This is a genomic window from Pseudomonas sp. RC2C2 (genome assembly GCF_018390435.1).
Taxonomy (GTDB): domain Bacteria; phylum Pseudomonadota; class Gammaproteobacteria; order Pseudomonadales; family Pseudomonadaceae; genus Aquipseudomonas; species Aquipseudomonas donghuensis.
This window is the reverse complement of sequence record NZ_JAHBAX010000001.1, coordinates 3795365-3851464: the sequence shown is the minus strand read 5'-3', so window position 1 is coordinate 3851464 and position 56100 is coordinate 3795365. Positions and strand designations below refer to the sequence as shown.

The window sequence follows — 56100 nt, the reverse complement described above, 5'->3', positions numbered from 1 at the left end:
GAAGCTGCAGGAACGGATGTGGTCGGACACCACCTTGAGCGACGACTGCTCCTGGTTGGCGCAGCCAATGGCGGCGGCCGAAGCGCTGAGCAGGTTGCGGAACAGGTCGATCTCGTAGTTCGAGTGCACGTGCTGCATGACCGCACTGATACGCTCCAGGCCCATGCCGGTATCCACCGACGGCGCTGGCAGCGGGTGCAGCACGCCATCGGCGGTGCGGTTGAACTGCATGAAGACGTTGTTCCAGATCTCGATGTAGCGATCGCCATCTTCTTCCGGCGAGCCGGGTGGGCCGCCCCAGATGTCGGCGCCGTGGTCGTAGAAGATCTCGGTGCACGGGCCGCACGGGCCGGTATCGCCCATGGTCCAGAAGTTATCGGAGGCGTATGGCGCGCCCTTGTTGTCACCAATGCGCACCATGCGCTCGGCCGGCACGCCGATCTCTTTGGTCCAGATGTCGTATGCCTCATCGTCGCTGGCATAGACGGTGACCCAGAGTTTCTCTTCCGGCAGGTTCAGCACCTTGGTCAGGAAGGTCCAGGCGTAGGTGATGGCGTCACGCTTGAAGTAGTCACCGAAGCTGAAGTTACCCAGCATTTCGAAGAAGGTGTGGTGACGGGCGGTGTAGCCGACGTTTTCCAGGTCGCTGTTCTTGCCGCCGGCGCGCACGCACTTCTGGCTGCTGGTGGCGCGGGTGTAGGCGCGCTTTTCCTGACCAAGGAAGCAGTCCTTGAACTGGTTCATCCCCGCGTTGGTGAACAGCAGGGTCGGGTCGTTGCCCGGAATCAAGGAGCTGGAGGCAACTCGGGTGTGTCCCTGCTCTTCGAAGAAGCGAAGGAAGGCTTCACGGATTTCTGCGCTTTTCATAGGTTCTTCCACGGAAACGGCGGCCTTAAGGCAAATGCTTGCGTCAAATTGACGAAACGACGGCAAAGGGCCGCATTATATCGGGCCTTCGGCTTGGGTGCAGTGTGTTTATGCTATAGAAACCGTCAATTGGACGGCCTGCAACGACAACGACAGCGAAAAACCGCTCACCGCCACCCCGCCGGGCCTCTACGGGCCTGATTTTGATCTGGTGACACGGTATTACTGGGGCCGCACACAGCAATTGGCAAGGTTTCCCGGATGAAATGTCATTCATCCGGGAAAAAACGTTAGCAGCCTATACGTTTACCTGACATCTGTGCTAATAATTCCCCGCCGCCGAGTATCGACGGCAACGTTCTCAGGGCGGGGTGCAATTCCCCACCGGCGGTAATTGCGCGCAACGCGCATAGCCCGCGAGCGCTTGCAGGCCAGCCTGCAAGGTCAGCAGACCCGGTGTGATTCCGGGGCCGACGGTCATAGTCCGGATAAAGAGAGAACGGGATAGGTGCAGCCGCGCCTGTCGTTGTGCACCTGCACGGCGAAATCCCCTTCGATCCAGCGCCCTGTTTCTCATACAAACAGGAGTCCGTTTCAATGCAACCCACCGCAATCGATAGCAAGAACCCTTCCCACGAGCGCATCGCCTTCATCCAGGCCTGCTGGCACAAGGAAATTGTCGACCAGGCACGCAAGGCCTTTGTCGAGGAAATGGGTAAACAAGGCTATCAGGCCAGCGACATCGACTTCTTCGAAGTCGGCGGCGCCTTCGAGATCCCCCTGCACGCCAAGCTGCTGGCCCGTGGCGGTCGCTACGCCGGTATCGTCGCCGCCGGCCTGGTGGTCGATGGCGGCCTGTACCGCCACGAGTTCGTTGCCCAGTCGGTGATCAGCGGCCTGATGCAGGTGCAACTGGAAACCGAAGTACCGGTGTTTTCGGTGGTGCTGACCCCGCACCACTTCCATGCCGGCGATGAGCACCAGAACTTCTACTTCGAGCATTTCCTGGTCAAGGGTGCCGAGGCGGCCAAGACCTGTGCCGATACTTTGCAGAAGTTGCGCGCTCTGCGCCGCAATGAAGTGCCACAGAAGATGGCCGGCTGAGAATGCCGCTGGAGGAGTGGGCTTGTCCCGCGATGCGATGCAGCAGGTAGATCGCAATCGCGGGGCAAGCCTGCCCCCACTCAATCAGCCCAGCTGTTCGGGGTTGGCGGGGACGATCAGGATCCCCGCCCGAAGGCCATTCTTGACCTTGGGGTTGGGGAAGATGATGCGGGCGCCCTGCTCCTCGACGATCCAGCGCGTATCGGCGATGTCCTCGGCCAGCAAGTAGCCTGGCTCAAGCTCGGAGAAGTTCTCGATATCCGCGGGCAGGTTCAGACGAAAGTGCTCGCTGTGCTTGATGATTTCGCGAGCCACGCTGAACAGCTGCAAACCATCCAGTGCTTCAGGCGCTTCAGGCTCAGTGCCTTCAATGATCTGTTTCAGGCGGGTTTCCAGGCGCTCGAGGTTGACCTGAGCGTTTTGCCCGAACGGCCGTGCCTTGCCCAGCTCCAGGGTAAAGGCTTCGGCCTCAAGCTGCTCATAGGTATAAGCGGTGAAGGTGATCGAGACCTTGCTTTGCAGCAGCACCGCCTCCATGCCGGCCGCGCCCAGGCGCGCCAGCTCGCGGCGCGAATGCTGGCGACCGTCCTTGTACGGATAGAGGGCGAACTGCTCGATCTTCGACCCGCGAATGGCAGTGTGCAGGTCGTAATGCAGGCGACTGCGCCCAGGGATGCTGAAGAAAGTCGCCGCCAGGCGCTCCAGTTCACAGGCACGCAGGGCTTCGGCACCACTGGTCTGATCGTGGCGGCCATTGAACAGGCGGTTGACGTCCTGCTCGATGTAACGCTCACCGCGGCGAATCGCCTCGGGGTTACCGAACAGGAAGAGAATACGGGCACAAGGCTTGAGATCGCCACGGGCGATGTCGTGCAGCAGCCGATCGAGCAACTCGATCGGTGCGGTTTCGTTGCCATGGATGCCTGCCGACAACAGCAGGTCCAGGCCATTGTCACGGGCTTCGGGTGGGCGCACTTCGAGGGCGCCCTCACCGAGCCAGCGCATGCGTACGCCGTCGACAGTCAGCTGGGTCTTCTCTGCCGGTTCGCGACCGGCCAGGGTCAGTTCAAGCAGTTTGCCGAGGGCGAGCATGGGCTATTCCTTAGTGATGGTGGCCGCAATCAGGACCATGGACGTGATCATCATCGTCGCCGGCATCGGCCGGTTCCATTTCCAGCTGCAGGCTCACCAGGTTGGTGGCCAGTGGGCGCAGCAGCAGGTTGGCGTACTCGGTGTCGTCTTCTTCGACGTCGACGCCGATCAGCAGCTGACCACGGCCATCCTGCTGAATCCATACCTCCTTGCCTTGCCAGACCACCGCAAAGCGGGTGCAGGAAGTTTCCAGCTGGGTGCCATCGTCATCTTCAAGGATCAGCTGCAGGGCGTCGGACATAGTCGAATTCTCTCTCAAGGTTGGAGTTGGAACGGATAGACCGAACCCAGTTTGAGGATCTGGGTCAGTTCATCCAATGCCGTACGACATTCCAGCAACAGCTGCGGATCGGCCAGGTCGGTTTCGCTCAGGCGATCGCGGTAGTGCTTGTCGACCCACTGGGTCAGGGTGTCGTACAGCGGTGCGGTCATGATAACGCCTGGATTGACCGCTGCCAGTTCCGTTTCATTCAATGCCACGCGCAAGCGCAGGCACGCCGGCCCGCCGCCGTTCTGCATGCTCTGCTTGAGGTCGAAGACCTTGACCTCGCCAACCGGCCCGCCGGCGCTGGTCAGGGCGCTCAAATAAGCCCAGACCCGCTCGTTGTTGCGGCACTCTTCCGGCACGATCAGCAGCATCGAACCATCGGCGCGAGACAGCAACTGGCTGTTGAACAGGTAGGAACGCACTGCGTCCTCTACCGTGACAGCCGAGCGCGGTACGCAGATCGCCTTGAAGTTACCGCCCCGTTTAGCCAGTTTAGCCTGCAGTTGGGCAAGCATCGCCTCCGTCTCGAGGAAGGCGTCCTCGTGGTAGAACAGCACTTCACCGTTACCCACCGCGATCACATCGTTATGAAACACGCCCTGGTCGATCACCGCCGGGTTCTGCTGGGCGTAGACCACACCCTCCTCACTCAGCCCGTGCAGGCGCGCGACGGCTTGCGAGGCTTCGAGGGTCTGGCGTGCCGGGTACTTCTGCGGCGCCGGATAACGGGTGTCGAAGGCGCTGCGGCCATAGACGAAGAACTCGACGCCGGCCTCGCCATAGCTGCGGCAGAAGCGCGTGTGGTTGGCCGCGCCTTCATCACCGAACTGCGCCACGGCCGGCAGCGCCGCGTGGTGGGCAAAGTGCTGCGAATTGGCGAACATGGCGCCGAGCACGCGACTGGTTGTCGGGTGCTCGATGCTGCGGTGGTATTTGCAGTTGAGGTTGGCGGCGGTGAAATGCACGCGGCCGTCAGCGGTGTCGGCACTCGGGCTGACCGTGGCGGCGTTGGCCACCCACATGCTCGATGCCGAGCAACTGGCGACCAGCAGCGGCATGGCCTCTTTGGCTGCCCGCTCGATCACTTGCGCGTCAGTGCCGGCAAAGCCCAGGCGACGCAACGCGGCCACGTCCGGACGCTCCTGCGGGGCCAAAACACCCTGCTGGAAGCCCATCTCCATCAACGCCTTCATTTTCGCCAGGCCCTGACGCGCCGCTTCCCGCGGGTTGGACGCCTGCTGGCTGTTGCTTTGCGAAGCAACGTTGCCGTAGGACAGCCCGCCGTAGTTGTGCGTCGGTCCGACCAGACCATCAAAATTCACTTCAAACGATTTCATCGGCAAGGCTCCGTGGACCTTTTGTTATAGGGAGACGCCTGGCGTCAGTGTGGCGGGCAGGGTCAGGCTGGCGGTCTCCAGCGAGGCTACCGGGTAAGCGCAGTAATCGGCCGCGTAGTAGGCACTGGCGCGGTGATTGCCGCTGGCCCCCACACCACCGAATGGCGCGCTGCTGGCGGCGCCGGTCAACTGCTTGTTCCAGTTGACGATACCGGCACGGCTTTGCAGCCAGAAGTACTGGTAGCGCGCGTGGGAATCGGACAACAGGCCGGCTGCCAGGCCGTACTGGGTGTTGTTGGCCTCGGCGATCGCCGCATCGAAATCGCTGTAGCGAATCACCTGCAGCAGCGGGCCGAAGAACTCTTCGTCCGGGCGATCCGCTACCGCGCTGACATCGATGATGCCTGGGGTCAGCAAGGCCGCCGTGGCCTGCGGCTGGATCATTTGCAGCAGCGCGATACCGCCGTTGCCCAGCAGTTGCGCCTGTGCATCGAGCAATGCCTTGGCCGCGCCCAGGGAGATCACCGAGCCCATGAACGGCGCCGGCTGCTGATCAAACGCACCGACAGAGATGTTCTTGCTCACCTCGACCAGCCGCTTGAGCAGCGCATCGCCCCAGGCGCCTTGCGGTACCAGCAGGCGGCGCGCACAGGTGCAGCGCTGGCCGGCGGAAATGAACGCCGACTGGATAATGGTGTACACCGCGGCGTCCAGGTCTTTGACCTCGTCGACCACCAGCGGGTTGTTGCCGCCCATCTCCAGGGCCAGGATCTTGTCCGGACGCCCGGCGAACTGCTGGTGCAGCAGGTTGCCGGTGCGGCTGGAGCCGGTGAAGAACAAGCCGTCGATGCCCGGGTTGGCGGCCAGGGCCACGCCGGTTTCGCGGGCGCCCTGGACCAGGTTGAGCACACCCGCCGGCAGGCCGGCCTCGATCCAGCACTTGACCGTCAGCTCGGCGACTTTCGGGGTCAGCTCGCTCGGCTTGAACACCACGGTGTTACCGGCCAGCAGCGCCGGCACGATGTGACCGTTGGGCAGATGGCCGGGGAAGTTGTACGGGCCGAACACCGCGACCACGCCATGGGGCTTGTGCCGCAGCACAGCGGTTGCATCGGCCAGCGGGCCGCTCTTTTCACCGGTGCGCTCGCGGTAGCTCTGTACCGAAATCGCCACCTTGTTGACCATGCTGGTCACTTCGGTCGCAGCCTCCCACAGCGGCTTGCCGGTTTCTTCACCGATGCAGCGTGCCAGTTCGTCGGCATTGGCCTTGAGCACGGCGGCAAAGGCCTCGAGCACGCTGATGCGCGCGTCCAGCGACTGCAGCGCCCAGCCGGCAAAGGCCTGGCGTGCGGCCTTGACCGCACTGTCGACCTGCTCGGCATTGGCGCCCTGGCCTTGCCAGACAACCTGTTGGCTGACCGGATCGAGCGATTGCAGCGCTTCACCCTGCCCTGCCTGCCAGCTACCGGCGATAAAGTGAGTCGTCATTATTTGGCCTCCCGGGCAGCGGACAGTGGTACGGCACGCACCTGGTCACCGGCGCTCAGGCGCAGGCGTTTGGCGGTCTGTGGATCGACCACCAGGGTGCCGGCCGCCAGGCGCGCAGGTGCGGCGGTGATGCGGCAGTCTTCGCGCTTGCGGTTGTGGATGATGAAAGGGGTTGCGTCGTCGCCCGGGGTGCCAACGGCCAGTACCAGCGCCTGGCTGTCGTGCACGGCGCGGATCTTCGACGTTTCGCACTCCACCGCGGGGCCCGCGTCGAAGATGTCGACATAGCCCTGGTAGCTGAAGCCTTCGCTCTTGAGCATTGCCAACGCAGGCTCTGTGTCGGTATGCACCCGGCCAATCACACTGCGCGCCGCTTCCGAGAGGAAGCAGGTGTACAGCGGGAACTTGGGCATCAGCTCGGCGATGAAGGCCTTGTTGCCAACGCCGGTCAGGTAGTCGGCCTGGCTGAATTCCATCTTGAAGAAGTGCCGGCCCAGGCTTTCCCAGAACGGCGAGCGCCCCTGCTCATCGGACATGCCGCGCATTTCGGCGATGATCTTGTTGCCGAACAGCTCCGGGAACTCGGCGATGAACAGCAGGCGCGCCTTGGCCAGCAGGCGGCCATTGAGACCACTGCGGTGATCGCCACGCAAGAACAGCGAGCACAGCTCGGAGTTGCCGGTCAGGTCGTTGGCCAGGAACAGGGTGGGGATTTCCCGATAGATGTTCAGCTCCTGGGACGCGCTGACGGTCAGGCCGACCCGGTAGTTGTACCAGGGCTCACGCAGGCCCACTGCACCGGCGATGGCGGAGATCCCCACCACCACGCCTTCGTCGTTTTCCAGCACGAACAGGTAATCGGCATCGCCACGCTCGGCTTCGCCACGGAAAGTCTTCTCGGCCCAGCCGACCCGGTGTGCCAGGCGCTCTTCGTTGGCCGGCAAGGTGGTCAGGCCGGTGCCGGTGCTGCGCGCCAGCTCGATCAGCGCGGGTAAATCGCTGCTGCGTACGGGACGAACGATCATGCTATCTCCTCGGGCGGCGGCCTTGGGCCTGCCGCAAAACTCGACCTGGGTACTCGGTTATCGAACCGCAGGGATCAAACCGCGACCAGACGCACGCTGGCGCCTTCGCCGACGCCCAGGGCTTCGGCGGCTTCAAGACTCAGGCTGACCGGCTTGCCAGGTGCCCAATCGAGCTCCAGCAGCACCGCACGGTAATCCTGCAACTGGCCGTTGCAGACCAGGTACGGGCGCCCACCCTTGCTGGCGGTATCGTCCAGCTTGACCGGCATCACCCGGCTCTGGGCAATCGAACGGATCCCGGAAACCCGCGCATGCAGGGTCGGGCCGCCGTCGAAAATGTCGATGTAGTGATCGGTCTCGAAGCCTTCGCGCATCAGGATGTCGAAGGTGATCTGCGCCCGCGGGTGTACCTGGCCCATGGCCTCTTGCGCGGCATCCGGCAGCAGCGGCACGTAGATCGGGTAATGGGGCATCAGCTCGGCCAGGAAGGTCCGGCTCTTGAGACCGCACAGGCGCTCGGCCTCGGCGTAGTTGAGGTCGAAAAAGTTGCGCCCGATGGCGTCCCAGAACGGCGAATCGCCATGTTCGTCGCTGTAGCCGACGATCTCGGTCACCACCGATTCGGCAAAGCGCTCCGGGTGGGCGGCCATGAACAGCAGGCGGCCACGGGAGTTGAGCTCGGCCCAGCCGCTGCCGACCAGTTCCGGCAGCACGTAGAAGCTGGTCAGCAGGCTGTTGCCGGTCAGGTCGTGGCACTGCGACAGGACGTGAATCTTGTTGTGGATCTTCAGCTCCCGCGACGCATGCACGAAGGTCTCGTTACGAAAGCTGTAGAACGGCTCGGAATAGCCGGCCGAGGCAACGATGGCCGAACAGCCGACCAGCTTGCCGGTGCTGCTGTCTTCGAGGACGAAGAAATAGCTCTCCTCGCCATTGAAGCTGACTTCGGCAGCGAAGGACGTTTCCGAGGCGGCAATCTTGTCGCTCAGGCGACCGGCATCATCCGGCAAGGACGTGACACCAATGGGGCTGTCTGCGGCAAGACGCTGTACTTCGCCCAGATCAGCCATTTGCGCGGGGCGCATCACCAGCATGGTGTCACTCCTTTCGGGAAAACAGGCCGACATCCGCCGGCTCAGAGAAAAACAGCAGGCGCCCGCAGGCACCTGCTCTGGAATTCGGTTTCACCGGCCCCGCAGGGCCGATGAAAGGACCAAAGGCTTGAATCAGCCCTGAGTCAGTTTTGCCGCAGCACGCTCGAAACGGTCCAGGCCTTCGTCGATATCGGCATCTTCGACCACCAGGCTCGGGGCAAAACGCACCACGTCAGGGCCGGCTTGCAGCACCATCAGGCCTTCTTTCTCGGCAGCATTGAAGACGTCCTTGGCCTTGCCTTTCCAGGCTTCGGACAATACGCAACCGATCAGCAGGCCAACGCCACGCACCTGGGTGAACAGGCCGTACTTCTCACCGATCTGCTCCAGGCGCGCCTTGAACTTCTGGTGCTTGGCCTTGACGCCGGCCAGCACTTCAGGGGTGTTGACCACATCCAGCACCGCACTGGCTACGGCACAGGCCAGTGGGTTGCCGCCGTAGGTGGTGCCGTGAGTGCCGACGGTCAGGTGCTTGGCCAGTGCTTCGGTGGTCAGCATCGCGCCGATCGGGAAACCGCCGCCCAGGCTCTTGGCGCTGGAGAGGATGTCCGGGGTCACGCCGTAGTGCATGTAGGCAAACAGCTCGCCGGTACGGCCAACGCCGGTCTGCACTTCGTCGAAGATCAGCAGCGCGTTGTGCTTGTCGCACAGCTCACGGGCGCCTTGCAGGTAGGCAACGTCTGCCGGCACCACACCGCTCTCGCCCTGGATCGGCTCGATGACCACGGCGCAAGTCTTGTCGGAGATCTGCGCTTTCAGCGCTTCCAGATCGTTGTACGGCACGTGGCTGATGCCAGTGATTTTCGGCCCGAAACCGTCGGAGTACTTCGGCTGGCCGCCGACGCTGACGGTGAACAGGGTGCGCCCGTGGAAGCTGTTCACGGTGGCGATGATCTCGTGCTTCTCGGGGCCGAAACGGTCGTGGGCAACACGACGGGCCAGCTTGAACGCGGCCTCGTTGGCCTCGGCGCCGGAGTTGCAGAAGAACGCGCGGTCGGCGAAGGTCGCGTCGACCAGCTTGTGCGCCAGGCGCAGGGCCGGCTCGTTGGTGAACACGTTGGACACGTGCCACAGCTTGTTGGCCTGCTCGGTCAGGGCGCCAACCAGCGCCGGGTGGGCATGGCCAAGGACGTTAACGGCGATGCCGCCGGCGAAATCGATCAGCTCGCGGCCCGCCTGATCCCAGACGCGGGAACCCGCTCCACGGACGGGGATGAAAGCCGCCGGTGCATAGTTGGGGACCATCACCTGGTCGAAATCGGCGCGTTGCACCGGAGCTTGCTCAACGGACATCGGAGTCTCCTGAAGAGGAACGCCTGCCTGGAACTGGCGAGCGATGGGGGGATTGTAAGGACAGATCGGCGCCTGACCTTGCCGCCAAGCGACAACTTCTTATAGCGCCAAACCCTGTTTTACCAAGGCTTTCGGCAATGCGACAAATAGGATCGCAAAGGCGCAGTTTAAACGGTGTGAGGGATGCGGGGACACAACTGTATTCGGGCTGCTGCGCAGCCATCGCCGGCAACGCCGGCTCCAACAAGGGACTCTGCATACACAACAACAGCGGGAGCCGGCGTTGCCGGCGATAGCAGCGGCGATCAACCGCGCTCGGCGGGCACCGAAGACAGTTCGAACGGGCTGCTGCTACGTCGCTGGTTGCGATCTTCACGCGGCGTTGCGCCAAAGAAGTTGCGATAGGCACTGGAGAAATGCGGCCCCGAGGAGAAGCCACAGGACAGCCCGATCTGGATGATCGACTTGCTGGTCTGCATCAGCATCTGCCGTGCCTTGTTCAGGCGCAGCTCCAGGTAGTACTGGCTCGGCACGCGATTGAGGTATTGCTTGAAGATCCGCTCCAGTTGACGACGCGATACACACACATGCTGGGCGATCTCGTCGGTGGTCAGCGGCTCTTCGATGTTGGCTTCCATCAGCAGCACGGCCTGGGTCAGCTTCGGATGGCTGGAGCCGAGACGGTTTTGCAGCGGAATGCGCTGGCGCTCGCCGCCTTCGCGAATTCGCTCGACCACCAGTTCTTCAGACACCGCACCGGCAAGCTCGGCACCATGATCGCGAGCCAGCACCGCCAGCAGCAGGTCGATGACCGACATGCCGCCGCACGCCGTCAAACGGTCCCGATCCCAATCGAACAAGTGGCTGGTGGCAATGACCTTGGGGAAGCGCTCGGCGAAGTCATCCTGCCAGCGCCAGTGCACCGCAGTCCGATAACCATCGAGCAGGCCCAACTGCGCCAACGGGTAAACCCCCGCCGACAGGCCGCCGACCACGCAACCGGCACGCACCAGCTGCTTGAGTGCGCTGGCCAGGCTCGACGCCACGGCCTGGGGCGGCTCGTCAGCCAGCAAAAACAGCTTCTGGCAACCTTCGAGCTTGCCGGCCCACGGCTCGCCCGGCAGGCGCCAGGCACCTTCGCCAGGTGCTTCAGCCTGCAGGAACGACAGCTCGTAGACCACTTCCGGATGAACCTTCTGGGCAACCCGCAACACCTCTTCCGCCAGCGCCAGGGTCAGGGCCTTGGTGCTGGGCCAGATGAGAAAACCGATTCGCTGGGTGGTCATGGGATGCGGTCCGAAACCTGAAAAAGGTCAAGAAGTTAGAGCCTGGTCATGCTGCGCGTACGATGCAGCATGACCCATTTTGGTGCAAAACGGCAATCTTACTTCAGGCTGCCCGAAAGGAACTGTTGCAGACGCTCCGATTGCGGGTTGACCAGCACTTCGCGCGGGTTGCCGCTCTCTTCCACCAGGCCCTTGTGCAGGAACACCAGCTGGTTCGACACCTCGCGGGCAAAGCCCATTTCGTGGGTGACCACGACCATGGTCCGGCCTTCCTGGGCCAGCGACTGCATGACCTTGAGCACATCACCGACCAGCTCCGGGTCGAGCGCCGAGGTCGGCTCGTCAAACAGCATCACCTCCGGCTCCATGGCCAGCGCCCGGGCAATCGCCACGCGCTGCTGCTCGCCACCGGACATATGCCCAGGATAGGCGTCCTTGCGGTGGGCGACACCCACCTTGGCCAGGTAATGCTCGGCTTTTTCCAGGGCGTCTTTTTTCGACATGCCCAGCACGTGCACCGGCGCTTCGATGATGTTTTCCAGCGCGGTCATGTGCGACCACAGGTTGAAGTGCTGGAACACCATCGACAGGCGCGAACGCATGCGCTGCAGCTGCTTGGGATCGGCGGCCTTGAGCGCGCCGTCCTTGTTGGCCACCAGCTTGAGTTCTTCGTTGTTGAGCAGGATCTTGCCCGCGTGCGGCTGCTCAAGCAGGTTGATGCAGCGCAGGAAAGTACTTTTGCCCGAACCGCTGGAGCCGATGATGCTGATCACGTCGCCTGCCTTGGCCGCCAGGGACACGCCCTTGAGCACTTCGTGACTGCCGTAGCGTTTATGCAGATCTTGGACTTCGAGTTTGTACATGCTGTCGATTCTCACAAAGCAGTCAGTCTTGAGCTAACGCTCAGGGCGAAATAATAGGCGCAGGCCTCAGTGCTTGCGCGGCGCCAGGTAGCCGAGCCAGCGGCGCTCGGCCAGCTTGAACAGGCGCACCAGAATGAAGGTCAGGCACAGGTAGAACACGCCGGCAGTGATGTAGGCCTCGAACGGCAGGTAGTACTGGGCGTTGACCGTGCGCGCCGCACCGGTGATGTCGATCAGGGTGACGATCGACGCCAGGCTGGTGGTCTGCAACATCATGATCACTTCGTTGCTGTACTGCGGCAGCGCCCGGCGCAGGGCCGATGGCAGGAGGATGCGGCGGTACATCTTGACCCGCGACATGCCCATGGCCTTGGCCGCCTCGATCTCGCCGTGCGGCGTGGCCTTGAGGCTGCCGGCGATGATCTCGGCGGTATAGGCGCTGGTGTTGATGGCAAAGGCCAGGCAGGCACAGAAGGTCGCACTGGACAGCCACGGCCAGAGGAAGCTTTCCCGCACCACTGCGAACTGGGCCAGGCCGTAGTAGATCAGAAACAGCTGCACCAGCATCGGCGTGCCGCGGATCACATAGGTGTAGAGCCAGGCGCTCATGTTCACCAGCGGCTGCTTGGACACCCGCATCAGCCCCAGCGGGATGGCCGCCAGCAAACCGAACAGCAGCGACAGCGCCAGCAGCTTGAGGGTGGTCAGCAGGCCGTTCAGGTACAGCGGCAGCGCTTCCCAGATGACGTTGTAGTCGAAAATCATAGATCAGCCGCCTTTACGCCAACCGAGTAGCGCTTCTCGAGGTAACGCAGGGCCAGCAGCGAAACACTGGTGATCACCAGGTACAGCGCCGCTACCGCCAGGAAGAAGGTGAAAGGCTCGCGGGTGGCGTCGGCCGCCTGCTTGGCCTTGAACATCATGTCCTGCAGGCCGACCACCGAAATCAGTGCGGTAGCCTTGGTCAGGACCAGCCAGTTGTTGGTGAAGCCAGGGATCGCCAGGCGAATCATCTGCGGCACCAGCACCCGGAAGAAAATCTGCAGGTTGCTCATGCCATAGGCCATGCCGGCTTCGGCCTGCCCCTTGGGAATGGCCATGAACGCGCCACGGAACGTTTCCGACAGATAGGCACCAAAGATGAAACCCAGGGTGCCGATACCCGCCATCAGCGGATTGAGGTCGATATAGTCGTCAAAGCCGAGCAAGGGCGCGACGCGATTGAGCAGATCCTGGCCGCCGTAGAAGATCAGCAGGATCAATACCAGATCGGGAATCCCGCGGATCACGGTGGAATACAGATCGCCGAGCCAGGCCAGCCAGCGCACCGGCGACAAACGCAGCGCCACACCGATCAGACCGAGCACGATGGCCAGGGCCATGGACGACAAGGCGAGCTGTAGCGTCAGCCACGCTCCGTCGAGGATGACTGCCCCGTAGCCTTTCAACATGATGAGGTCCTCGACCTTAGGGATGAAAAAATGGTGCAAACCTCAGAGTCTCTGCTGCTTGCACCATTGAACAGGTGAAACGTCGACGATTTACTTGGCTTCAGGGCCGTAGATGTCGAAGTTGAAGTACTTGTCCTGAATCTGCTTGTACTTGCCGTTGGCACGGATGGCCGCGATGGCAGCGTTGATGCGATCCAGGTTGGCCTTGTCGCCTTTGCGCACGGCGATACCGATGCCGTCACCAAAGTACTTGGCGTCGGTGAACGACGGGCCAACGAAGGCGAAGCCCTTGCCAGCGTCAGTCTTCAGGAAACCGTCTTCCAACAGCGTAGCATCGGCCACGGTGCCATCCAGACGGCCAGCGGCGACGTCCAGGTAGATTTCATTCTGGGTGCCGTAAGGAACGATGGTGGCGCCTTGCGCACCCAGCACTTCCTTGGCGAAGCGGTCGTGGATCGAGCCGCGCTGCACGCCGATCTTCTTGCCCTTCAGTTCAGTCAGGCCTTCGCTGACGGCAGTACCTTCCTTCATCACCAGGCGAGCCGGGGTCAGGTAGTACTTGCCGGTGAAGTCCACGGACTTCTTGCGATCGTCGGTGATCGACATGGACGACAGGATGGCGTCGATCTTGCGCACCTTAAGTGCCGGAATCAGGCCGTCGAACTCTTGCTCGACCCAGGTGCACTTGACCTTCATCTCTTCGCACAAGGCGTTGCCGATGTCGTAGTCGAAGCCGACGATGCTGCCGTCCGGCGCCTTCGATGCGAACGGTGGGTAGGCGGCCTCGATCCCGATTTTCAACGGTTTCTCATCAGCCAGCGCTGCCAGGGAAAACACGGACAGCGCCAAGGCGCCAAGCAGTGCGAGTTTCTTCATCTGGAACTCCATCGGTAAAGGGCAATACAAGGCAGGGTTGACGACTGCCCGATATGCGAATGGGTACAACGCGAGCTGCGCAGGGTCGGCATTGAAGCAGACGCGACGAGCGAGTGATCGGCATTTTAACGACAGCTCCGAAGCCGATATTTCTTCAATGCGACAACTAGTTACAGAAGCGCAGGAACGCAGGGCCGGAGATATTGACAGCTTTCGCGGAATATGCAAAAGCAAAAGACAAATAACCAATCAATGAAGCAATAAGCGGGCCTATTATTGGCAAAGCCTTCTAATCCGGCAAGCGTAGCGTTTCAGCAGGCCGAAAAGCACCGGCAAAACGCCCCGAAAATGCCCCCTGGCGTTTCGCTTTGCCCCGCTTTTGTGCGAAAGCGGTGACAGAAGGGTTACCGATGATTGTCGAAGTAACAGAATGAACAAAGCCCCGCCGGCAGATGCCAGACGGGGCATTTGAGTAACACATGAGGGCCTCATCGCTGGCAAGCCCGCTCCCACAGTGGAAACATCACCCTGTGGGAGCCGGACTTGCCGGCGACAGGCTGCGAAGCAGCCTCAGACTCAGGCCGAAGCCTTGTTCATGTCCTTGTGGGTATCGATCAGGTGCTGCACCACACTCGGATCGGCCAGGGTCGAGATATCACCCAGGCCGTCGTACTCGGCCGTGGCAATCTTGCGCAGGATGCGGCGCATGATCTTGCCCGAACGGGTTTTCGGCAGCCCCGGCGCCCACTGGATGACATCCGGCGAGGCGATCGGGCCGATTTCCTTGCGCACCCAGTTCTTCAGCTCCAGGCGCAGTTGCTCGGTTGACTCGACTCCACCGTTGAGAGTGACGTAGACATAGATGCCCTGCCCCTTGATGTCGTGCGGCACACCAACCACGGCAGCCTCGGCGACTTTCGGGTGGGCGACCATGGCGCTTTCGATCTCGGCAGTACCCATGCGGTGGCCGGAAACGTTGAGCACATCGTCAACGCGACCGGTGATCCAGTAGTAGCCGTCTTCGTCGCGGCGGGCACCGTCACCGGTGAAGTACATGCCACGAAAGGTCTTGAAGTAGGTATCGACGAAGCGGTCGTGATCGCCGTACAGCGAACGCGACTGGCCCGGCCAGGAATCGAGGATCACCAGGTTGCCTTCGGCAGCGCCCTCGATCAGGTTGCCGAGGTTATCCACCAGCGCCGGCACCACACCAAAGAACGGACGGGTCGCCGAGCCCGGCTTGAGCGCGGTAGCACCTGGCAGCGGGCTGATCAGCACGCCGCCGGTCTCGGTCTGCCACCAGGTGTCGACGATCGGGCAACGCTCCTTGCCGACGGTGTGGTAGTACCAGTTCCAGGCTTCCGGGTTGATCGGCTCGCCCACCGAACCCAGCAGGCGCAGGCTGGAGCCATCGGCACCGGCCATGGCGGCCTGACCTTCGGCCATCATCGCGCGGATCGCGGTCGGTGCGGTGTAGAGGATGTTGACCTTGTGCTTGTCGACGATCTTCGACACGCGGGTAATGTCCGGGTAGTTCGGCACGCCCTCGAACAGCACGGTGGTCGCGCCGTTGGCCAGCGGGCCATAGACGATATAGCTGTGACCGGTGACCCAGCCAACGTCGGCGGTGCACCAGTAGACTTCACCCGGGCGGTAGTCGAACACCCGCTCGTGGGTCAGCGCGGCATAGACCATATAGCCGCCAGTGGTGTGCAGCACGCCCTTGGGCTTGCCGGTGGAGCCGGAGGTATAGAGGATGAACAACGCCTCTTCGGCCCCCATTTCCTTCGGCGCACAGTGGCTGGAGGCAACCTTCATCAGGTCTTCGTACCAAATGTCGCGGTGCTGGTGCCAGGCGATGTCGCCGCCGGTGCGCTTGCAGACGATGATCTTCTGCACGCTGCTGGTTTCCGGGTTGGTCAGGGCCAGGTCGACGTTGGCCTTGAGCGCGGTACGACGGCCACCACGCAGACCTTCGTCAGCGGTAATGACGATCTTCGATTTGCAGTCGATGATGCGCCCGGCCAGCGCTTCAGGCGAGAAGCCACCGAACACCACCGAGTGGATCGCACCGATACGGGCACAGGCCAGCATGGCAACCACGGCCTCGGGGATCATCGGCATATAGATAGTGACCACGTCACCACGGTGTACATCCTGACCGCGCAGGGCGTTGGCAAACTTGCACACCTGCTCGTGCAGTTCGCGGTAGGTGATATTGCGGTGTTCGGAAGGGTCGTCGCCCTCCCAGATGATTGCAGTTTGATCGCCACGCTCGGCCAGATGGCGGTCCAGGCAGTTGTAGGAAACGTTCAGAGTGCCGTCAGCAAACCATTTGATATCGACATGGTGATCGTCGAAGGAGGTCTGCTTGACCTTGGTGAAAGGCTTGATCCAGTCGAGGCGCTGAGCCTGCTCGCGCCAGAAGCCGTCCGGGTTGATCACCGACTGCTGGTACATGGCCTTGTAGGTCGCCTCGTCGGTCAACGTGTTGGCCGCGACCTCGGGACGAACGGGATACAGGGGAGCCGCACTCATCTTTGTTACCTCGGTGTAATAGTTGTTTTTGTATGACCTCGTTGTAACTGTACCAGACTGCGCCGGCCATTCGACGTTGGTAGTAACGACCTCGTCTTTTCTCCCTGCGGCCAGCAGCGAAGCGTCAAGGCCGGGCGTGCACGGCGGAAAATAAAAATATCCCGGCAGCCTGCCAGACGATTGTTACAGTTTCTGCCAACAGTGTTTATCAAAACCGTGGCTGTTTAAGCGCAGGCCGCACTCCTAGAATTCACCTCGCCAGCAACAGCACCACGATTAACTTTCTTGTAGCCCCCCACGAAGGGAAGTTAATCGGCAACTAATCGTGATAGTTGATCCTGTTGTACACGCGGCGCCACAAGCGCTGCGTGCCCCCTTACGACCTTAGACAGGTAAAAATGAAGATGAAAGCTTTACTGGTATTGGCACTGGGTAGTCTTTGCAGCGTGGCCATGGCCGAAGAAGTTGCACAAGGCGGCGCCGAGCAGATCCCGGTTGAACAGTACAGTTACTCGCAGCACCTGGACATCGCCAAAGTCATTTCCATGAGCGAAGTGCCGAATGTCTGCGAAGTGGTCCCGGCGCGCATGACCTACGAAGACTCCCAGGGCAAGCGCCACATACTCGAGTACCGGGTGATGGGCAACGGTTGCTCGAACGGCTGAGCCAACGGCTCGACCGCCTGCAGCGCCTCGGTTGTTAATCAACGAGGCGCGCTGCACTCATTGAGCCTCATGCGTGCAACTAACAACCTGCCGTTATTTCCCTTACTTTATTAACAGCGGATTAATTAATCCGATTTGCCAACGCCATGTTCACGCAACTTGTTGGCAATGGTTGTATGGGAAACACCCAAGCGTTTACCCAATGCCCGACTGCTGGGAAATTCGCTCAGCAAACGTTCCAGTACCGCTTTCTCGAAACGCCCGACTATTTGCCCCAGGTCGCCCTCAAGGGAGAAGTCACCCAGCGGCTGACGCCCACCGTACTCCGGCAAGCGAATATGTTCGCTCTTGACCACCCCGCCATCACACAGCGACACCGCCTGGAACAACACGTTCTCCAACTGCCGTACATTGCCCGGCCAGTGGTACTGGCTCAGGCGCTCCATTGCTGCCGGTGCAAGCTTGGGCAGTGAGCAACCGATCTGCCGGCTGGCCTGATCGAGAAAGTGCTCGACCAGCGGCGGCAAGCCATCCAGGCATTCGCGCAATGGCGGAATATGCAGGGAAAGAACGTTGAGACGATGGTAGAGGTCCTGGCGGAACTCGCCACGGGCACACAGCTCGGACAGGTCGACCTGGGTCGCACAGATCACCCGCACGTCCAGATATACCTCTTCATCGCTGCCTACACGACGAAAGCAGCCGTCCTGCAGAAAGCGCAGCAGTTTCACCTGTAAGCGCGGGCTCATCTCACCTACGCCATCCAGGAACAGGGTGCCGCCAGCCGTCAGCTCCAGCAATCCGAGCTTGCCCTCGGCCCGCGCCCCTTCAAAGGCGCCTGGGCCATAACCGAACAATTCGGTCTCGGCCATCGATTCGGGCAACCCCGCACAGTTGAGCGCCATCAACGGCGCCTGGCCACGGGGGCTGGCCAGGTGGCAGGCGCGGGCCAGCAACTCCTTGCCGGTACCGGTTTCCCCCTCGATCAGCAGCGGGGCATCCAGCGGCGCCATGCGCCGCGCCTCGCGGACCACCGCCGCCATGACCCGCGAGCTCTGGAAAATGCTGTCGAAGCCGCGCAGCTCCTGCTTGCGCACGTTATAAATGCGCTCACCGATGCGGTCAGCGCGGTGCAGGGTCAATACCGCGCCGGCCAGCGCCTCGCTGTCATCGTGCTCGGATTGCAACGGCGCGATGTCGGCGAGAAACACATCGCCCTTGACCTTGACCCGCAGGCCATTGATACGCGACTTGTTGGCACGCACCAGTTCCGGCAGGTCGAAATCCTCGGCATAACGCGACAGCGGAATGCCCGGCACCTCATCGACCCGCACCCCGAGCAACTGCGCCGCCGCACGGTTGGCGGCAACGATGGAACCGCCCATGTCGATCGACAGCACCGGGAAATCCAGGGCGCCGAGCAGGGCATTGAGCTCCATGTGCCGGCGCTCGCTGGGCATCAGGCCTACACGCTTGACCCCGAACACCCCGGCAATCGACTCGAATTTTGGTCGCAGGGCCTGAAACTGCAGGTTGATCAGGTTCGGGCAGTGCAGATAGATGGCATTGCCATGCTCGCCGCCGACCTCGCCGCGAGCGACGTTGATGCCGTACTCAACCAGCAGGTTGAGAATGTCGCGCAGGATGCCGATGCGGTTCTGGCAATGCACTTTAATACGCATGAAATGTCCTACTAGAAGGCCTGGTACGCGGCACGACAGCGATTTTTTTTGCAGCGACCGAATAATTTTCGTAAAGATTATGTGACAGACAGCCTGACTTTCAAGGAGCAAACCCCCTGATTTATCGGGATTCCGCCAATTTCGTAAAGTTATCGTTACAAATGCGAGTAACTATCACGGCAAATCAGCCGCCAGGACGCTACAACCGGCACGCTAGCAGGGTAACACTAGGGGTAATGGCTTGATCACATAACAAGAATGGCCCCCAGCAGGAGAGCAGCATGAAACAGACGCAATACGTGGCTCGCGAGCCCGATGCGCAGGGTTTTATCGACTACCCGCAGCATGAACATGCGGTGTGGAACACCCTGATCACCCGCCAACTGAAGGTGATCGAAGGCCGCGCGTGCCAGGAATACCTGGACGGCATCGATCAACTGGGCCTGCCGCACGACCGCATTCCGCAATTGGGCGAGATCAACAAGGTGCTGGGTGCCACCACTGGCTGGCAAGTTGCCCGCGTCCCCGCACTGATTCCTTTCCAGACCTTTTTCGAACTGCTGGCCAGCAAACGCTTTCCGGTGGCGACGTTCATTCGTACCGAACAAGAGCTCGATTACCTGCAGGAACCGGACATTTTCCATGAGATTTTCGGCCACTGCCCGCTGCTGACCAACCCCTGGTTCGCTGAGTTCACCCACACCTATGGCAAGCTCGGCCTGCAGGCTACCAAGGAAGAGCGCGTGTACCTTGCCCGCCTCTACTGGATGACCATCGAGTTTGGCCTGGTCGATACCCCGCAGGGTCGCAAGATCTATGGCGGCGGCATCCTGTCCTCACCGAAAGAGACCGTCTACAGCCTGTCCGGCGAACCTGAGCACCAGCCGTTCGACCCGCTGGAGGCCATGCGCACGCCATACCGCATCGATATCCTGCAGCCGCTGTACTTTGCCCTGCCTAACCTCAAGCGCCTGTTCGACCTGGCCCACGAAGACATCATGGGCATGGTCCACACAGCGATGAAGATGGGCCTGCACGCACCGAAGTTTCCACCCAAGGTCGCCGCTTGAGCGACCTTGCAAACCAATAACAACCACTTGCGGAAAACCTTATGAACGCCTTGAACCAAGCCCACTGCGAAGCCTGCCGTGCCGATGCGCCACAGGTCAGCGACGAAGAACTGCCGGTACTGATCAAGCAGATCCCGGATTGGAACATCGAAGTCCGTGACGGCATCATGCAGCTGGAAAAAGTCTTCCTGTTCAAGAATTTCAAGCACGCCCTGGCCTTCACCAACGCCGTTGGCGAAATTTCCGAGGCCGAAGGCCATCACCCAGGCCTGCTGACCGAATGGGGCAAGGTCACCGTGACCTGGTGGAGCCACTCGATCAAGGGCCTGCACCGTAACGACTTCATCATGGCCGCGCGCACCGACGAGGTCGCCAGCACCGCCGAAGGCCGCAAGTAATGCACTTCGGCGCCATTGGGCGCGTACCCGGCGATCCGATCCTCGGGCTGATGGAGGCGTATGCCAAGGACAGCAACCCGAACAAGTTCGACCTCGGTGTCGGGGTGTTCAAGGATGCCCAGGGCCTGACGCCGATTCCGGCGGCGGTCAAGCAGGCCGAACAGCGCCTGCTTGAACAGCAGACCAGCAAGAGCTACGTCGGCGGTCATGGCGATGCGGCCTTTGGCCGGCTGATCGGCGAACTGGTGCTGGGCAGTGATTCGTCGCTGCTGAGCAACCAGCGCGCCGGCGCCACCCAGACCCCGGGCGGCACCGGCGCCCTGCGCCTGGCGGCGGAGTTCATCGAACACTGCCTGCCGGGCCGCGGCATCTGGTTGAGCGATCCGACCTGGCCGATCCACGAGACCATCTTCGCCGGTGCCGGCCTCAAGGTCAGCCACTATCCCTATGTCGGCACGGACAACCGTCTGAACGTCGCCGGGATGCTGGCCGCCCTGGAAGTCGCGCCTAAGGGCGATGTGGTGTTGCTGCACGCCTGCTGCCACAACCCGACTGGCTTCGACCTGAGCCAGGACGACTGGCGCGCCGTGCTCGAGGTGGTGCGCCGCCGCGAGCTGCTGCCGTTGATCGACTTCGCCTACCAAGGCTTTGGCGATGGCCTGGTAGAAGACGCCTGGGCGGTACGGCTGTTCGCCGCGGAACTGCCCGAGCTGCTGATCACCAGTTCCTGCTCGAAAAACTTCGGCCTCTATCGTGACCGCACCGGCGCCCTGCTGGTGTGCAGCCATGATGCCGAGAAGCTGCTGGATGTGCGTAGTCAACTGGCATTGCTGGCGCGCAACCTGTGGTCGACGCCACCGGATCATGGCGCGGCGGTAGTGGCGCAGATTCTTGGCGACGCCGACCTCAAGCGCCTGTGGGTCGAAGAAGTCGACGCCATGCGCCAGCGCATTGCCGAGCTGCGGGTCGGCCTGGTCGAGGCCTTGGCACCCCACGGCCTGAGCGAACGCTTCGCGCATATCGCCAAGCAACGCGGGATGTTCTCCTACACCGGTTTGTCGCCGGAGCAGGTCAAGCAGCTGCGTGAACGGCACAGCGTGTACATGGTCGGCACTGGCCGGGCGAACATCGCCGGCGCCGATGCGGCACGCCTTGAAGCACTGGCTGCCGCCATCGCCGACGTCTGTCGCTAAAAGCATCGCTGGCAAGCCAGCTCCCACAGGTCATGCATACACCGGACCTTGTGGGAGCTGGCTTGCCAGCGATCGGCTGCGCAACAGCCCCGGAAGATCCCCTGATCGTCAACACCAATCAGCAGGAAAATTCATACTGTCATTCAGACTCCTGTATCCTGCACAGGCTTTCACAAGCCCATGCGCGCCTTGCGCAGCCTTTCCACACACTTGCGAGGAACGACGAGATGCATGAAATCCCGAATCTTCCCTTCCCAAGCCTGAACCCAGAAGAGCAGACTCCTGCCACTCACAGCGCCGAAGCAGCCCAGGCTGACCACGACGGTGACGAAACCTCCAGCGCCGACCAGGAATAATCGCGCAACGATCAGACTGTGTGAAAACGGCTGATGCAGGGACCACCCCGTCAACACGTTTTCACACCGTCAAGAATTCCTCTTCTACGAAAGCCCGCACATGCCCGACTCACCGCGCCCCCTTGCGGTCACCCTGCAAGTCGTCTCCATCGTCCTGTTTACCTTCATCGGCTACCTGAACATCGGCATCCCCCTGGCCGTGCTGCCCGGCTACGTGCATAACGACCTGGGCTTCGGCGCCGTGGTTGCGGGCCTGGTGATCAGCGTGCAGTACCTGGCCACCCTGCTCAGCCGTCCGTATGCCAGCCGCATCATCGACAACCAGGGCAGCAAGCGCGCGGTGCTCTACGGCCTGGCCGGTTGTGGCTTGAGCGGCGTGTTCATGTTGATTTCGGCGTGGCTGCAGCATGCGCCCTGGCTGAGCCTGGCCAGCCTGCTGGTCGGGCGCCTGGTGCTGGGCAGCGCCGAAAGCCTGGTCGGCTCCGGCGCCATCGGCTGGGGCATTGGTCGGGTGGGCGCGCAACACACTGCCAAGGTGATTTCCTGGAACGGCATCGCCAGTTATGGTGCGCTGGCCATCGGCGCACCGCTGGGCGTAGTGCTGGTGCAGCAGTTCGGCCTGTGGAGCATGGGCGCCAGCATTTTGCTGCTGTGCGTGCTGGGGCTGGCGCTGGCCTGGCCGAAAACCGCCGCCCCTGTGGTTGCCGGTGAACGCCTGCCGTTTCTGCACGTGCTTGGCCGGGTGTTCGGTCACGGCTCGGGGTTGGCCCTGGGCTCGATCGGCTTTGGCACCATCGCCACCTTCATCACCCTGTACTACGCCAGCCACAACTGGAACAACGCGGCGCTGTGCCTGAGCCTGTTCGGCGCCTGCTTCATTGGTGCCCGACTGCTGTTCGGCAACCTGATCAACCGTATCGGTGGCTACCGGGTGGCGATCGCCTGCCTGTCGGTGGAAACCCTCGGCCTGCTGCTGCTCTGGCAGGCTCCGAGTGCCGAGCTGGCCCTGGCCGGTGCGGCGTTGAGCGGCTTTGGTTTCTCGCTGGTGTTCCCGGCCCTGGGGGTCGAGGCAGTCAATCTGGTGTCCGCCTCCAATCGCGGCGCGGCCGTGGGCGCCTATTCGCTGTTCATCGACCTGTCGCTGGGGATCACCGGGCCGCTGGCTGGGGCGATTGCTGCCGGATTCGGCTTTGCCTCGATCTTTGTCTTTGCCGCTGGCGCGTCTTTCTGCGGTTTGCTGCTGAGCCTGTACCTGTATCGCCAGGCCCGTCTGCAGCCACCACGACACCTGCTTTAATAATCGATCTTGCCGCGCCCGGCCTTGATCGCTCCACGCTTGCTCTTGGTGTCCAGGCGCCGGGTCTTGGAACCCAGGGTCGGCCGGGTCGGGCGCCGCGCCTTTTCGACCTTGGTCGCCGAGAGAATCAGTTCGCGCAGGCGCTCCAGCGCATCGGCCCGGTTCTGCTCCTGGGTTCGAAACTGCTGGGCCTTGATGATGATCACCCCGTCACGGGTAATGCGACTGTCGCTCAGCGCCAGCAGACGCTCCTTGTAAAACGCCGGCAATGACGAAGCCTGGGTGTCGAAACGCAGGTGCACGGCGCTGGAGACCTTGTTGACGTTCTGCCCGCCGGCGCCCTGGGCGCGGATGGCAGTCAACTCGATCTCGTCGTCCGGGATCTGCACCGCGTTGGATAACTGCAACATCACACATCCTTTGATCAAACATTCAGGCCGACTCAGGTATTCGGCAGCGCTCGCGCTCGGCCTCTTGCGCCCCCTGGCACAACACTTGCGCTACCCGCTGTACGCAGCCCTGATCCACCGGGGACAACTGGCGAAACAAAATCAGCAGCTCGTTTTCGACTTCACTCAAGCGTTGCACAGGCGAAGCGTCACTTTCCGTGTTGAATGCGCAGGTTTTATGCTCCGACATGATCACCCTTCCCTAGCGAGACTGAATGCATCGACGTTACGAGCAATTCTCTGCGAACCCACTAGGACCGTTCCGAGCGTTTCGTAGGAAAATTGAGATAATAGCTATACGCCACTACCTTTTGCGTCGTGCATGGCCCCGACAATTCTATGCACAACTTCTTGGTCGGCGATAGCCAATGACCGGTATTGAGCCAGCAAGCGCTGTTCCGGCTCGTTCAACGAAGCGCCGCCATCAATCGTGCGCACGCCGGTAATCACGTAGCGCACATCGACCCCTGCCCCCGCAACTGCCGCCAGGTACGCCGCGTCCGGGTTGCGCTCGCCTTTTTCATAACTGCCCTGGGTATTGCGGTTGACCCCGCCAAGCTGGGCGAAATCATCCTGACGCAAGCCCAGACGGGTACGTTCCTGGCGCAATCGTTCTCCGCTCTCTGCCGATTTCGGTGCAGAATTTGCACAATTTTTCAAACAAAACCCCTTTACACGAACATTTTTTTGGGCATAATCGGCATCCGAACACCACAGACAGCCTTGCCGAGCACTATGCTCCCGCTGTTTACCTCGGGCAAGGCCAAGCAAAGCACATAAAACCAAACATTCGCACGTTCCATCGTCTAACAAAAACGTGTGAAAAATCGTCACGGATGACACAGGATCAGGGATTCGTCCCTGGTAACTGGCAGAGCAAGCTTGCCTTGCGCTGCCTGAAGAACCATCCGCTGCCGATTCCTGCATAAGACCCACAACGGCACGGAGGTTCATTCATTTTCAAAGGACCGAACAATGAACACCAAGCCTTTGTGTACCCTGACCGCGCTGCTGACCTTCGTCAGTGCAGGCGCACATGCCAGCAGCACTGACGTCAATATCAGCGGCACCCTTACTCCGGCAGCGTGTACGCCGTCGCTTTCCGCAAACGGCCAGGTCGATTTCGGCAATATTTCCATGCCCGAACTTCCGCCCCAGCCCGTGATTCCCGATCACTCGGCCCTGCCGCCGCGCAACCTGACCTTCACCGTCGTCTGTGACCGGCCAACCCGTTTCGCCCTGATAGCCACCGGCAATCGCCGCGACAGCACCTCGATGCCAATGCCCAAGGCATTCGGCTTGGGCACCACCACCAGCGGTGAGTCCCTGGGCTTTTACAGCGCCGTATGGGCGGACAGTGATGCGACCCTCGACAATCTGCCAGCCGACACCCTCTACTCCGAAGACAAAGGCAGCACCTGGACTCGCATAGCCGGTGGCGGCTTCGAGCACCAGGGCGACAAGCCAGACTCACGCCTGGGCTTTGCCCGGCGCAGCCAGAACAGCCCGTCAGCCGCAGAGCTACTGAATCTGCGACTGGAAGTCACGGGTTGGTTGCGCAACGACATAACCCACGTCGATGAAGCCCTGCTGGATGGCCACATGACCATCGAGCTTCAGTACCTCTGAAGACGGCAAAGCAGGCAAGACTCGAAATAGCCGGGAACGGCTGCCTTCGCTCGGAAAACGCCGGTGTGGTCGATCAGCACCTTCTCACCAGCCTGACCTCAAGAGGACTCGAGCTTCTACCCATAGGCACGACACCCTAATAACAGCCAAGCCTGGCCGACAAGAACCCGGCACACGCCCAAGCCACTGCCTGCCGAACGACAGGGAGCGGGCAACTGCGCGCGCAAAACGGGTCACAGCAACACTTAAAACACCAACATCCAGAAGGAAATCACTGTGAAAAAGTCCGTACTGACCCTAGCGGCCCTATTGAGCCTGGCCACCGCCAACGCCATGGCCGCCACCACCGACCTGAGTGTCACCGGCACCATTACCCCGGCGGCCTGCACGCCAACCTTGAGCAATGGCGGCGTGGTTGATTACGGCGTGCAGTCGCTGTCAAACCTTGAAGAAACCTCAACCACCTACAAGCTCCCCGCCAAAAGCCTGAACTTTGCCATCGAATGCAGTGCACCGGCCGCCATCGCCGTCATCGCCAACGACAATCGCCGCGAAAGCGCGGGGCCCAACCCTTGGCTGTTCGGCCTTGGCATGTATGAAGATCAGCCAATCGGCATCTACTACATGCATTGGGACGACGAAGAAGCCCTGATCGACGGCGGCAGCGGCATGAACCTGATCTCGCGTGATGCTGGCAACACCTGGGACAGCCACCGCACCGCCACCCTCGTCGATGCCGGCCGGGGCCCGGACGAAAGGATTTCTTTCTCCAACCAGACAGTCAGCAGCCCAACAGCAGTCACCAGCGTAACCATGAACATGAAGGTAACAGGCCACATAAACAAGGACTTGTCGTTCAACGACAACGTAACACTGGACGGCAGCGCAACCATCGAGATCGTCTACCTCTGAACCTTGCCCGAGCGCTTGAAACGACAGCCCGTAGCGCAGCAAGCAGACCATTTGCCAAACGGGCGACAGCCAATACCCACACTGAAAGGAAATCACTGTGAAAACCTCCGTCCTCTCCCTTGCTGCACTGCTTTGCCTGGCCACCACCCACGCCATGGCCGCCACCACCGACCTGACAGTCACCGGCACCATCACCCCGACCGCCTGCACACCGACCTTGAGCAATGGCGGGCAGGTGGACTACGGCGTTGTATCGCTGGCAAACCTTGGGGAAACAGGCAACTACTATCTCCTTCCAGCCAAAAACCTGTCCTTCGCCATCGAATGCAGCGCGCCGACCAGCATTGCCGTTATTGCCAGCGACAATCGTCGCGACAGTGCGCCCTCAGAGTTGAAGCGGTTTGGACTTGGCATGCATGAAGACCAGCAACTCGGCAATTTTTTTATACGCTGGATAAACGGCGGCACCCTGGTGGATGGTGAAACGGGCTACCACCTGGATTCGCTGGACGGCGGTACCAGCTGGATCCCCGCGTCGACTCTCATCCTAAGCGACTTTGGCAAGGAACCGGGCTTCCGGGCCTCTTTTGCAAACCAGCCTTCACCGTCGGCGCCCAGTGCAGTCACCAGCGTCAGTATCAACCTGGAAGTCAACGGCTTTCTCAACAAGAGCCTGACGTTAACCGACAACGCTCAGCTTGACGGCAGCGCGACCCTCGAGGTCGTGTACCTCTGATCGTCATCCGTGACCAAGGGCGCGAACACGGAACGCTCGCCGCCCACCTCTGACATCCGGCTCGCGCACTCCCCGATCACGCCTGATGGAAGCAGCCCGGGGAGCTGCGCCCGACGCCCAGCACTGAACAGCGACCATGATCAAAGCGTGCAAACTCGTTGCAGGCCCCCTGCTGCCTGCAATTCTTCTCTGCACCCTACCCCTGCCCCAGGCATACGCCGACGGTATGGTGCCCAGAACCTCAGTGGTCATCGTCGAAGAAGCCCGCGCCAGCGGCAGTGAATTCGTGGTGACCAATACCGACCCACAAGCCGCCCTGCTGGCGGTGTTCATCGAGAACCCAGCTGAAGACAACGACAACCTGCTGGTGGTCCAGCCCACGGTCGCCCGGGTGGAAGCCGGCAAGGAACAACAGGTGATCTTCCACTATGTGGGCAAGGAGCCTCTGCACAGCCAGCGCCTGCGCCGGGTGATCTTCGAAGGCATTCGCGAAACCGCTCCCGGTAGCACCCAGAACATGCGGGTCAACTTCGGCGTGCGCCAGAACCTTCCGGTCATCCTTCACCCCAAGGGCTTGGCACGCAACAGCGAGCCCTGGAAAGGGCTGGTCTGGCGCGTGGATGGCAAGCAATTGCGCGTAGAGAACAACACGCCTTACGTCGTTCGCCTGGCCCAGGAGCTGCAACTGCTGCCTGGTCAGCACTCACTGGACCTGGGCCGCAACTACGTCCTGGCCCACGAAACCATCACACTCGACTTGCCTGATGCCGCCGCCGCGGCCACTACCGTGCGCTTTCAGCCGGCCACGGTTTATGGCTTTGCGGTCGACCCCTTCGAGGCAAGCATCCTGTGAGCACCCCCGATGACGCCCTGGGCAAAAAGCGCCCGCGCGAGCAACTGATACTCGGCCTGTGCCTGACATTGCTGGGCCTGGATACCCTTAAACCTGCGCAGGCGGCCAATGAACCCGTTCACGCCGAGCACAGCGTGTTCGACCAGGAAGTGCTGCGCCAGCGTGGCATCGATCCGAAGCTGGCGGCCTTGTTCGGCCGACAAACGCGCTTCCCGCCCGGCCGCCAGCAAATCAGCCTGACGGTCAATGGCCGCGACAAGGGTGCCACCCAGGCCCGCTTCAGCCAGGACGGCAGCTTGTGCTTCGATGACGCGTTGCTGGCATTTGCCGGGATCGAGCGCCCCGCCGACTGGCCCACTACCCTGGACGAGCAGGATGCCCCGGTCGATCCGGCCTGCCTCGAACTGGGCGAGGCCTTCCCTCAGGCGCAGGTCGAGCTGCAGCCAGGGCAACACCGGGTGCAGGTCGTCGTCCCCGACCAGGCCCTGGTGCAGCACCGTCAACTGTCGCAAGACTATAACCAGGGCGGGGTTGCCGGCCTGCTGAACTACGACCTGTTCAGCTCGTTCAACCGCTACGACGGCCAGTCCAGCCGTTACGCGGCAGCCAACACCGAACTGGGACTGAACATGGACAACTGGATCCTGCGCAGCCGCCAGGTGCACAGCCGCTTCGACGGCAAGGTGCACAGCGAAATGCTCGACACCTATGTACAGCGCAGCTTCGCCGAGCATCGCAGCCTGTTCCAGGCTGGCGAAATCAGCCTGGTCAACCCGGTGCTCAACGGCGCGCAGATCATCGGGGCGCAGGTAACCCCCGAATATGGCCTGCTCTCGCAACTGGACAATGCCAGCGTGCAAGGCATTGCCAACAGTCAGGCGCGGGTCGAAATCCACCAGAACGGCGCATTGCTGTACAGCACCGTGGTCCAGCCCGGGCCGTTTACCATCAGCAACATTCCGCGCATCACTTCGCGCTCGGACCTTGAGGTCACCGTCATCGAGACCAACGGTGAGCAACGACGCTTTCGCGTACCGGCCAACCTGACCGCCAGCGTTCGCCCGCAAACCGGTTTCAGCGTCGGCGCCGGGGTTGTGCGCAGCCACGGCCATGACAGCGACGACCCAGCAGTGGTGAGCCTGGGCCAGACAGGCGCATTGGGAGATCGCTCAAGCCTGAGCAGCGGCGTGATCCTCGCCCAGGGGTACCGGGGACTGGGTGCCAGCGTGGGCACAGTACTTACCCCCCAGCTCAACGGCGAAGTCTTTACCCTTGGCTCACAAGCAACCACGCTGGACAAAAGCGGCGCCCAACTGGGCGGTCAGCTCAACTGGCAACTGAATGAGCAATGGTCAAGCCTGGTGGCCGGCAATCATCGCACCCGTGGTTACCGGGAGCTGCTCGACAGCACCAACCGGGACAACGAGGAGCACTGGTCCAGCTACCGTGATCAGCTCAGTACCAGTTTGCGCTGGGCTAGCGCCGCCCTGGGCAGCTTCAACCTCGGCTACACGCAAACCACCTATTACGAGCATGACAGCAATCAACGCCTATTTCTGTCCTGGGGCAACAGCTACGGTGGGCTGACCCTGTCAGCCACGATGGAAAAGTCCGTCGGCAGCAGCAATGGCTACAACGACGATGCCCTGTACTTCAGCGCCAGCATTCCGCTGGACGGCAAACGCCGTTTGCGCAGCAGTGTCCGCCACAGCGGCGGGCACAGCAACAGCACGCTGGCCTACAACGAACAGGTAAACGACAGCTTCGGCTATCGCCTGGGCGCCGAGCATCGTTCGGGAGATTCCAGTACGCTGGCCAGCGCCGGCCTCTCGGCCTTGCCGCGCTATACCCAGCTGGACCTGAACTACAGCGGCGACGGTGATAACAGCAACTACAACCTGGGCCTGCGCGGAGGCGTTGCAGTGCACGGCGCAGGCATCACACCAACGCCCTACCCGATCCGCGATACCTTTGCCATCCTCTCGGTCACCGATACCCCCGGGGTCAAGGCCAGCACCCCCAGCGGCCCGGTGTGGACCGACCATACAGGGCATGCGGTGATTCCCGCCCTGGCCGCCTACGGTCGCAGCCCGGTCCAGATCGATACCCAGAGCTTGCCGATCAACATCAATGTCGATGAGGGTGCCGGCGTGCTGCGCGCCCACCGTGGCGCGGTGCCGCGCCTGAGTTTCAGGGCCTGGAGCACGCGTCGGGTGCTGCTGACCCTGCTCGACAACAGCGGTCAGCCGCTGGCCAGCGGTGCTTCGGTATTCGATGACCGCGGCCGCTTCATCAACCTGGTGCAGCCCGGCGGCCTGGTGTTCATCGATAACAGCGATGACATTGGCCACCTGATCGTCAGCGACCATCAGGCCAAAGAGTGCCGGGTCACTCTGGAACCGGACACTGGCAACACCACCGACAGCTACTACACCCAGGCTCAACGCACATGCAGTTGAGCCCCAGCGACGACCTGCCCCTGGCAATCAGACCTTGTGTCGTCAGCCTACTCGGCAGCCCGAAGAGGATGCGCCAGCACATGAACACCCTCCCCCCCTGCTATTGCTGTTCGTCTTGCCACTGTCGGCCATGGCGGCCGAATGCCGGCTACAGGTCAGCCCTGATCCACTGGACTACGGGACGCTTGATCGAAGCCGACTGGAAGCCGGCAGCCCTGGCCTGGCATTGGCGAAAAAGACCGCGCAACTGAGCATGAGCTGCAACGACCCTGCCGACCTCAGCCTGTTTTACAGCGCCAACGGCCTGGACAAGGAGCGCTTCGCGCTGGCGGGCTCGGGCCACTATCGATTGCAAGCCAGCGATGCCTTTGTCGACGGCGTGCGCGTGGACCTGGCCCGGCTCGATCAGCCCGGGGCAGTTCCGGCCCCGGCCAACGCCCACCTGAACTGGCAGCCACGCAGCGGCATCACCCCGGTGGCGGCGGGTAAACCGCTAAAAGGTCGCAACCTCAACCTGACCCTGGTGCTTGAGGGCGAACTCGATGCCCAGGCCTTTGCCGTGCGTGAGTCGACGCAGTTCAGAAGCACCGGGCAACTTCACGCCCCAGCGTCGGGCAGCACAGCCGAACTGGCCATACACTGGCAGATCATCCCAGCAGCCTGTACCCCGAGCCTGTCCCAGGGAGGCGTAGTGGACTACGGCAGGATCACCACCCAAAGCCTGAACAGCGACCGGCGTACGCGCCTGCCCACCCGTCAATTGAACCTGTCGATCAATTGTGACAGCCCGGCGCGTTATGCCTTGCGCATGCACGACAACCGTGACGGCAGCTCGCTGGTCAACTCGCTGATTTTCTATGGCCTGGGACGCGATGGCGCCGAGAACAGGATCGGCTTGTATGAAGTACAGTTCGACCCGCAGTCGATCACTGCCGACCAGCTAGCGGCGGTTTACCTGACCCAATCCACTGCCGGCGGCATCGGCTGGAGCGATTCGGGCAGCGAGCCGAGGAGCATTGCCGATACCACCGTACTCGGCTTCAGCGATGAAGCCATGACCGCGAAGGGACCGGTGGCCATTCGCAACCTCAACGCGACAGTCAACATACTGCCGGTGATCGCCCCGACCAACGAACTGGACAACCGCCAGGATATCCAGCTCGATGGTTCAGGCACCCTCGAAATCATCTACCTGTAAAGCAAAACGCCCCGCGCAGCGGGGCGTTCGTTCAACCATTTGAATCAGCGCTTGAGCGGTGCAGGGCTGGCTGCGACCGTGGCTTTGCTGCGGTTGGTTTTCAGGCTATAGCACACGCCCATCACCAGCAGCCAGACCGGAATCGCATAGACCGAGATCTGGATGCCCGGGATCTGCAGCATGATGCCCAGGATCAGCACCACGAAGGCCAGGCAGATGTAGTTGCCATAGGGGTACCACAGCGCCTTGAACAGCGGCGTCTGGCCGGTCTTGTCCAGGTGCTGGCGGAACTTCAGGTGCGAGTAGCTGATCATCGCCCAGTTGATCACCAGGGTTGCCACCACCAGCGACATCAGCAGCTCCAGTGCATGCTGCGGCATGAAGTAGTTGAGCAGTACGGCCACCAGGGTCACTGCAGCAGAGGCCAGGATCGAGCGTACCGGCACACCGCGCTTGTCGATCTTCGACAGGCTGGCCGGAGCATCGCCCTGCTCGGCCATGCCGTAGAGCATGCGGGCATTGCAGTAGGTACCGCTGTTGTACACCGACAACGCCGCAGTCAGCACCACGAAGTTGAGGATGTGCGCGGCAACATCGCTACCGAGCAGCGAGAACACCTGCACGAACGGGCTTGCACCATAAGTGCCACCGGCCGAGTCCAGGCTGGTAACCAGGCTGTCCCATGGCGTCAGCGACAGCAGCACCACCAGGGCACCGATGTAGAAAATCAGGATGCGGTAGATCACCTGGTTGATCGCTTTGGGGATCACGGTCTTCGGCTTGTCGGCTTCAGCGGCGGTGAAACCGAGCATTTCCAGGCCACCGAAGGAGAACATGATGATCGCCAGGGCCATCACCAGGCCGCTGACACCATTGGGGAAGAAGCCGCCATGTTCCCACAGGTTGCTCACCGAAGCCTGCGGGCCGCCGCTACCACTGACCAGCATCCAACTGCCCAGGGCGATCATGCCGACAATGGCCAGAACCTTGATGATCGCGAACCAGAACTCGGCCTCGCCAAACACTTTGACGTTGGCCAGGTTGATCGCGTTGATCAGGATGAAGAAGGCTGCCGCCGAGGCCCAGGTCGGAATCTCTGGCCACCAGTAGTGCACATACTTGCCGACCGCGGTGAGTTCCGACATACCGACAAGGATGTACAGCATCCAGCAGTTCCAACCGGAGAGAAAGCCGGCAAAACCACCCCAATACTTGTGCGCGAAGTGACTGAAGGAACCGGCTACCGGCTCTTCAACGATCATTTCACCCAGCTGGCGCATGATCATGAAGGCAATGAAGCCACAGATCGCGTAGCCGAGAATCATCGACGGGCCCGCCGATTTCATCACCCCGGCCGAACCCAGGAACAGCCCGGTACCAATTGCACCGCCCAGGGCGATCAACTGGATATGGCGATTTTTCAGGCCGCGTTTCAGCTCGCCTGAATGCGTGTTTTGTCCACTCATGAACGAAGTCACCTGCTTGTTTTTATCTGTGACGGAATCGGACCCACCGCGCTCGTGGCGCAGCGGAATTAACAAGGTGGTTACCTTGAAGGTTCTTGGACGAGGGTTCAGGTCGCGGGCAAGAGCCCTGGACGCATCAACCGGGTGTCAGCAAGAGTGCGAGGTACGCATTGGGGTCACAGTTAAAACGCGGCGCATTGTATACCCCTGCAGACGCGCAGGGGTCAACACGTTGCGTGACTGTCTGACGACAAAACGCACCGTTCCTGAGGAAAGGGTCAAGCCTGGGGGGGTAATTGGCGTACATAGCGCCTCCATTTGTTCTTATCAATGCCTGGCTCTCCGGCCCGGCTACGCACCGCAATGGCGCCTATCTCACCGCTGCGCAGACCTGCGGGCAAGCTGTTGACGGTTACGTAAAGCGCCCCGCCCCGGGCGACTCGGAAAGTTCTGTTTACAGCAGAAAAAAATCGCAGGAACAGCCCAATAACCGGCAAGCCTTTGTAACGAAATATTTACAAGGTGGTTTAAATTCTTTCCACGCCTTACGGAAGTATCTGTAAGACAAGGAAATTTCGAGCAAAAAAAAGCCAACCCGAAGGTTGGCTTCTTCAACACTGTAGGAACGGGCTTGCCCCGCGATTACGATTTATCCGATCCAACGCAATCGCGGGACAAGCCCGCGCCTACCCACCCACCTTACGGGCGTGGTTTGTTGCGGGTGCTGCCCGGACGCTTGGGTGCCGGCTTGCCGCGCTTGTTCATGTCGCTCGGGCGCTCGGCCACCGTGCTGCTGCCACGGCCACTGTCCTTGCGCGGGGCTTCGCCACGTGGTTGGCGGGTTGGACGCTCCTCGCCCCGCGGCTGACGGGCAGGACGTTCGGCTTCACCACGGGGCTGACGTGCAGGGCGCTCACCAGCAGTGGCTGCATCCTGAGCCGGACGCAAGGTGCGCACGCGCTCGCCACGCCCCAAAGGACGGGTGGACTTGCGCTGCAGGCGCTCGAGCTTGTCCTTGGACTTGTGGTTCAACGCCGGCATGGCCACCGGAGTCAGGCCCACTTCAGCCGCGAGGATGTCGACTTCCTGCTGGCTCATTTCGCGCCAGCGGCCCATCGGCAGGTCGGAGTTGAGGAACACCGGACCGAAACGCACGCGCTTCAGGCGGCTGACCACCAGGCCCTGGGATTCCCACAGGCGACGTACTTCACGGTTACGGCCTTCCATCACCACGCAGTGGTACCAATGGTTGAAGCCTTCACCGCCAGGTGCTTCCTGGATGTCGGTGAAACGCGCCGGGCCGTCTTCGAGCACAACACCGGCCTTGAGGCGGGCAATCATGTCTTCGTCGACTTCACCCCGCACACGCACCGCGTACTCACGGTCCATTTCATAGGACGGGTGCATCAGGCGGTTGGCCAGTTCACCGTCGGTGGTGAACATCAGCAGGCCGGTGGTGTTGATGTCGAGGCGGCCGATGTTGATCCAGCGCCCTTCTTTCGGGCGTGGCAGGCGGTCGAACACGGTCGGACGGCCTTCCGGGTCGTCACGGGTGCAGATTTCGCCGTCGGGCTTGTTGTACATGATCACTCGGCGCACGGTTTCGGCGGCTTCTTCGCGCTTGATCAGGCGGCCGTCGACCGAAATCGCATCGTGCAGGTCGACGCGCTGGCCAAGGCTGGCATCGACGCCATTGACCTTGATCCGGCCCTGGCTGATCCAGGCCTCGACGTCACGGCGCGAGCCCACGCCGATACGGGCGAGCACTTTTTGCAGTTTCTCGCCTGATGGCGGCAATGGCTGGGCTTCTTGCAGGTCTTTTTCACTCATGCTGGGCACCTCCCGGTGTATTGACAAAAATCTGGTATGGCGGACAAGCGCCAAAAAGGGTCGCGAATCATACGCTGATCGCGGCGTGAACGCACCTGAGACTAGTCGAAATTGCAAAAGTTGCCGGGACTCTGCGCCCGAAGGCCGAGGTTACTGATGCGGCGCCTGCGGTTCGGTTTCCAACGGCTCGGCATCGAGGTCGAGCGGTGTTTCGTCGATCAAGTCATCGAAGTCGGTCTTGAGCCCTTCTTCCATGGCGTCCAGCTCGGTCAGCAAGCTGCGGAAGCTGGTTTCTTCCGGCGCCTCCTGCGGCTCGGCGCTGGCATCGGCCAGGGCCTGCAGGTGCGCCGGCACCGGCGCGTCGTCCAGTTCCAGCACAGGTTCCGGCGCAGGCTCCATCTCGCGCAATTCGGCCAAGGGCGGCAACTCGTCGAGGTTCTTCAGGTTGAAGTGGTCGAGAAAGGCCTTGGTGGTGGCGAACATCGCCGGTTTGCCGGGCACTTCACGGTAGCCGACGATACGAATCCACTCGCGCTCGAGCAGGGTCTTGATGATGTTGGAATTGACCGCCACACCGCGCACGTCTTCGATCTCGCCGCGGGTGATGGGCTGACGGTAGGCAATCAGCGCCATGGTCTCCAGCAGTGCCCGGGAGTAGCGCTGCGGGCGCTCTTCCCACAGCCGGCCGACCCAGGGCGCGTAGTCCTCGCGAATCTGCAGGCGGAAACCCGAGGCCACTTCCTTGAGCTCGAAGGCGCGGCCATTGCAGGATTTGCGCAGCACCTCCAGGGCCTTCTTGAACACCGCAGGCTCCGGGCGCTCAGCTTCCTCGAACAGCTCATACAGGCGCTCGAGGGATTGCGGTTTGCCCGAGGCCAGCAAAAAGGCCTCGAGCAGGGGCGCCAGGTCGCGCGGTTCATTCAGGTTCATGGGCTTGCTCAGTTGTTACTCGGCGCGGGCGCGGACATGGATCGGCGCAAAGGGCTCATTTTGCACCAGTTCGATCAAGGATTCCTTGACCAATTCGAGAATCGCCATGAAGGTCACCACCACCCCGAGCTTGCCCTCCTCGGCCGTGAACAACTCGACGAAGGGCACGAAACCGCCGCCCTTGAGACGTTCAAGCACTTCGCTCATGCGCTCGCGGGTCGACAGCGCCTCACGGCTGACCTGGTGGCTTTCGAACAGGTCGCCACGGCGCAGCACTTCGGCCATCGACACCAGCAGTTCTTCCAGGCTGACCTCGGGCAACAGTTTACGCACCTTGGCCTGTGGCGCGTCCAGGCGCGGCACGACGACCTCGCGGCCGACGCGGCTGAGGCCATCGATGCCTTCGGCGGCGGCCTTGAAGCGTTCGTACTCCTGCAGGCGACGGATCAGCTCGGCGCGCGGGTCGGCCTCTTCCTCCTCGACCTCGGCGGAACGCGGCAGCAACATCCGCGATTTGATCTCGGCGAGCATCGCCGCCATCACCAGGTACTCGGCGGCCAGCTCCAGGCGCACGGTCTTCATCAACTCGACGTAGCCCATGTACTGGCGGGTGATTTCCGCCACCGGAATGTCGAGGATGTCGACGTTCTGCTTGCGGATCAGGTACAGCAGCAGGTCCAGTGGGCCCTCGAAGGCCTCCAGGAACACTTCCAGGGCATCCGGCGGGATGTACAGGTCCACCGGCATCTCGGTCATGGCTTCGCCATACACCAGCACCAGCGGCAGTTCCTGCTGGGCCCCGGCTTGCGGATCGATGCTCGGCTCGGTGATGGTCGCCTGGCTCACGCTTCGACCATGAACGGCGCAGGATCGCCACAGCCGACGCGGATCACTTCCGGCTCGTCACCGGCCAGGCTGATCACGGTCGAGGCCTTGAGGTCGCCAAAGCCGCCATCGATGATCAGGTCGACGTGATGCTCCAGGGCCTGACGGATCTCGTAGGGGTCGGTCATCGGCTCGTCTTCGCCGGGCATGATCAGGCTCACGCTCATCAGCGGCTCACCGAGTTCTTCGAGCAGGGCCAGGGCGATCGGGTTGGACGGCACACGCAGGCCGATGGTGCGGCGCTTTTCGTGCAGTAGCAGGCGCGGCACTTCACGGGTGGCGTTGAGGATGAAGGTGTACGGCCCCGGCACATGGGCCTTGAGCAGGCGAAAGGTGGCGGTATCGATCTTGGCGAACAGGCCCATCTGCGACAGGTCGCAGCAGATCAGCGTGAAGTTGTGGTTCTTGTCCAGCTGGCGCAGGCGGCGAACCCGTTCAACGGCGTTCTTGTCGCCGATCTGGCAGCCCATGGCGTAGGAGGAATCGGTGGGATAGACCACCACACCGCCCTTGCGAATGATTTCGACGGCCTGTTTGATCAAGCGCGGTTGCGGGTTTTCCGCATGAATCTGGAAAAACTGACTCACGTTCTCTTCCTGTTCAGACTGCCGCGATAGGCTGCTCATATTTGAATCGGCGCCACAGGGGTGGCAGGTCCTCTGGCAATGGCCGGTAGACACCGATCTCGCCCCAGGTGCCCGGGCCATGGAAATCACTGCCGGCACTGGCCAGCAGACCGAATTCACGGGCCAGGATCGACAGAGTGCCTACCTGTTCAGCCGGCATCATGCCGTTGACCACTTCCAGCGCCTGGCCGCCTGCTTGAATATAGTCGGCAATCAGCCGGCGGCGCTTGCTGCGGGTTAAATCGTAGTGCATCGGATGGGCCAGGCTGACCCAGGCATCGGACTGGCGCAGGGTCTGGACGGTGTCCTCCAGGGTTGGCCAATGCAGCTTCACATCGCCCAGCTTGCCGGCCCCCAGCCACTTGCGAAACGCCTCGGCGCGGTCTTTTACATAGCCTGCGCGCACCAGGTACTCGGCAAAATGCGGGCGCGCCGGGGCATTGCCGCTGTCGCCCAGCTCCTGCTGAATGGCCCGGGCACCCTCGAGCGCACCCTTCATGCCCTTGAGCGCCAACCGTCGGTCGATTTCTTCCGAACGCAGCCAGCGACCACGGTGCAGCGACTCGACCGCGGCCTGCAATGGCGCGGCGTCGAGCGGGAAGTTGTAGCCCAGCACGTGGATGGTCGCCCCGCCCCAGGTGCACGACAGCTCGATGCCGCTGACCCACTGCATCCCCAGCGCCTGGGTCGCGGCGCGCGCTTCGAGTTGGCCCTCGAGGGTGTCGTGATCGGTCAGCGAGAGCATCCGCACGCCGTGCTCATGGGCCCGGGCAACCAGTGCCGTTGGCGACAAGGCGCCGTCGGAGGCCGTACTGTGGCAGTGCAGATCAACATTCATAGGTGGCGCTTTCGCTGTCATTGATGTTTGTTATTATGCCGACACATCCTGCTTCTGGCTGCCACTGTGAAACAATTCATCGATTTCATCCCGCTGCTCCTGTTCTTCATCGTCTACAAGCTCGAACCGCGTGCCGTCGAATTCGCCGGGCACAGCGTCGAGCTCGGTGGCATCTACAGCGCCACGGCGATGCTGATCATCAGCTCGCTGGTGGTTTACGGCGCCCTGTTCATTCGCCAGCGCAAGCTGGAGAAGGGCCAGTGGCTGACCCTGGTCGCCTGCCTGGTATTCGGCGGCCTGACCCTGGCCTTTCACAGCGAAACCTTCCTCAAATGGAAGGCGCCGGTGGTCAACTGGCTGTTCGCCCTGGCCTTTGCCGGCAGCCACTTCATCGGTGACCGGGTGCTGATCAAGCGCATCATGGGCCACGCCCTGACCCTGCCGGAGCCGGTATGGACGCGCCTGAACATCGCCTGGATCGGCTTTTTCCTGTTCTGCGGTGCCGCCAACCTGTTCGTCGCCTTCACCTTCCAGAGCATCTGGGTCGACTTCAAGGTGTTCGGCAGCCTGGGCATGACCGTGCTGTTCCTGGTGGCCCAGGGCCTCTACCTGTCCCGCCACCTGCATGACGCCGACCCCAGCACCCCGCCTTCAACCCCTAAGCACGAGGAATGACATGCTTTACGCCATCATTGCCACAGACGTAGCCGATTCGCTGGAAAAACGCCTGGCCGCCCGCCCGGCGCACATCGAACGCCTGCTGCAGCTCAAGGAACAAGGCCGTGTGGTCCTGGCCGGCCCGCACCCGGCGATCGACAGCAACGACCCCGGTGCCGCTGGCTTCACCGGCAGCCTGATCGTCGCCGAGTTCGACTCGCTGAGCGCCGCCCAGGCCTGGGCCGATGCCGACCCGTACATTGCCGCTGGCGTCTACACCAACGTCATCGTCAAGCCGTTCAAGCAAGTCCTGCCGTAATCCCCTGGGGCGGTGGCCGAGCAGGCACACCGCCCTTTGCAGCTTTCGCTGCGCAACTGCTCATTATTCTCGCCTGATGGCCGACAACCTCCTGAACCACTCAATGGAATCAGGAGTTCCGATGCGTCAAGGTCCGTTGTCCCTGCTGCTGTGCCTGTTGCTGCTGACCCCCTTCGCCCAGGCCGAAGAGCCCGCCGGCTCCAGCACCCCGTTGTCGCTCAGTGCCGGTAGCCAGATCACCGAGCTGCAACAGCGCCTGAAGGAAAGCGAGCGCTTGCGCGAAACCCTGGTCCAGCAACTGCACAACGCCGACAGCGAACGCGAAAGCGCCCAGCTCACCCGCCTGCGCCAGGAAAACCAGCGCCTGAAACTGGCGATCAAGGAATCACAAGCCAGCGCCGCACCGAAACTCATCACCGACCAGCAACAATGGTTTTTGATTGGTGGCGCAGTTGCCCTGTTTGCGGCACTCTGCGGTATCTTTGCCAGTGGCGGACACAGAAAGCGTCGGCAATGGTTGAATTGAGTGAGTCATGAGCGAGCTGTTACTGATTGATGATGACCAGGAACTCTGCGAGCTGCTCGGCAGCTGGCTGACCCAGGAAGGTTTCGTGGTACGTGCCTGCCACGATGGCCAGAGTGCCCGCCGGGCCCTGGCTGAACAAGCGCCGGCCGCCGTGGTGCTGGATGTGATGCTGCCCGACGGCAGCGGCCTGGAACTGCTCAAGCAACTGCGCAGTGAGCACACCGAATTGCCGGTGCTGATGCTCTCGGCCCGTGGCGAGCCGCTGGACCGCATTCTCGGCCTGGAACTGGGTGCCGACGATTACCTGGCCAAACCCTGCGATCCGCGCGAGCTCACCGCCCGTCTGCGCGCCGTGCTACGCCGCAGCCACCCGAGTGCGACGCCCAGCCAGGTGGAAATTGGCGACCTGTGCTTCAGCCCGGCCCGTGGCGTGGTCAGCATCGATGAGCACGAACTGACCCTGACCCTCTCCGAAAGCCGCATCCTCGAAGCCCTGCTACGCCAGCCCGGCGAGCCGCTGGACAAGCAGGAACTGGCACAGCTCGCCCTGGGCCGCAAATTGACCCTGTACGACCGCAGCCTGGACATGCATGTCAGCAACCTGCGCAAGAAGATCGGCCCGCACGCGGACGGGCGCCCGCGCATCGTTGCCCTGCGCAGCCGCGGTTACTACTACAGCCTGTAATGTCAGCACGGCGACCAGGCGTCTTTACTCAAGCTTTACCCTTGCCTGACCGCCACTGACCTTGATCTCTCTAGACTGGGTACATCCGGTAATCACCGGCCTCAAAAAGGAGAGTTACCATGCGCAAGACCCTTATCGCCCTGATGCTCGCTGCCGCCCTGCCTACCGTCGCCATGGCCATGCCTGATGCTGGCGGCCCTCCGCACGGGGAGCATCATAGCGAGCACCAAGGCGAGTACCACCGCGGTGGCGGCGAGCACCACCGCGGTGGAGCGCCTTTCGCCCAGCTGGACCTGAGCCGCGAACAGCGCCAGCAGATCGGCAAGCTGATGGGCGAGCAGATGAAGAGCCGCCACGAAATCACCCAGCGCTACCTGGAAAAACTCCCGGCCGCCGACCAGCAGGCCCTGAAAGATGAGCTCAAGGCCAAGCGAGACAAAACCCAGGCCGAGATTCGTGCCCTGCTCAAACCCGAACAGCAAAAGCAGTTCGACGAAATGAAGAAGAAGCAGGATGAACGCCGCGCCGAATGGGCCGAGTTCAAAGCCTGGAAAGCTGAAAAAGCCAAAAAGGCCCAGTAAGCTGTCAGTCGCCCGCCCGGCCTGCCCCAGCAGACCGGGCTTTTTCCGTTAGAGGTGTCTCTTTTGCGTTCATTGTTCTGGCGCATCCTGGCCAGTTTCTGGCTGGCCATCGCCCTGGTTGCCGGGCTGTCGATCCTGCTCGGCCACATGCTCAACCAGGACGCCTGGATTCTCAGTCGCCATCCAGGCCTCAGCACCCTGGCCAAAAACTGGACCCAACGCTATGAGCAGCAAGGGCCGGAACATGCCCAGCATTACCTGGAACACCGCAAGCGCCGCTACAACATCGACGTGCAGGTACTCAATGACAGTGGCGATGCCGTGGTACCTGGGACCTTCCCGCGCCGCGCCGCCGCTTTCGAAGCACGCCGCCACAATGACGAAAGGCACCTGCCGTGGCGACGCCTGACCGAGGAGTACACCAGCCCCGACAGCGGTGAGACCTACCTGTTTATCTATCGCATTCCGCACCCGGAGCTGGACGCCTGGCACCGCGACAGCCTGCTCTGGCCGCTGAGTGCGCTGGGGATTGCCTTGGTGGTGCTGACCCTGTTCAGCCTGCTGGTGACCCTGTCGATCACGCGCCCCCTGAGCCGCCTGCGCGGCGCCGTGCATGACCTGGGGCAAACCGCCTACCAGCAGAACAGCCTGGCACGCCTGGCCAACCGCCGTGATGAGTTCGGCGTGCTGGCCAATGACTTCAACCGCATGGGGGCTCGGCTGCAGAGCCTGATCGGCAGCCAGCGCCAGCTGTTGCGCGATGTATCCCATGAACTGCGCTCGCCCCTGGCACGCCTGCGCATCGCCCTGGCCCTGGCCGAACGCGCCGGACCCGAGCAGCGCCAAGCCCTGTGGCCACGCCTGACCCGCGAGTGCGACCGTCTGGAAGCGCTGATCAGCGAGATTCTGGTGCTGGCCAGGGTCGACGCCGAACAAGCACGGGCTGAGCCGGTGGACCTCGATACGCTGTTGGCGTCGGTGCACAAGGACGCGCAACTGGGCGCGCCGGAGCAGGAGATCCAGCTGCAGCATGAAACCGGGCTGTACCTGCAAGGCTGGCCGACCCTGCTTGAGCGGGCGCTGGACAACCTGCTGCGCAATGCGGTGCGCTTCAATCCTGCCGGGCAGCCGATCGAAATCACCGGGGTACGGGATAACGACAGGATTGTACTGAGCGTGCACGACCATGGCCCCGGCGTGGCCCAGGAGCATCTGGCGCAGCTGGGCGAACCGTTCTTCCGCGCGCCCGGGCAAAGCGCCGCGGGCCACGGCCTGGGGCTGGCCATTGCGCGCAAGGCGGCGGAGCGCCATGGCGGCAACCTGAGCCTGGGCAATCACCCGGAAGGCGGGTTTGTGGCCAGGCTGGAATTGCCGCTAGTCGGGCCGGGCAAGGCTTGAGAATGCCGGGGCTGCTGCGCAGCCCATCGCTGGCAAAGCCAGCTCCCACAGGTCCGGTGCACACAGGTCCACTGTGGGAGCCGGCCTTGCCGGCGATAGGGGCGGCACAGCCCCTACAAAAACTTACCCCCAGGCACTGACGAAGTCAGCGGTCGCCAGCACCGGCGCCGTGCGCGGCTCATGCTGCGGCGTACCCAGGTACAGGAAGGCGATGATCTCTTCGTTATCCGCCAGCCCCAGCCCTTTGGCCACATGCTTGCTGTACGACAGCTCACCGGTGCGCCACACCGCACCGATACCCTGGGCATGGGCGGCCAGCAGAATGCCATGGGCCGCACAACCGGCCGCCAGGCGCTGCTCGGACTGCGGCACCTTGAAATGATCCTGCAGGCGCGCGACCACAACCACCAGCAACGGTGCCCGCAAGGGCATGGCCCGGGCCTTGTCGAGGGCCGCGTCGCTGGCGTCACCGTTGAGTTTCACCGCGTCGGCCAGCAACTGGCCAAGCTTGAAGCGCGCCTCGCCCTCGACCGTCAGAAAGCGCCAGGGCCGCAACTGGCCGTGGTCCGGCGCACGCAGGGCGGCCCGAAACAGCGCCTCGCGTTGTGCGGCATTAGGTGCCGGGTCCATCAGACGTGGAACCGAAACACGGTTGAGCAATGCGTCGAGAGCCTCCATTGGCTACCCCTTGTGAATAAATGTCAGGCTATTCTAGCGTTTACTTAAAAAGGTCCATAGGTAGAATGGCGCCCTTCCGTTTCGAGTCAGAGCAGATCACATGGCGTTGCCGACCTTAAGGATCATTGGTTTCATCATCGGCATCTTCCTGATCACCCTGGCGATCAGCATGGTCGTGCCCATGGCCACCCTGGTGATCTTCGATCGCACGGGCGACCTGCCGTCGTTCCTCTGGGCCAGCATGATCACCTTTGTTGCCGGCCTTGCCCTGGTCATCCAGGGCCGCCCCGAGCACGTGCACCTGCGCCCCCGCGACATGTACCTGCTGACGGTCAGCAGCTGGCTGGTGGTGTGCATCTTCGCTGCCCTGCCGTTCTTGCTGACCCAGCACATCAGCTACACCGATGCCTTTTTCGAAAGCATGTCCGGTATCACCGCCACTGGCGCTACCGTCCTTAGCGGCCTCGACAGCATGTCGCCAGGCATCCTGATGTGGCGCTCGCTGCTGCACTGGCTCGGCGGTATCGGCTTTATCGCCATGGCCGTGGCGATCCTGCCGCTGCTGCGTATTGGTGGCATGCGTCTGTTCCAGACCGAGTCCTCGGACCGCTCGGAAAAGGTCATGCCGCGCTCGCACATGGTCGCCAAGTCGATCGTGCTGGTGTACATCGGCATCACCACCCTCGGCGCCCTGGCGTTCTGGCTGGCCGGCATGAACGTCTTCGATGCGATCAACCATGCCATGTCGGCGATTTCCACCGGTGGCTTCTCCACCTCCGACCAGTCCCTGGCCAAATGGGACATGCCGGCGGTGCACTGGGTCGCGGTGGTGGTGATGATTCTTGGCAGCTTGCCGTTCGCCCTGTACGTAGCGACCATCCGCGGCAACCGCAAGGCACTGATCAAGGACCAACAGGTGCAGGGGCTGCTGGCCATGTTGCTGGCCACCTGGCTGGTGCTGGGCACCTGGTACTGGGCCACCACCGACCTGCACTGGCTCGACGCCCTGCGTCACGTGGCGCTGAACGTGACCTCGGTAGTGACCACCACCGGTTTTGCCCTGGGCGACTACAGCCTGTGGGGCAACTTCTCGCTGATGCTGTTCTTCTACCTGGGCTTTGTCGGTGGCTGCTCGGGCTCGACCGCCGGCGGGATCAAGATCTTCCGCTTCCAGGTCGCCTACATCCTGCTCAAGGCCAACCTGAACCAGCTGATTCACCCTCGGGCGGTGATCAAGCAGAAGTACAACGGTCACCGTCTCGATGAAGAGATCGTGCGTTCGATCCTGACGTTCTCGTTCTTCTTCGCCATCACCATCTGCGTCATCGCCCTGGCCTTGTCGCTGCTGGGCGTCGATTGGATGACGGCGCTGACCGGTGCCGCCAGCACCGTATCGGGCGTTGGCCCGGGCCTTGGGGAAACCATAGGCCCGGCGGGCAACTTCGCCACCCTCCCGGATGCGGCAAAGTGGATCCTGGCCTTCGGCATGCTCCTTGGCCGCCTGGAAATCATTACGGTGCTGGTGCTATGTATGCCGGCGTTCTGGCGTCACTGACCGATCCATTCTCCAGCGGGGCTGTCGCGGCCCCGCTCAAACGCGCCCGGTACTCGCCAGGCGTGGCGTTGAACCAACGGCGAAATGCCCTGAAGAAATTGCTCGGGTCGGCAAAACCCAACAGGTAGGCGGCTTCCAGCAGGGTCATGTTGGGTTGCGCCAGGTACTGCTCGGCAAGCTCCCGACGGGTATCGTCCAGCAACGTCTGAAAACTCGTGCCCTCTTCCTGCAAGCGCCGCTGCAAGGTGCGCTGCGACAAGTGCAGGGCCTGGGCGATGGTTTCACGCTTGGGCTCGCCCTGGGGCAGCACCCGGCACAGCACCTGGCGTGCACGGTGGGTGACGCGGCTTTCCGAGAAACGCGCCAGGTACTCGCCGGCAAAACGGTCGTGCAGCACGGCCATGGCTTCATTGGCGGTTGGCAGCGGCGCCTCCATGTCGGCGCGCTCGAACACCAGCGCATCGTGCGGCGCGCTGAATTCCAGCGGGGCATGGAAGGCAGTCTTGTAAGGTGTCAGGTCCTTGGGCTGCAACCCCTGGATCAGCACCCGGCGCGGCTGGATCACCCGCCCGCTGAGCCAGCTGCACAGCGACAGCGCGCAGGCCAGCGAGGCTTCGGCGCTATGCCGGGTAGGCGGCAGGTGATCGCCATGGACGGTAAGAATCAGCGCATAACCATCGGGCTGCAGACGAAAACTCAAGTCGGAGCTTTCAGCGATGATCCGCTGATAGCGCACCAGCCGCTCGAAACCTTCGGCCAGGGTGCGGCTCGACATCAGCGCGTAACCGACCACATGAAAGGACGCCGGGCGTACCACCCGTGCCATGTTCAGGCCGATCGCCTGGTTGCCGGAAAGATCGACCGCCAGTTGCCAGAGGCGGGTCATGGAATCCTGGGTGAAACGTGCGTCGGGGTCGTCGAGCGAAGCGAAATCCAGGCCAAGTTGCTTGAACATGGCACGGCAATCGAGCCCTTCCAGTTCGAGTGCCTTGACGATCCCTGATGCCCAGCTTGCTGAAGTGGTTCTTTCGCTCATGGCTGGCTTCTTTTCTTACCGGCAAGCCGCTCCTGCGGCGAACTCAAAGGATACTCAATTGGCGCCTATTGTCACTGCTCTGTCGTGTTACTCACTCTAGACTCAGATCAGGCTCCACGCCGTGTATCTTCGTCAGGTCGAGAAGCCTCTGGAGCAATGTCGTGAACAGCCCTCAGCAGTTTCGCAGTTTTGCCGAGTTCTACCCTTACTACCTGAGCGAGCACAGCAACCCGATGTGCCGCCGCCTGCATTTCGTCGGCACCAGCCTGGTCATCGCCGTGCTCGCCTTTGCCGTGGGCAGCGGCAGCTGGCGGTCGCTGCTGGCCTTGCCCTTTGCCGGTTACGGCTTTGCCTGGGCCGGGCACTACTTCTTCGAGAAAAACCGCCCGGCCACCTTCACACACCCGCTGTACAGCCTGATCGGCGATTTCGCCATGTACCGCGACATGTTGCGCGGCAAGATCAGCTTCTGATTTCGGCCCGCAAGGCCAGAAACCCGTCCCGCGCGGCCACTGTCCCGACCAGCGGTGCGGGTAGAGTGCCTTGAAACACCGCGTCTCGGAGCGCCGATGAATCAGCAGGCTCGTTTCATTCACATGCAGGACGGTACCGAACAGGACTGGGCAATCATTGCCGATGACTTTCGGGCCTATGCCAGCCAACTGGCCAACCGCATCCTGGCGCACTTGCGCCTGCTCGATGGCGACTTTGGCGGCTTTCCCATCGACCGCCTGAGCCATTCGCTACAGACCGCCACCCGCGCCTGGCGCGACGGGCGTGACGAGGAGTACGTGGTCTGCGCGCTGCTGCACGACATCGGCGATACCCTGGGCAGCTACAACCACCCGGATATCGCCGCCGCCATCCTCAAGCCCTTCATCAGCCCGGAAAACCTGTGGATGGTGGAGAAGCACGGGATCTTTCAGGGCTACTACTTTTTCCACCACCTGGGCATGGACCGGCACCTGCGCGAGCAATTCCAGGACCATCCGCAGTACCAGCAAACCATCGAATTCTGCGCCCGCTACGATGCGGCGGCCTTCGATCCGGCCTACGACAACCTGCCCTTGAGCTTTTTCGAGCCCATGCTGCAGCGCCTGTTCGCCCACCCTCGGCAGTCAATCTACAGAGCTGCGCTACAGCAGCCCGCCGCCGCCACCGCCTGAGTCAACCAGCGCCGCAAGCCCGGCTTGGCGCCGGGCGGCTTCGGCCTGGGCATCGGCCAGGCGATAGAGCTCGATGCTGCCATCCCAGTGCTCGATCAGCGCCGAGCACGACTCGACCCAATCGCCACAGTTGAGGTAATCCACCTCGCCGACCTTGCGGATCTCGGCATGGTGGATATGCCCACACACCACACCGTGGAAACCGCGCTTGACGCATTCATGAGCGATGGCCTCCTCAAAGTCGCTGATGAAGCTGACGGCGGTCTTGACCTTGTGCTTCAGGTACGCCGACAACGACCAGTAGCCGTAGCCATAGCGGGCACGCCAATGGTTGAGCCAGCGGTTGAGGGTCAGGGTGAACTCGTAGGCCGAATCGCCCAGAAACGCCAGCCAGCGGTGATAGCGGGTGATCACGTCGAACTGGTCGCCATGAATCACCAGCAGGCGCCGGCCATCGGCCGTCAGGTGCTCAGCCTGGTCGACCAGCTGGATATTGCCCAGCACCAGTTTGGAGTAGCGGCGCAGGAACTCGTCATGGTTGCCGGTGACGTAGATCACTTCGGTGCCACGCTTGCTCATGGTCAGCAAGCGGCGGATCACGTTGGTGTGCGCCTGGGGCCAGTACATGCCGCTGCGCAGCTTCCAGCCATCGATGATGTCGCCGACCAGGTAGATGCGGTCGGCCTGATAGCCCTTGAGAAACTGCGACAGGTGCTCGGCCTGGCAATCCCGGGTGCCCAGGTGCACGTCCGATATCCACAAGGTGCGTACGCGCTGTTTGCGCGAGGGTCTGGCAAGCTCGGCACGGGTCATCGGCAGGCTCCGGGAAGGTTTGCGCCAGCTTGCCAAGCGGTGGTTAATCGAAAGTGACCATCAAGTGTCGATCTGATGACATGCCCGCCCCGCCGCTCAGCCTGTACACTGCGGCGATTGCCGGAGGACCTTTCGATGAGCAGCGGCCCGATTCTTTCCCTGCGCCATTATCGCCACGACCTGATCGCCCATAGCCACGAACACCCGCAATTGGTGTTCGGCCTGCGCGGGCGCCTGGAGTTCGAGGTTGAAGGCCGCGGTGCGCGGCTTGATCGCCAGGACCTGATGGTGGTCCCGGCCGGCAGCCACCACACCTGCGGCAGTGCCGCCGGCAGTGATTGCCTGGTGCTGGATATCCCCGCCGACGATTGGCTGAGCCAGCGCCTGGGCGCGCACCTGGATGCCAGTCAACGCCTGCTGGAGCGGGCCGGGTCATTGAACCTGGACCATCGCCAGCAGCAACTGGTGGACTGGCTGGCGGCAAGCCCGATCAACGACCCGCTCATTGCCCAGCAGGGCGCGGTATTGCTGCTGGCCAGCCTGAGCAGCAGCGCGGCACCGACAACGGCGACACCGTCACTGCCGTACGCCCGCTTCGACGCCCATATCGAGCAGAACGCTGCCTACCCGCTGCAGGTAGCCGACCTGGCGCGCCTGGCCGGGCTGTCCAGCGCGCGCCTGCATGCGCGGTTCATGGCCGAATGCGGGGTCACGCCCATGGACTATGTGCGCCAGCGCCGCCTGCTGCGTGCACGCCAGTTGCTGCGCAACACCCAGTTGCCGATCGGCGAGATCGCCTGCCAGGTCGGCTACAGCTCGCAAAGCGCCTTTGCCGCCGCCATGCTCAAGGCCTTTGGCCGCTCCCCCGGCGCCTTGCGGCGAGACTCTGAAGACAATTGACGCGAGGACCGCGACAGACAGTGGCAGCGACCGGCTCGTAAACTGACGCCGCTGCCCTGCCCTACCACAAGGACCACCATGAACCACCGCACTGCCCTCGGCGCCCTGCACATTGGCGCATTGTTCTTCGGCCTGACCGGCGTGTTCGGCAAACTGGCCAGCGCCGCGCCTGCGATCATCGTCTTCGGCCGCGCCGCCTTTGCCGTGCTGGCCCTGGGGGTGTTCGCAGGCTTCGCCCGCCAGGCCTGGCACCCCCTGCAGGCGCGGGACTGGCAACGTCTGGCGCTGGGTGGTGTATTGCTCGCCGGGCACTGGGTGAGTTTTTTCATCGCAGTAAAAGTTGCCGGCGTCGCCATCGCCACCCTGGGCTTTGCCAGCTTTCCGGCCTTTACCGTGATCCTTGAAGGGCTGCTGTTTCGCGAACGCATCCGCAGCAACGAGATCATCCTGGTGCTGCTGGTGAGCATCGGCCTGGTGCTGGTGACCCCGGACTTCGACCTGGCCAGCCAGGCCACTGGCGGTCTGCTCTGGGCCCTGCTTTCAGGCCTGTTGTTTGCGCTGCTGTCGCTGACCAACCGCGCCGGTTCCGGGCGCATCCCGGCGGTGCAGGCAGCGCTGTGCCAGAACGCCGTGGTCGCCTTGTGCCTGCTGCCAGCTGCGGCGCCCGCGCTGGGCGCCGTCAGCGCCATGGACTGGCTGTGGATCAGCCTGCTCGGGGTATTCTGCACCGGCGTGGCCCACAGCCTGTTCGTCGCCAGCCTGGCGGTGATCAAAGCGCGCACCGCCGCCGTAGTGTTTGCCCTGGAGCCGGTCTACGGCATCGCCATGGCCTGGGTCATCTTTGCCGAAACTCCGACCTTGCGCATGTTGCTCGGTGGCGTGCTGATCATCCTCGCGATCGTTGTTTCCAGCCGTCTGGCGGCCAGCAACCCACCAGCCAAGACCGTGGCCGTAGAGGGTTAAGGATTAGGGCCGGTCGCTGTGACCGAGGTCGCGCTGCGGATCGATCTGGTCGCGCACGCGCTGCTTGAGCACCTTGGCTTCGGGGAAGCCGCCATCAGCCTTGCGCTCCCAGATCTGCACACCATCGCAGGTGATCCGGAAGGTGCCGCCCGTGGCAGGCTCAAGGGCCACCCGGGCCAAGTCATCGCTGAAGGTGCTCAACAGTTCCTGGGCCAGCCAGGCGGCGCGCAGCAGCCATTGGCATTGGGTGCAGTAGGTAATGACAATTTCCGCTTTAGGCGTGGACATACACTGAACGTCTCCTGACAGGTGGGCATGCTTATACTAGCGGTCTTTAGCCTTCGCTCCGAGAGCCATGATGCACCGCCTGCTGTTATCCCTGCTGCTGTTGTTCGTTTCCCTCCCGCTGCTGGCAGCCGAAGCGCCCCGACCGAAAGTCGGCCTGGTACTCTCCGGCGGTGCTGCCCGTGGCCTGGCGCATATCGGTGTGCTCAAGGCCCTGGAAGAACAGGGCATCAAGGTCGATGCCATTGCCGGCACCAGCATGGGTGCGGTGGTGGGCGGCCTGTACGCCTCCGGCTACAAGGTCGAGGAGCTGGAAAAACTGGCGCTGGGCATCGACTGGCAACAGGCGCTGTCCGACGCTCCGCCGCGCAAGGACGTGCCGTTCCGGCGCAAACAGGATGACCGCGACTTCCTCGTCAAACAAAAGCTGAGCTTTCGCGACGACGGCAGCCTGGGCCTGCCACTGGGGGTGATCCAGGGCCAGAACCTGGCGCTGCTGCTGGAAAGCATGCTCGCCCACACCAGCGACACCCGCGACTTCGACAAGCTGCCGATCCCCTTTCGCGCCGTGGCCACCGACATCGCCAGCGGCGAGAAAGTGGTATTCCGCCGTGGCCACCTGCCCCAGGTGATTCGCGCCAGCATGTCGATCCCGGCGGTATTCGCCCCGGTCGAGCTTGATGGCCGGCTGCTGGTCGATGGCGGCATGGTCGACAATATCCCGCTGGACGTTGCCCGCGAAATGGGCGTGGATGTAGCCATCGTCGTCGATATCGGTACCCCGCTGCGCAGCCGCAAGCAACTGACGACCGTGGTCGATGTCCTCAACCAGTCGATCACCCTGATGACCCGGCGCAACTCCGAGGAGCAACTGGCGGCCCTGCACCGCGACGACATCCTCATCCAGCCACCGCTGTCGAGCTTTGGCGTCACCGATTTCGGCCGCGCCCAGGACATGATCGACGTCGGCTACCGCGCGGCCCGCGCCCTGGATGCACGCCTGGCGGTGCTCAAGCGCCCGCCAACTACCGATGGTGAGCTGCTGGCCGCCCGTTCACCGAGCCAGCGCACCCCGGTGATCACCGCCATCCGCATCGAGAACGACTCGAAAGTCAGCGACGACGTAATCCGCTACTACATTCGCCAACCCATCGGCGAGCCGCTGGAACTGGGCCGCCTGCAGACCGACATGGGCACCCTCTACGGCCTGGACTACTTCGACCGGGTGCAATACCGGGTGGTGCACAAGGGTAACGACAACACCCTGGTGATCAACGCCCGTGGCCGTCGCGGCGGCACCGACTACCTGCGCCTGGGCCTGAACCTGTCGGACGACATGCGCGGCGACAGCGCCTTCAATATCGGCGCCAGCTACCGGGTCAATGGCATCAACACGCTCGGCGCCGAATGGCTGACCCGCGCCCAGATCGGCGACCAGCAGGAGCTTTACAGCGAGTTCTATCAGCCGCTGGACGCTGGTTCGCGTTACTTCATCGCCCCATACATCGACCTGGGCTCGCAGAACATCGAGGCCACCCTGGACGACGACCCGATTGCCGAGTACCGCCTGGAACGCTACGGCTTCGGCCTCAACCTGGGGCGCCAGATCGGCAACAACGGTGAAGTGCGTTTCGGCGTTGGCCAGGCCTGGGGCCAGGCCGAGGTGCGCATCGGCGACCAGGACCTGCCCAAGGTCAACTTCAACGAAGGCTTCTATGAGCTTAAGTATTCGTTCGACACTCTCGACAACGTCTACTTCCCCCATAGTGGCGAAGACATCAACCTGACCCTGCGCCAATACGACCCGAACCTGGGCTCGGACCAACGTTACCGGCAGTGGGATTTCAATCTGGACAAAGCCATGAGCAGCGGCCCCAACACCTGGGTGGTGGGTGGCCGTTACGGCAGGACCCTGGATGATGCCGAGGTGGTCACCTCAAGCTTCGTGCTCGGCGGCGCCCGGCAACTGTCGGGTTTTCGCCAGGACTCGGTGTCCGGGCAGAACGTCAGCCTGATGCGCGTGGTCTATTACCGCCGCCTGACCCCACGCGCCTACCTGCCGCTGGACTTCCCACTGTACCTGGGCGGTTCGCTGGAACGCGGCCGGGCCTGGAACAACGACAACGAGTTCGACAGTGGCTACATCAATGCAGCCAGCATCTTCGTCGGTTTCGAGACACCCCTGGGGCCGCTGAACTTCAGCTACGGGGCCAATAGCGAGAATCAGAAGGCGATGTACCTGAACCTGGGTCACACCTTCTGAGGGGCTCAGGACTTTTCCAGGTTGGCCAGGATTCGTGCATGGACGCGCATGCAGATGCGCAGTTCCTCTTCGTCGACGCCGACAAACAGCTCGGCGCGCAGGGCGTTGGCAATGGTTTCGATCTGCTCGATCAGCGGCGTGGCCGGCGGGCAGAGGACGATCTTTTTCGCCCGACGATCCTCCAGCACCGCCTGACGGCGTACCAGGCCCTGGGTTTCCAGGCTGTCGAGCAGGCGAGCCAGGGTCGGGCCTTCGACCCCGACACTCTGGGCCAGCTCGCGCTGGGTCGGTGCTTCGTCGAATCGGGCCAGATGCAGCAGCACCAGCCAACGGGCCTGGGACAGGTTCAGCCCGGCCAGGCGGCGATCCAGTTCGGCGCGCCAGCCGCGGGACATGTGTGCCAGCTGCATCCCGAATTTGTGTTGGTCGGTCAACGGCATAGAGAAACTCATCATCAGAACTAATTATTAGTCAGCTAATCATGACCGTGAGCCGCAAGCAAGGCTCATACGGCTGGCAGTGCTTGGATAATCGTTATAAATGATGACAAAGCCGGGTTTACATCTCGAATTCAGCCGCCAGCGCAGCCCGCACGCAATACAGCACGCCTTCGGGCACCCGTGCGCCAAACTGTTCGGCAATGGCTGACACCGGCGGCAGCTCGCCTTCACCATCGAGGAAGGCATCCTGTATCTCGCCCAACAACTCTTCCGGCAGGTCCAGGGCCTGGTCCAGCGACAGTTCCTGGCGGCCGATGGCTTCGGCGAGCAAGCTGTAGACGTTCTTTTCGCTGCAGTTCAACTGCCCGGCGATCTGCATCGGGGTCATGCCGGCACGGGCCAGGCTGACCAGTTCGTGGCGCAGGTCGGTGACGATCTTCGGCGCCTCGACGCCACCGCCCAGCACTTCGAGGAAGGCTTCGCCGTAGCGCTCCAGCTTGCGCGCGCCAACACCGCTGACCCGGCCCATTTCGCTGAGGCTGGTGGGCTGGCTGCGTAGCATTTCCAGCAGGGTCGAGTCGGGGAAGATCACATAAGGCGGTACGCCGTGCTCTTCTGCCAGCTTGCGCCGCAGCGCCCGCAGGGCTTCCCACTGCTCGCGCTCGTCGCCGCGCACCAACTGGCTGGCCGGGCTGCCGCCACTGCTGGCGCCGCCCTTGCTGCTGGTTTGTGGCTTGAGGTCCTTGCGCAACTCAAGGCTGACTTCGCCGCGCAACAACGGCCGGCAGCTGTCGGACAGGCGCAGGCCACCGTAGCCTTCGAGGTCGATGTCGGCCAGGCCGCGTGCCACCAGCTGGCGGAACAGCGAGCGCCAGTCGTGCTCGGAACGGTCCTTGCCAACGCCATACACGGCGAGCTTCTCGTGGCCGAAGTTGCGGATCTTTTCGTTGTCGCGGCCCAGCAAGACATCCACCAGGTGGCCGACGCCATAGCGCTGACCGGTGCGATAGACCGCCGACAGCGCCTGGCGCGCAGGCTCGGTGGCGTCCCAGGTCTGCACGCCATCGATGCAGTTGTCGCAATGACCGCACGGCTGGGGCAACTCTTCGTCGAAGTAGTTGAGCAGGGTCTGACGGCGGCAGCGGGTTTCTTCGCACAGGGCCAGCATGGCATCGAGCTTGTGTTGCTCGATGCGCTTGTGGCGCTCGTCACCCTCGGAGTTCTGCAGCATCTGCTTGAGCATCACCATGTCCTGCAGGCCGTAGGCCATCCAGGCATCGGCAGGCAGGCCGTCACGACCGGCACGGCCGGTTTCCTGATAGTAGGCCTCGAGCGACTTGGGCAGGTCCAGGTGGGCGACGAAGCGCACGTTGGGTTTGTCGATGCCCATGCCGAAGGCGATGGTGGCGACCATGATCAGGCCTTCCTCGTTGAGGAAGCGCCGCTGGTTGGAGGCCCGGGTCTCGGCAGGCAGGCCGGCGTGGTAAGGCAGGGCCGGGAAGCCCTGCTCACACAGGTAGGCGGCCACATCGTCGACCTTCTTGCGCGACAGGCAGTAGACGATACCGGCGTTGCCACGCCGCTCGCCGAGGAACGCCAGCAACTGCTTGCGTGGCTGCTCCTTGGGCACGATGCGGTAGAAGATGTTCGGCCGGTCGAAACTCGACAGGAAACGCTCGGCGTTCTGCAGGTGCAGGCGGGTGACGATCTCTTCGCGAGTGCGCATGTCCGCGGTGGCGGTCAGGGCAATGCGCGGCACATTCGGGAACAGTTCGGCCAGTTGCCCCAGTTGCAGGTACTCGGGACGGAAGTCATGGCCCCATTGCGATACACAGTGGGCTTCGTCGATGGCGAACAGGGCGATGTCGAGGGTGCGCAAGAAGTCGAGCATGCGCGGCTGCACCAGGCGCTCGGGGGCCAGGTAGAGCATCTTCACCTCGCCCCGGCGAATACGCCCGGCCAGCTCGCGCTGCTGCTCGGCGCTGAGGGTGGAATTCAGCGAGGCGGCGGCGACGCCCAGCTCGTCGAGGGTCGCCACCTGGTCATCCATCAACGCGATCAGCGGTGACACCACCACCGCCAGGCCCGGGCGCAGCAGGGCCGGGACCTGGAAACACAGCGACTTGCCGCCGCCGGTGGGCATCAGTACCAGCGCATCGCCACCCTTGGCCACGCACTCGATGATCGCACCCTGGCGTCCCCGAAAGCTGTCGTAACCGAAGATGTCCTTGAGGACGCGCTGAGCCTGTTCGAGCATAAAAACTCCAAAAATCGCAGAACCATCCTGGGCACAGGCTGGACGAAAAACCCGCTGGCAACACGCAAAAATGCGTAAGCGGCTTTTACCCGACCCCCGAGTTGCGAGGGCCCTGGGATAAAAACCGGGCATTATACCGGAGCCTGCGACCTTGCAGGATGCTCTGCGATAGACGTCTTCCTTTGCATCGTTTGCGCTGCAAGGTGCTAGAATTCAGTATCGTTTATTCCCAAGGTAGCCCCGTAATGTCCTTCGCCGAGCAACTGACCCGCCTGCAAGCCTTCCTCGACGCCGACGAGCTGCACGAAGAGGCGCTGGACTACGTGGCCGCTCACGGCTTCCTGACCGCGCTGTCGATTGGTGCCGAGGAAATCCCCGAGCGCGAATGGATCGATGCCCTGTTCGCCGAAGAGCCGCATTACAAGGACGACGCCCAGCGTCAGGACATCGAAGCCACGCTGATCCAGCTCAAAGCCCACGTTGCCCGCCAACTGGCCAGCGACGAGGAATTCGAGCTGCCTTGCGACCTGGACCTGGGTGACGACCCGGATGACTCCGACCTGCGCGGCTGGTGCATCGGCTTCATGGAAGGCGTATTCATGCGCGAGGAAGCCTGGTTCGAGACCGCTGAAGAAGAAGTCAGTGAAATGCTCCTGCCGATCATGGTCGGTTCCGGCCTGTTCGATGAACAGCCAGAGTTCGCCGACATCGCCAGCGACGCCAACCTGATGGACGACATGATCGTGCAGATCCCGGAAGCCCTGACTGCGCTGTACCTGTTGCTGCACGCACCGGACGAAAAACCGGCACTGCTCAAGCCTCGCCACCACTGAGTCGGCGTCAATGCGCTACCTGCTGCTGGCCACCGGCTGGCTCAGCGTTGCGCTGGGGGTGATCGGGATCTTCCTGCCGGTACTGCCCACCACCCCGTTCCTGCTCCTGGCCGCTGCGTGCTTTGCGCGCAGCTCGCCGCGCTTTCACCACTGGCTGGTCAACCACCCCAAGCTCGGGCCGTGGATTCGTGACTACCTCAGTGGCGAAGGCATTCCCCTCAAAGGCAAGGTCTACGCTATCGGCCTGATGTGGCTGAGCATCGGTTTGTCCTGCTACCTGGTGCCGCTGATCTGGGCGCGGGGGTTCATGCTCACCAGCGCGGTGCTGGTGAGCATTTACATCTTGCGGCAAAAGACCCTGCGGCGTCCGTCCTGAGCCAGCTCCCACAGGTCTACACAGTCAGACGGTGTCCACCTTCAACGAATTATCATTGAGCATGCCGTTGATGATCGTCGCCGTGTCCTGCCCTGCCGCAATCACCCCGCCGGCCCCTGCCGTCACACCATAATGCTGGGCCAGATTGACGCCCTCCAGGTCGATGGTCTGGGTTGGCGCCGCCCCCGCCACCGA

58 protein-coding genes and 1 riboswitch (2 of these 59 only partly in view) are annotated in these 56100 nt (G+C 62.4%); of the genes, 27 read left to right on the top strand and 31 right to left on the bottom strand.

Going from position 1 to position 56100, the window contains the following annotated elements; genetic code table 11:
- On the bottom strand, window positions 1-867 hold the 5' end (the start) of the coding sequence (gene alaS, locus KHO53_RS17805) for an alanine--tRNA ligase (protein ID WP_010226663.1). 1752 nt of this gene lie to the left of the window's left edge; 867 of the gene's 2619 nt are visible here — the first part of the coding sequence; the start codon lies at window positions 865-867; its stop codon lies beyond the left edge, outside the window.
- Between the two features lie 353 nt (window positions 868-1220).
- Window positions 1221-1372, top strand: a riboswitch (FMN riboswitch).
- 92 nt (window positions 1373-1464) lie between these two features.
- Between alaS and KHO53_RS17800 the strand changes: the two genes are divergently transcribed.
- Window positions 1465-1971 (top strand): 6,7-dimethyl-8-ribityllumazine synthase, encoded by a 507-nt coding sequence (locus KHO53_RS17800; RefSeq protein WP_010226662.1) that lies wholly within the window; start codon window positions 1465-1467, stop codon window positions 1969-1971.
- An 84-nt stretch (window positions 1972-2055) separates the two neighbouring features.
- Here the strand turns inward: KHO53_RS17800 and astE are convergent, their stop codons facing one another.
- From astE to acs, 13 genes are all read right to left on the bottom strand, one after another.
- Window positions 2056-3063 carry a succinylglutamate desuccinylase gene (gene astE / locus KHO53_RS17795; RefSeq protein WP_010226661.1) on the bottom strand — a complete coding sequence of 336 codons (1008 nt, stop codon included), beginning with the start codon at window positions 3061-3063 and terminating at the stop codon, window positions 2056-2058.
- A 10-nt stretch (window positions 3064-3073) separates the two neighbouring features.
- Entirely contained in the window at window positions 3074-3364 is a 291-nt protein-coding gene (locus KHO53_RS17790; RefSeq protein WP_010226660.1) for a topoisomerase II, read from the bottom strand.
- Between the two features lie 14 nt (window positions 3365-3378).
- Window positions 3379-4728, bottom strand: a complete 1350-nt coding sequence (gene astB / locus KHO53_RS17785; RefSeq protein WP_010226659.1) for an N-succinylarginine dihydrolase — start codon at window positions 4726-4728, stop codon at window positions 3379-3381.
- A 24-nt stretch (window positions 4729-4752) separates the two neighbouring features.
- Window positions 4753-6219 (bottom strand): succinylglutamate-semialdehyde dehydrogenase, encoded by a 1467-nt coding sequence (astD, locus tag KHO53_RS17780; protein WP_213570634.1) that lies wholly within the window; start codon window positions 6217-6219, stop codon window positions 4753-4755.
- Window positions 6216-7241: an arginine N-succinyltransferase gene (astA, locus tag KHO53_RS17775; RefSeq protein ID WP_010226656.1), complete on the bottom strand. Its 1026-nt coding sequence runs from the start codon at window positions 7239-7241 to the stop codon at window positions 6216-6218. Before astA ends, astD begins: the two co-directional genes overlap by 4 nt.
- A 74-nt stretch (window positions 7242-7315) precedes the next feature.
- Window positions 7316-8335, bottom strand: coding sequence for an arginine/ornithine succinyltransferase subunit alpha (aruF, locus tag KHO53_RS17770; protein WP_010226655.1), 1020 nt, complete (start codon window positions 8333-8335; stop codon window positions 7316-7318).
- A gap of 132 nt (window positions 8336-8467) precedes the next feature.
- Window positions 8468-9688, bottom strand: coding sequence for an aspartate aminotransferase family protein (locus KHO53_RS17765; RefSeq protein WP_010226653.1), 1221 nt, complete (start codon window positions 9686-9688; stop codon window positions 8468-8470).
- A 305-nt stretch (window positions 9689-9993) separates the two neighbouring features.
- Window positions 9994-10974 (bottom strand): transcriptional regulator ArgR, encoded by a 981-nt coding sequence (gene argR, locus KHO53_RS17760; protein WP_213570569.1) that lies wholly within the window; start codon window positions 10972-10974, stop codon window positions 9994-9996.
- A gap of 98 nt (window positions 10975-11072) precedes the next feature.
- Window positions 11073-11837 carry an ABC transporter ATP-binding protein gene (locus KHO53_RS17755; RefSeq protein ID WP_010226650.1) on the bottom strand — a complete coding sequence of 255 codons (765 nt, stop codon included), beginning with the start codon at window positions 11835-11837 and terminating at the stop codon, window positions 11073-11075.
- Between the two features lie 66 nt (window positions 11838-11903).
- A complete protein-coding gene (locus tag KHO53_RS17750; RefSeq protein ID WP_100783128.1) occupies window positions 11904-12602 on the bottom strand; it encodes an ABC transporter permease in 699 nt (232 codons plus the stop codon).
- Window positions 12599-13288, bottom strand: a complete 690-nt coding sequence (locus KHO53_RS17745; protein WP_010226646.1) for an ABC transporter permease — start codon at window positions 13286-13288, stop codon at window positions 12599-12601. Before KHO53_RS17745 ends, KHO53_RS17750 begins: the two co-directional genes overlap by 4 nt.
- A 90-nt stretch (window positions 13289-13378) precedes the next feature.
- The gene (gene aotJ / locus KHO53_RS17740) at window positions 13379-14164 is read right to left on the bottom strand and encodes an L-arginine-binding protein AotJ (RefSeq protein WP_036994260.1); all 786 of its coding nucleotides are present in this window, start codon (window positions 14162-14164) and stop codon (window positions 13379-13381) included.
- A gap of 576 nt (window positions 14165-14740) precedes the next feature.
- Window positions 14741-16702, bottom strand: a complete 1962-nt coding sequence (gene acs, locus KHO53_RS17735; RefSeq protein ID WP_010226642.1) for an acetate--CoA ligase — start codon at window positions 16700-16702, stop codon at window positions 14741-14743.
- A gap of 404 nt (window positions 16703-17106) precedes the next feature.
- On the opposite strand from acs, the gene KHO53_RS17730 reads away from it, so the two are divergent.
- The gene (locus KHO53_RS17730; RefSeq protein ID WP_036994258.1) at window positions 17107-17367 is read left to right on the top strand and encodes a DUF2790 domain-containing protein; all 261 of its coding nucleotides are present in this window, start codon (window positions 17107-17109) and stop codon (window positions 17365-17367) included.
- A 125-nt stretch (window positions 17368-17492) separates the two neighbouring features.
- Here the strand turns inward: KHO53_RS17730 and KHO53_RS17725 are convergent, their stop codons facing one another.
- A complete protein-coding gene (locus tag KHO53_RS17725) occupies window positions 17493-19049 on the bottom strand; it encodes a sigma-54-dependent transcriptional regulator (RefSeq protein WP_213570568.1) in 1557 nt (518 codons plus the stop codon).
- 281 nt (window positions 19050-19330) lie between these two features.
- Here KHO53_RS17725 and phhA point away from each other — a divergent pair, with 281 nt between their 5' ends.
- The 5 genes from phhA to KHO53_RS17705 all read left to right on the top strand — a co-directional run bounded on the left by phhA (window position 19331) and on the right by KHO53_RS17705 (window position 23363).
- Window positions 19331-20119 (top strand): phenylalanine 4-monooxygenase, encoded by a 789-nt coding sequence (gene phhA, locus KHO53_RS17720; protein WP_010226636.1) that lies wholly within the window; start codon window positions 19331-19333, stop codon window positions 20117-20119.
- A gap of 41 nt (window positions 20120-20160) precedes the next feature.
- Window positions 20161-20517, top strand: coding sequence for a 4a-hydroxytetrahydrobiopterin dehydratase (locus KHO53_RS17715; RefSeq protein ID WP_036994257.1), 357 nt, complete (start codon window positions 20161-20163; stop codon window positions 20515-20517).
- A complete protein-coding gene (locus tag KHO53_RS17710) occupies window positions 20517-21710 on the top strand; it encodes an amino acid aminotransferase (protein ID WP_159388264.1) in 1194 nt (397 codons plus the stop codon). Before KHO53_RS17715 ends, KHO53_RS17710 begins: the two co-directional genes overlap by 1 nt.
- Window positions 21711-21937: 227 nt before the next feature.
- Window positions 21938-22066 (top strand): hypothetical protein, encoded by a 129-nt coding sequence (locus KHO53_RS25790; RefSeq protein WP_010226630.1) that lies wholly within the window; start codon window positions 21938-21940, stop codon window positions 22064-22066.
- Window positions 22067-22166: 100 nt separating this feature from the next.
- Entirely contained in the window at window positions 22167-23363 is a 1197-nt protein-coding gene (locus KHO53_RS17705) for an MFS transporter (RefSeq protein WP_036994255.1), read from the top strand.
- On the opposite strand, the gene arfB is transcribed toward KHO53_RS17705, so the two are convergent.
- The 3 genes from arfB to KHO53_RS25855 all read right to left on the bottom strand — a co-directional run bounded on the left by arfB (window position 23360) and on the right by KHO53_RS25855 (window position 24766).
- Entirely contained in the window at window positions 23360-23773 is a 414-nt protein-coding gene (arfB, locus tag KHO53_RS17700; RefSeq protein ID WP_010226628.1) for an alternative ribosome rescue aminoacyl-tRNA hydrolase ArfB, read from the bottom strand. The genes KHO53_RS17705 and arfB overlap by 4 nt on opposite strands.
- 22 nt (window positions 23774-23795) lie before the next feature.
- A complete protein-coding gene (locus KHO53_RS17695) occupies window positions 23796-24002 on the bottom strand; it encodes a hypothetical protein (RefSeq protein WP_010226627.1) in 207 nt (68 codons plus the stop codon).
- Between the two features lie 104 nt (window positions 24003-24106).
- Window positions 24107-24766, bottom strand: a complete 660-nt coding sequence (locus KHO53_RS25855) for a helix-turn-helix domain-containing protein (protein WP_309475845.1) — start codon at window positions 24764-24766, stop codon at window positions 24107-24109.
- Between the two features lie 21 nt (window positions 24767-24787).
- Between KHO53_RS25855 and KHO53_RS17685 the strand changes: the two genes are divergently transcribed.
- The 6 genes from KHO53_RS17685 (at window position 24788) to KHO53_RS17660 (ending at window position 31599) form a co-directional block, all read left to right on the top strand.
- On the top strand, window positions 24788-25441 hold the full coding sequence (locus KHO53_RS17685) for a DUF1120 domain-containing protein (protein ID WP_036994252.1): 654 nt from the start codon (window positions 24788-24790) through the stop codon (window positions 25439-25441).
- A 276-nt stretch (window positions 25442-25717) separates the two neighbouring features.
- On the top strand, window positions 25718-26353 hold the full coding sequence (locus KHO53_RS17680; RefSeq protein WP_213570567.1) for a DUF1120 domain-containing protein: 636 nt from the start codon (window positions 25718-25720) through the stop codon (window positions 26351-26353).
- 97 nt (window positions 26354-26450) lie between these two features.
- Complete coding sequence (locus tag KHO53_RS17675) at window positions 26451-27089, top strand: DUF1120 domain-containing protein (RefSeq protein WP_010226621.1); 639 nt, start codon at window positions 26451-26453, stop codon at window positions 27087-27089.
- A gap of 136 nt (window positions 27090-27225) precedes the next feature.
- Complete coding sequence (locus KHO53_RS17670) at window positions 27226-27942, top strand: fimbria/pilus chaperone family protein (RefSeq protein ID WP_036996288.1); 717 nt, start codon at window positions 27226-27228, stop codon at window positions 27940-27942.
- Entirely contained in the window at window positions 27939-30401 is a 2463-nt protein-coding gene (locus KHO53_RS17665; RefSeq protein WP_010226619.1) for a fimbria/pilus outer membrane usher protein, read from the top strand. The genes KHO53_RS17670 and KHO53_RS17665 overlap by 4 nt, the downstream gene beginning before the upstream one ends.
- A gap of 34 nt (window positions 30402-30435) precedes the next feature.
- Window positions 30436-31599, top strand: coding sequence for a DUF1120 domain-containing protein (locus tag KHO53_RS17660; RefSeq protein ID WP_213570566.1), 1164 nt, complete (start codon window positions 30436-30438; stop codon window positions 31597-31599).
- A 44-nt stretch (window positions 31600-31643) separates the two neighbouring features.
- Here KHO53_RS17660 and KHO53_RS17655 read toward each other — a convergent pair whose 3' ends face one another.
- The 6 genes from KHO53_RS17655 to KHO53_RS17630 all read right to left on the bottom strand — a co-directional run bounded on the left by KHO53_RS17655 (window position 31644) and on the right by KHO53_RS17630 (window position 38174).
- Complete coding sequence (locus KHO53_RS17655; RefSeq protein WP_010226617.1) at window positions 31644-33065, bottom strand: amino acid permease; 1422 nt, start codon at window positions 33063-33065, stop codon at window positions 31644-31646.
- A gap of 699 nt (window positions 33066-33764) precedes the next feature.
- Window positions 33765-34895 carry a 23S rRNA pseudouridine(2605) synthase RluB gene (gene rluB / locus KHO53_RS17650; RefSeq protein ID WP_213570565.1) on the bottom strand — a complete coding sequence of 377 codons (1131 nt, stop codon included), beginning with the start codon at window positions 34893-34895 and terminating at the stop codon, window positions 33765-33767.
- Window positions 34896-35045: 150 nt separating this feature from the next.
- Entirely contained in the window at window positions 35046-35825 is a 780-nt protein-coding gene (scpB, locus tag KHO53_RS17645; RefSeq protein WP_213570564.1) for an SMC-Scp complex subunit ScpB, read from the bottom strand.
- A 15-nt stretch (window positions 35826-35840) separates the two neighbouring features.
- The gene (locus KHO53_RS17640; RefSeq protein WP_085989520.1) at window positions 35841-36656 is read right to left on the bottom strand and encodes a segregation and condensation protein A; all 816 of its coding nucleotides are present in this window, start codon (window positions 36654-36656) and stop codon (window positions 35841-35843) included.
- 11 nt (window positions 36657-36667) lie between these two features.
- Complete coding sequence (locus tag KHO53_RS17635; protein WP_010223024.1) at window positions 36668-37297, bottom strand: L-threonylcarbamoyladenylate synthase; 630 nt, start codon at window positions 37295-37297, stop codon at window positions 36668-36670.
- A 13-nt stretch (window positions 37298-37310) separates the two neighbouring features.
- Window positions 37311-38174 (bottom strand): PHP domain-containing protein, encoded by an 864-nt coding sequence (locus KHO53_RS17630; RefSeq protein WP_010223025.1) that lies wholly within the window; start codon window positions 38172-38174, stop codon window positions 37311-37313.
- A 66-nt stretch (window positions 38175-38240) separates the two neighbouring features.
- On the opposite strand from KHO53_RS17630, the gene KHO53_RS17625 reads away from it, so the two are divergent.
- The 6 genes from KHO53_RS17625 to KHO53_RS17600 all read left to right on the top strand — a co-directional run bounded on the left by KHO53_RS17625 (window position 38241) and on the right by KHO53_RS17600 (window position 42340).
- Window positions 38241-38849 (top strand): septation protein A, encoded by a 609-nt coding sequence (locus tag KHO53_RS17625; RefSeq protein WP_213570563.1) that lies wholly within the window; start codon window positions 38241-38243, stop codon window positions 38847-38849.
- Between the two features lies 1 nt (window position 38850).
- Window positions 38851-39150, top strand: a complete 300-nt coding sequence (locus KHO53_RS17620) for a YciI family protein (protein ID WP_213570562.1) — start codon at window positions 38851-38853, stop codon at window positions 39148-39150.
- 121 nt (window positions 39151-39271) lie between these two features.
- Window positions 39272-39676 carry an SH3 domain-containing protein gene (locus tag KHO53_RS17615; protein WP_010223028.1) on the top strand — a complete coding sequence of 135 codons (405 nt, stop codon included), beginning with the start codon at window positions 39272-39274 and terminating at the stop codon, window positions 39674-39676.
- A 7-nt stretch (window positions 39677-39683) separates the two neighbouring features.
- A complete protein-coding gene (locus KHO53_RS17610) occupies window positions 39684-40361 on the top strand; it encodes a response regulator transcription factor (protein WP_010223029.1) in 678 nt (225 codons plus the stop codon).
- 119 nt (window positions 40362-40480) lie between these two features.
- Entirely contained in the window at window positions 40481-40942 is a 462-nt protein-coding gene (locus tag KHO53_RS17605) for a Spy/CpxP family protein refolding chaperone (protein ID WP_010223030.1), read from the top strand.
- A gap of 63 nt (window positions 40943-41005) precedes the next feature.
- A complete protein-coding gene (locus tag KHO53_RS17600; RefSeq protein ID WP_213570561.1) occupies window positions 41006-42340 on the top strand; it encodes a sensor histidine kinase in 1335 nt (444 codons plus the stop codon).
- A gap of 123 nt (window positions 42341-42463) precedes the next feature.
- Here the strand turns inward: KHO53_RS17600 and KHO53_RS17595 are convergent, their stop codons facing one another.
- Entirely contained in the window at window positions 42464-43018 is a 555-nt protein-coding gene (locus KHO53_RS17595; RefSeq protein WP_010223032.1) for an NAD(P)H nitroreductase, read from the bottom strand.
- A gap of 100 nt (window positions 43019-43118) precedes the next feature.
- Between KHO53_RS17595 and KHO53_RS17590 the strand changes: the two genes are divergently transcribed.
- A complete protein-coding gene (locus KHO53_RS17590; RefSeq protein ID WP_010223033.1) occupies window positions 43119-44573 on the top strand; it encodes a TrkH family potassium uptake protein in 1455 nt (484 codons plus the stop codon).
- Here the strand turns inward: KHO53_RS17590 and KHO53_RS17585 are convergent.
- Window positions 44530-45609 carry an AraC family transcriptional regulator gene (locus KHO53_RS17585; protein WP_010223034.1) on the bottom strand — a complete coding sequence of 360 codons (1080 nt, stop codon included), beginning with the start codon at window positions 45607-45609 and terminating at the stop codon, window positions 44530-44532. The two genes, KHO53_RS17590 and KHO53_RS17585, sit on opposite strands and share 44 nt — an antisense overlap.
- A gap of 161 nt (window positions 45610-45770) precedes the next feature.
- Here KHO53_RS17585 and KHO53_RS17580 point away from each other — a divergent pair, with 161 nt between their 5' ends.
- Together KHO53_RS17580 and KHO53_RS17575 are read left to right on the top strand one after the other, a co-directional pair.
- Window positions 45771-46082 (top strand): Mpo1-like protein, encoded by a 312-nt coding sequence (locus KHO53_RS17580; protein ID WP_010223035.1) that lies wholly within the window; start codon window positions 45771-45773, stop codon window positions 46080-46082.
- 96 nt (window positions 46083-46178) lie between these two features.
- Complete coding sequence (locus tag KHO53_RS17575) at window positions 46179-46775, top strand: HD domain-containing protein (RefSeq protein ID WP_010223036.1); 597 nt, start codon at window positions 46179-46181, stop codon at window positions 46773-46775.
- Here the strand turns inward: KHO53_RS17575 and KHO53_RS17570 are convergent.
- Complete coding sequence (locus KHO53_RS17570; protein WP_010223037.1) at window positions 46746-47588, bottom strand: UDP-2,3-diacylglucosamine diphosphatase; 843 nt, start codon at window positions 47586-47588, stop codon at window positions 46746-46748. The genes KHO53_RS17575 and KHO53_RS17570 overlap by 30 nt on opposite strands.
- A gap of 135 nt (window positions 47589-47723) precedes the next feature.
- Between KHO53_RS17570 and KHO53_RS17565 the strand changes: the two genes are divergently transcribed.
- Both KHO53_RS17565 and KHO53_RS17560 read left to right on the top strand, forming a co-directional pair.
- A complete protein-coding gene (locus KHO53_RS17565; RefSeq protein ID WP_010223038.1) occupies window positions 47724-48488 on the top strand; it encodes an AraC family transcriptional regulator in 765 nt (254 codons plus the stop codon).
- A 78-nt stretch (window positions 48489-48566) separates the two neighbouring features.
- Entirely contained in the window at window positions 48567-49451 is an 885-nt protein-coding gene (locus tag KHO53_RS17560) for a DMT family transporter (protein ID WP_213570560.1), read from the top strand.
- Window positions 49452-49454: 3 nt separating this feature from the next.
- Here KHO53_RS17560 and KHO53_RS17555 read toward each other — a convergent pair whose 3' ends face one another.
- On the bottom strand, window positions 49455-49739 hold the full coding sequence (locus tag KHO53_RS17555) for an Rdx family protein (protein ID WP_010223040.1): 285 nt from the start codon (window positions 49737-49739) through the stop codon (window positions 49455-49457).
- A 70-nt stretch (window positions 49740-49809) separates the two neighbouring features.
- On the opposite strand from KHO53_RS17555, the gene KHO53_RS17550 reads away from it, so the two are divergent.
- Window positions 49810-51999 (top strand): patatin-like phospholipase family protein, encoded by a 2190-nt coding sequence (locus KHO53_RS17550; RefSeq protein ID WP_036994240.1) that lies wholly within the window; start codon window positions 49810-49812, stop codon window positions 51997-51999.
- A gap of 5 nt (window positions 52000-52004) precedes the next feature.
- Here KHO53_RS17550 and KHO53_RS17545 read toward each other — a convergent pair whose 3' ends face one another.
- Both KHO53_RS17545 and recQ read right to left on the bottom strand, forming a co-directional pair.
- Window positions 52005-52439 (bottom strand): MarR family transcriptional regulator, encoded by a 435-nt coding sequence (locus KHO53_RS17545; RefSeq protein ID WP_010223043.1) that lies wholly within the window; start codon window positions 52437-52439, stop codon window positions 52005-52007.
- A gap of 118 nt (window positions 52440-52557) precedes the next feature.
- On the bottom strand, window positions 52558-54696 hold the full coding sequence (gene recQ, locus KHO53_RS17540; protein ID WP_010223044.1) for a DNA helicase RecQ: 2139 nt from the start codon (window positions 54694-54696) through the stop codon (window positions 52558-52560).
- Between the two features lie 245 nt (window positions 54697-54941).
- On the opposite strand from recQ, the gene KHO53_RS17535 reads away from it, so the two are divergent.
- Together KHO53_RS17535 and KHO53_RS17530 are read left to right on the top strand one after the other, a co-directional pair.
- Window positions 54942-55529 (top strand): UPF0149 family protein, encoded by a 588-nt coding sequence (locus KHO53_RS17535; protein ID WP_010223045.1) that lies wholly within the window; start codon window positions 54942-54944, stop codon window positions 55527-55529.
- Between the two features lie 10 nt (window positions 55530-55539).
- A complete protein-coding gene (locus KHO53_RS17530) occupies window positions 55540-55905 on the top strand; it encodes a YbaN family protein (protein ID WP_010223046.1) in 366 nt (121 codons plus the stop codon).
- 24 nt (window positions 55906-55929) lie between these two features.
- Here the strand turns inward: KHO53_RS17530 and KHO53_RS17525 are convergent, their stop codons facing one another.
- A protein-coding gene (locus tag KHO53_RS17525; RefSeq protein WP_213570559.1) for a retention module-containing protein crosses the window boundary here: on the bottom strand, window positions 55930-56100 show its 3' portion. The gene runs 6948 nt beyond the window's last position; only the last 171 of its 7119 coding nucleotides appear in the window; its start codon lies off the right edge, out of view; its stop codon occupies window positions 55930-55932.

Bases quoted from the DNA above. Each gene is read 5' to 3' on its own strand.
- KHO53_RS25790 (WP_010226630.1), top strand. From the start codon at position 21,938: ATGCATGAAATCCCGAATCTTCCCTTCCCAAGCCTGAACCCAGAAGAG.
- argR (WP_213570569.1), bottom strand. From the start codon at position 10,974: ATGACCACCCAGCGAATCGGTTTTCTCATCTGGCCCAGCACCAAGGCC.
- KHO53_RS17565 (WP_010223038.1), top strand. From the start codon at position 47,724: ATGAGCAGCGGCCCGATTCTTTCCCTGCGCCATTATCGCCACGACCTG.
- recQ (WP_010223044.1), bottom strand. From the start codon at position 54,696: ATGCTCGAACAGGCTCAGCGCGTCCTCAAGGACATCTTCGGTTACGAC.
- KHO53_RS25855 (WP_309475845.1), bottom strand. From the start codon at position 24,766: ATGAACCTCCGTGCCGTTGTGGGTCTTATGCAGGAATCGGCAGCGGAT.
- KHO53_RS17590 (WP_010223033.1), top strand. From the start codon at position 43,119: ATGGCGTTGCCGACCTTAAGGATCATTGGTTTCATCATCGGCATCTTC.
- KHO53_RS17715 (WP_036994257.1), top strand. From the start codon at position 20,161: ATGAACGCCTTGAACCAAGCCCACTGCGAAGCCTGCCGTGCCGATGCG.
- KHO53_RS17575 (WP_010223036.1), top strand. From the start codon at position 46,179: ATGAATCAGCAGGCTCGTTTCATTCACATGCAGGACGGTACCGAACAG.
- KHO53_RS17605 (WP_010223030.1), top strand. From the start codon at position 40,481: ATGCGCAAGACCCTTATCGCCCTGATGCTCGCTGCCGCCCTGCCTACC.
- KHO53_RS17685 (WP_036994252.1), top strand. From the start codon at position 24,788: ATGAACACCAAGCCTTTGTGTACCCTGACCGCGCTGCTGACCTTCGTC.
- KHO53_RS17790 (WP_010226660.1), bottom strand. From the start codon at position 3,364: ATGTCCGACGCCCTGCAGCTGATCCTTGAAGATGACGATGGCACCCAG.
- KHO53_RS17755 (WP_010226650.1), bottom strand. From the start codon at position 11,837: ATGTACAAACTCGAAGTCCAAGATCTGCATAAACGCTACGGCAGTCAC.
- KHO53_RS17695 (WP_010226627.1), bottom strand. From the start codon at position 24,002: ATGTCGGAGCATAAAACCTGCGCATTCAACACGGAAAGTGACGCTTCG.
- KHO53_RS17595 (WP_010223032.1), bottom strand. From the start codon at position 43,018: ATGGAGGCTCTCGACGCATTGCTCAACCGTGTTTCGGTTCCACGTCTG.
- astE (WP_010226661.1), bottom strand. From the start codon at position 3,063: ATGCTCGCCCTCGGCAAACTGCTTGAACTGACCCTGGCCGGTCGCGAA.
- KHO53_RS17585 (WP_010223034.1), bottom strand. From the start codon at position 45,609: ATGAGCGAAAGAACCACTTCAGCAAGCTGGGCATCAGGGATCGTCAAG.
- KHO53_RS17705 (WP_036994255.1), top strand. From the start codon at position 22,167: ATGCCCGACTCACCGCGCCCCCTTGCGGTCACCCTGCAAGTCGTCTCC.
- aruF (WP_010226655.1), bottom strand. From the start codon at position 8,335: ATGCTGGTGATGCGCCCCGCGCAAATGGCTGATCTGGGCGAAGTACAG.
- KHO53_RS17800 (WP_010226662.1), top strand. From the start codon at position 1,465: ATGCAACCCACCGCAATCGATAGCAAGAACCCTTCCCACGAGCGCATC.
- KHO53_RS17745 (WP_010226646.1), bottom strand. From the start codon at position 13,288: ATGTTGAAAGGCTACGGGGCAGTCATCCTCGACGGAGCGTGGCTGACG.
- KHO53_RS17710 (WP_159388264.1), top strand. From the start codon at position 20,517: ATGCACTTCGGCGCCATTGGGCGCGTACCCGGCGATCCGATCCTCGGG.
- KHO53_RS17655 (WP_010226617.1), bottom strand. From the start codon at position 33,065: ATGAGTGGACAAAACACGCATTCAGGCGAGCTGAAACGCGGCCTGAAA.
- KHO53_RS17550 (WP_036994240.1), top strand. From the start codon at position 49,810: ATGCACCGCCTGCTGTTATCCCTGCTGCTGTTGTTCGTTTCCCTCCCG.
- KHO53_RS17730 (WP_036994258.1), top strand. From the start codon at position 17,107: ATGAAAGCTTTACTGGTATTGGCACTGGGTAGTCTTTGCAGCGTGGCC.
- KHO53_RS17535 (WP_010223045.1), top strand. From the start codon at position 54,942: ATGTCCTTCGCCGAGCAACTGACCCGCCTGCAAGCCTTCCTCGACGCC.
- KHO53_RS17555 (WP_010223040.1), bottom strand. From the start codon at position 49,739: ATGTCCACGCCTAAAGCGGAAATTGTCATTACCTACTGCACCCAATGC.
- rluB (WP_213570565.1), bottom strand. From the start codon at position 34,895: ATGAGTGAAAAAGACCTGCAAGAAGCCCAGCCATTGCCGCCATCAGGC.
- KHO53_RS17530 (WP_010223046.1), top strand. From the start codon at position 55,540: ATGCGCTACCTGCTGCTGGCCACCGGCTGGCTCAGCGTTGCGCTGGGG.
- KHO53_RS17765 (WP_010226653.1), bottom strand. From the start codon at position 9,688: ATGTCCGTTGAGCAAGCTCCGGTGCAACGCGCCGATTTCGACCAGGTG.
- KHO53_RS17620 (WP_213570562.1), top strand. From the start codon at position 38,851: ATGCTTTACGCCATCATTGCCACAGACGTAGCCGATTCGCTGGAAAAA.
- KHO53_RS17630 (WP_010223025.1), bottom strand. From the start codon at position 38,174: ATGAATGTTGATCTGCACTGCCACAGTACGGCCTCCGACGGCGCCTTG.
- KHO53_RS17750 (WP_100783128.1), bottom strand. From the start codon at position 12,602: ATGATTTTCGACTACAACGTCATCTGGGAAGCGCTGCCGCTGTACCTG.
- KHO53_RS17725 (WP_213570568.1), bottom strand. From the start codon at position 19,049: ATGCGTATTAAAGTGCATTGCCAGAACCGCATCGGCATCCTGCGCGAC.
- phhA (WP_010226636.1), top strand. From the start codon at position 19,331: ATGAAACAGACGCAATACGTGGCTCGCGAGCCCGATGCGCAGGGTTTT.
- KHO53_RS17615 (WP_010223028.1), top strand. From the start codon at position 39,272: ATGCGTCAAGGTCCGTTGTCCCTGCTGCTGTGCCTGTTGCTGCTGACC.
- KHO53_RS17670 (WP_036996288.1), top strand. From the start codon at position 27,226: ATGATCAAAGCGTGCAAACTCGTTGCAGGCCCCCTGCTGCCTGCAATT.
- aotJ (WP_036994260.1), bottom strand. From the start codon at position 14,164: ATGAAGAAACTCGCACTGCTTGGCGCCTTGGCGCTGTCCGTGTTTTCC.
- KHO53_RS17560 (WP_213570560.1), top strand. From the start codon at position 48,567: ATGAACCACCGCACTGCCCTCGGCGCCCTGCACATTGGCGCATTGTTC.
- scpB (WP_213570564.1), bottom strand. From the start codon at position 35,825: ATGAACCTGAATGAACCGCGCGACCTGGCGCCCCTGCTCGAGGCCTTT.
- astA (WP_010226656.1), bottom strand. From the start codon at position 7,241: ATGATCGTTCGTCCCGTACGCAGCAGCGATTTACCCGCGCTGATCGAG.
- KHO53_RS17610 (WP_010223029.1), top strand. From the start codon at position 39,684: ATGAGCGAGCTGTTACTGATTGATGATGACCAGGAACTCTGCGAGCTG.
- arfB (WP_010226628.1), bottom strand. From the start codon at position 23,773: ATGTTGCAGTTATCCAACGCGGTGCAGATCCCGGACGACGAGATCGAG.
- KHO53_RS17570 (WP_010223037.1), bottom strand. From the start codon at position 47,588: ATGACCCGTGCCGAGCTTGCCAGACCCTCGCGCAAACAGCGCGTACGC.
- acs (WP_010226642.1), bottom strand. From the start codon at position 16,702: ATGAGTGCGGCTCCCCTGTATCCCGTTCGTCCCGAGGTCGCGGCCAAC.
- astB (WP_010226659.1), bottom strand. From the start codon at position 4,728: ATGAAATCGTTTGAAGTGAATTTTGATGGTCTGGTCGGACCGACGCAC.
- KHO53_RS17545 (WP_010223043.1), bottom strand. From the start codon at position 52,439: ATGCCGTTGACCGACCAACACAAATTCGGGATGCAGCTGGCACACATG.